43 protein-coding genes and 1 riboswitch (1 of these 44 running past the window's edge) are annotated in these 57,671 nt (G+C 41.3%); of the genes, 21 read left to right on the top strand and 22 right to left on the bottom strand.

Annotated features, from left to right (window positions below; genetic code table 11):
• The 3 genes from L870_RS0115890 to L870_RS0115880 form a co-directional block, all read left to right on the top strand.
• Window positions 1–216 carry the end of a hypothetical protein gene (locus L870_RS0115890; protein ID WP_028518985.1) on the top strand. It extends 1,026 nt beyond the left edge of the window, so the window shows 216 of its 1,242 coding nt (coding positions 1,027–1,242); its start codon lies off the left edge, out of view; the stop codon is at window positions 214–216.
• Between the two features lie 198 nt (window positions 217–414).
• A complete protein-coding gene (locus L870_RS0115885) occupies window positions 415–999 on the top strand; it encodes an RNA polymerase sigma factor (protein ID WP_028518984.1) in 585 nt (194 codons plus the stop codon).
• On the top strand, window positions 996–2,240 hold the full coding sequence (locus L870_RS0115880) for a SecDF P1 head subdomain-containing protein (protein WP_028518983.1): 1,245 nt from the start codon (window positions 996–998) through the stop codon (window positions 2,238–2,240). The genes L870_RS0115885 and L870_RS0115880 overlap by 4 nt, the downstream gene beginning before the upstream one ends.
• Window positions 2,241–2,287: 47 nt before the next feature.
• Here L870_RS0115880 and L870_RS19795 read toward each other — a convergent pair whose 3' ends face one another.
• Window positions 2,288–3,418: a hypothetical protein gene (locus tag L870_RS19795; RefSeq protein ID WP_028518982.1), complete on the bottom strand. Its 1,131-nt coding sequence runs from the start codon at window positions 3,416–3,418 to the stop codon at window positions 2,288–2,290.
• Entirely contained in the window at window positions 3,393–4,127 is a 735-nt protein-coding gene (locus L870_RS0115870) for an RNA polymerase sigma factor (RefSeq protein WP_242836528.1), read from the bottom strand. The genes L870_RS19795 and L870_RS0115870 overlap by 26 nt, the downstream gene beginning before the upstream one ends.
• A 376-nt stretch (window positions 4,128–4,503) precedes the next feature.
• On the opposite strand from L870_RS0115870, the gene L870_RS0115865 reads away from it, so the two are divergent.
• On the top strand, window positions 4,504–6,228 hold the full coding sequence (locus L870_RS0115865; protein ID WP_028518980.1) for a hypothetical protein: 1,725 nt from the start codon (window positions 4,504–4,506) through the stop codon (window positions 6,226–6,228).
• A gap of 140 nt (window positions 6,229–6,368) precedes the next feature.
• On the opposite strand, the gene L870_RS0115860 is transcribed toward L870_RS0115865, so the two are convergent.
• The 4 genes from L870_RS0115860 to L870_RS18805 all read right to left on the bottom strand — a co-directional run bounded on the left by L870_RS0115860 (window position 6,369) and on the right by L870_RS18805 (window position 11,258).
• Window positions 6,369–7,742, bottom strand: a complete 1,374-nt coding sequence (locus tag L870_RS0115860) for a hypothetical protein (protein ID WP_028518979.1) — start codon at window positions 7,740–7,742, stop codon at window positions 6,369–6,371.
• A gap of 172 nt (window positions 7,743–7,914) precedes the next feature.
• Complete coding sequence (locus L870_RS0115855) at window positions 7,915–9,222, bottom strand: hypothetical protein (protein ID WP_028518978.1); 1,308 nt, start codon at window positions 9,220–9,222, stop codon at window positions 7,915–7,917.
• Complete coding sequence (locus L870_RS0115850) at window positions 9,219–9,791, bottom strand: RNA polymerase sigma factor (RefSeq protein WP_028518977.1); 573 nt, start codon at window positions 9,789–9,791, stop codon at window positions 9,219–9,221. Before L870_RS0115850 ends, L870_RS0115855 begins: the two co-directional genes overlap by 4 nt.
• Window positions 9,792–9,989: 198 nt before the next feature.
• Window positions 9,990–11,258 (bottom strand): glycoside hydrolase family 11 protein, encoded by a 1,269-nt coding sequence (locus L870_RS18805; protein WP_051411616.1) that lies wholly within the window; start codon window positions 11,256–11,258, stop codon window positions 9,990–9,992.
• A gap of 357 nt (window positions 11,259–11,615) precedes the next feature.
• On the opposite strand from L870_RS18805, the gene L870_RS0115840 reads away from it, so the two are divergent.
• Window positions 11,616–12,272, top strand: coding sequence for a hypothetical protein (locus L870_RS0115840; RefSeq protein ID WP_028518976.1), 657 nt, complete (start codon window positions 11,616–11,618; stop codon window positions 12,270–12,272).
• 76 nt (window positions 12,273–12,348) lie between these two features.
• On the opposite strand, the gene L870_RS0115835 is transcribed toward L870_RS0115840, so the two are convergent.
• Complete coding sequence (locus L870_RS0115835; RefSeq protein WP_028518975.1) at window positions 12,349–13,293, bottom strand: flavodoxin family protein; 945 nt, start codon at window positions 13,291–13,293, stop codon at window positions 12,349–12,351.
• Window positions 13,294–13,624: 331 nt separating this feature from the next.
• The gene (locus tag L870_RS0115830; RefSeq protein WP_028518974.1) at window positions 13,625–13,942 is read right to left on the bottom strand and encodes a hypothetical protein; all 318 of its coding nucleotides are present in this window, start codon (window positions 13,940–13,942) and stop codon (window positions 13,625–13,627) included.
• An 81-nt stretch (window positions 13,943–14,023) separates the two neighbouring features.
• Window positions 14,024–14,109, bottom strand: a riboswitch (SAM riboswitch).
• A gap of 140 nt (window positions 14,110–14,249) precedes the next feature.
• On the opposite strand from L870_RS0115830, the gene L870_RS0115825 reads away from it, so the two are divergent.
• Entirely contained in the window at window positions 14,250–15,233 is a 984-nt protein-coding gene (locus L870_RS0115825) for a radical SAM/SPASM domain-containing protein (protein ID WP_028518973.1), read from the top strand.
• Window positions 15,230–15,859, top strand: coding sequence for a dockerin type I repeat-containing protein (locus L870_RS0115820; protein ID WP_028518972.1), 630 nt, complete (start codon window positions 15,230–15,232; stop codon window positions 15,857–15,859). Before L870_RS0115825 ends, L870_RS0115820 begins: the two co-directional genes overlap by 4 nt.
• 147 nt (window positions 15,860–16,006) lie before the next feature.
• Here the strand turns inward: L870_RS0115820 and L870_RS0115815 are convergent, their stop codons facing one another.
• The gene (locus L870_RS0115815) at window positions 16,007–16,450 is read right to left on the bottom strand and encodes a rhodanese-like domain-containing protein (protein ID WP_037272797.1); all 444 of its coding nucleotides are present in this window, start codon (window positions 16,448–16,450) and stop codon (window positions 16,007–16,009) included.
• A gap of 652 nt (window positions 16,451–17,102) precedes the next feature.
• On the opposite strand from L870_RS0115815, the gene L870_RS0115810 reads away from it, so the two are divergent.
• Window positions 17,103–18,464: a flavodoxin family protein gene (locus tag L870_RS0115810; RefSeq protein ID WP_028518970.1), complete on the top strand. Its 1,362-nt coding sequence runs from the start codon at window positions 17,103–17,105 to the stop codon at window positions 18,462–18,464.
• 86 nt (window positions 18,465–18,550) lie between these two features.
• Here the strand turns inward: L870_RS0115810 and L870_RS0115805 are convergent, their stop codons facing one another.
• Together L870_RS0115805 and L870_RS0115800 are read right to left on the bottom strand one after the other, a co-directional pair.
• Window positions 18,551–19,609, bottom strand: coding sequence for a hypothetical protein (locus L870_RS0115805; RefSeq protein WP_028518969.1), 1,059 nt, complete (start codon window positions 19,607–19,609; stop codon window positions 18,551–18,553).
• On the bottom strand, window positions 19,596–20,150 hold the full coding sequence (locus L870_RS0115800) for an RNA polymerase sigma factor (protein WP_028518968.1): 555 nt from the start codon (window positions 20,148–20,150) through the stop codon (window positions 19,596–19,598). Before L870_RS0115800 ends, L870_RS0115805 begins: the two co-directional genes overlap by 14 nt.
• Before the next feature lie 242 nt (window positions 20,151–20,392).
• Between L870_RS0115800 and L870_RS0115795 the strand changes: the two genes are divergently transcribed.
• The 3 genes from L870_RS0115795 to L870_RS0115785 are packed head-to-tail and all read left to right on the top strand — an operon-like array spanning window position 20,393 to window position 24,237.
• On the top strand, window positions 20,393–21,448 hold the full coding sequence (locus L870_RS0115795; protein WP_028518967.1) for a dockerin type I repeat-containing protein: 1,056 nt from the start codon (window positions 20,393–20,395) through the stop codon (window positions 21,446–21,448).
• 30 nt (window positions 21,449–21,478) lie between these two features.
• Window positions 21,479–22,525: a dockerin type I repeat-containing protein gene (locus L870_RS0115790; protein WP_028518966.1), complete on the top strand. Its 1,047-nt coding sequence runs from the start codon at window positions 21,479–21,481 to the stop codon at window positions 22,523–22,525.
• 32 nt (window positions 22,526–22,557) lie between these two features.
• Window positions 22,558–24,237, top strand: coding sequence for a hypothetical protein (locus tag L870_RS0115785; RefSeq protein WP_028518965.1), 1,680 nt, complete (start codon window positions 22,558–22,560; stop codon window positions 24,235–24,237).
• Window positions 24,238–24,295: 58 nt separating this feature from the next.
• Here the strand turns inward: L870_RS0115785 and L870_RS0115780 are convergent, their stop codons facing one another.
• Together L870_RS0115780 and L870_RS0115775 are read right to left on the bottom strand one after the other, a co-directional pair.
• A complete protein-coding gene (locus L870_RS0115780) occupies window positions 24,296–25,234 on the bottom strand; it encodes a hypothetical protein (protein WP_028518964.1) in 939 nt (312 codons plus the stop codon).
• Window positions 25,221–25,775: an RNA polymerase sigma factor gene (locus tag L870_RS0115775; protein WP_028518963.1), complete on the bottom strand. Its 555-nt coding sequence runs from the start codon at window positions 25,773–25,775 to the stop codon at window positions 25,221–25,223. Before L870_RS0115775 ends, L870_RS0115780 begins: the two co-directional genes overlap by 14 nt.
• A gap of 322 nt (window positions 25,776–26,097) precedes the next feature.
• On the opposite strand from L870_RS0115775, the gene L870_RS0115770 reads away from it, so the two are divergent.
• The 8 genes from L870_RS0115770 to L870_RS0115735 all read left to right on the top strand — a co-directional run bounded on the left by L870_RS0115770 (window position 26,098) and on the right by L870_RS0115735 (window position 37,575).
• Window positions 26,098–27,660, top strand: coding sequence for a dockerin type I repeat-containing protein (locus tag L870_RS0115770; protein WP_028518962.1), 1,563 nt, complete (start codon window positions 26,098–26,100; stop codon window positions 27,658–27,660).
• Window positions 27,661–27,880: 220 nt separating this feature from the next.
• Window positions 27,881–28,432: an RNA polymerase sigma factor gene (locus L870_RS0115765; RefSeq protein ID WP_028518961.1), complete on the top strand. Its 552-nt coding sequence runs from the start codon at window positions 27,881–27,883 to the stop codon at window positions 28,430–28,432.
• On the top strand, window positions 28,422–29,552 hold the full coding sequence (locus L870_RS0115760) for a hypothetical protein (protein ID WP_028518960.1): 1,131 nt from the start codon (window positions 28,422–28,424) through the stop codon (window positions 29,550–29,552). Before L870_RS0115765 ends, L870_RS0115760 begins: the two co-directional genes overlap by 11 nt.
• A gap of 22 nt (window positions 29,553–29,574) precedes the next feature.
• Window positions 29,575–32,730, top strand: coding sequence for a dockerin type I repeat-containing protein (locus L870_RS0115755; protein ID WP_028518959.1), 3,156 nt, complete (start codon window positions 29,575–29,577; stop codon window positions 32,728–32,730).
• Window positions 32,731–32,927: 197 nt separating this feature from the next.
• Window positions 32,928–33,482, top strand: a complete 555-nt coding sequence (locus L870_RS0115750) for an RNA polymerase sigma factor (RefSeq protein WP_028518958.1) — start codon at window positions 32,928–32,930, stop codon at window positions 33,480–33,482.
• Window positions 33,475–34,443 carry a hypothetical protein gene (locus L870_RS0115745; protein WP_028518957.1) on the top strand — a complete coding sequence of 323 codons (969 nt, stop codon included), beginning with the start codon at window positions 33,475–33,477 and terminating at the stop codon, window positions 34,441–34,443. Before L870_RS0115750 ends, L870_RS0115745 begins: the two co-directional genes overlap by 8 nt.
• Window positions 34,444–34,642: 199 nt before the next feature.
• Window positions 34,643–35,728, top strand: coding sequence for a transglutaminase domain-containing protein (locus L870_RS0115740; RefSeq protein ID WP_028518956.1), 1,086 nt, complete (start codon window positions 34,643–34,645; stop codon window positions 35,726–35,728).
• Between the two features lie 410 nt (window positions 35,729–36,138).
• Entirely contained in the window at window positions 36,139–37,575 is a 1,437-nt protein-coding gene (locus L870_RS0115735; protein WP_028518955.1) for a GGDEF domain-containing protein, read from the top strand.
• 253 nt (window positions 37,576–37,828) lie between these two features.
• Here L870_RS0115735 and L870_RS0115730 read toward each other — a convergent pair whose 3' ends face one another.
• From L870_RS0115730 to L870_RS0115695, 8 genes are all read right to left on the bottom strand, one after another.
• On the bottom strand, window positions 37,829–40,492 hold the full coding sequence (locus L870_RS0115730; RefSeq protein WP_028518954.1) for a CotH kinase family protein: 2,664 nt from the start codon (window positions 40,490–40,492) through the stop codon (window positions 37,829–37,831).
• A gap of 10 nt (window positions 40,493–40,502) precedes the next feature.
• A complete protein-coding gene (locus L870_RS0115725; RefSeq protein WP_028518953.1) occupies window positions 40,503–41,036 on the bottom strand; it encodes a flavodoxin family protein in 534 nt (177 codons plus the stop codon).
• 480 nt (window positions 41,037–41,516) lie between these two features.
• On the bottom strand, window positions 41,517–42,821 hold the full coding sequence (locus tag L870_RS0115720) for a sensor histidine kinase (protein ID WP_028518952.1): 1,305 nt from the start codon (window positions 42,819–42,821) through the stop codon (window positions 41,517–41,519).
• Window positions 42,822–42,830: 9 nt separating this feature from the next.
• Complete coding sequence (locus L870_RS0115715) at window positions 42,831–43,544, bottom strand: LytR/AlgR family response regulator transcription factor (protein WP_080676493.1); 714 nt, start codon at window positions 43,542–43,544, stop codon at window positions 42,831–42,833.
• A gap of 39 nt (window positions 43,545–43,583) precedes the next feature.
• Window positions 43,584–44,258 carry an ABC transporter ATP-binding protein gene (locus L870_RS0115710; protein ID WP_028518950.1) on the bottom strand — a complete coding sequence of 225 codons (675 nt, stop codon included), beginning with the start codon at window positions 44,256–44,258 and terminating at the stop codon, window positions 43,584–43,586.
• A 10-nt stretch (window positions 44,259–44,268) separates the two neighbouring features.
• Complete coding sequence (locus L870_RS0115705; protein WP_028518949.1) at window positions 44,269–46,680, bottom strand: ABC transporter permease; 2,412 nt, start codon at window positions 46,678–46,680, stop codon at window positions 44,269–44,271.
• A 1-nt stretch (window position 46,681) separates the two neighbouring features.
• On the bottom strand, window positions 46,682–48,607 hold the full coding sequence (locus tag L870_RS0115700; protein ID WP_028518948.1) for a M13 family metallopeptidase: 1,926 nt from the start codon (window positions 48,605–48,607) through the stop codon (window positions 46,682–46,684).
• Window positions 48,608–48,616: 9 nt separating this feature from the next.
• Window positions 48,617–49,075 carry a hypothetical protein gene (locus tag L870_RS0115695; protein ID WP_028518947.1) on the bottom strand — a complete coding sequence of 153 codons (459 nt, stop codon included), beginning with the start codon at window positions 49,073–49,075 and terminating at the stop codon, window positions 48,617–48,619.
• A 382-nt stretch (window positions 49,076–49,457) separates the two neighbouring features.
• Here L870_RS0115695 and L870_RS18100 point away from each other — a divergent pair, with 382 nt between their 5' ends.
• Window positions 49,458–49,913 (top strand): GNAT family N-acetyltransferase, encoded by a 456-nt coding sequence (locus tag L870_RS18100; RefSeq protein ID WP_028518946.1) that lies wholly within the window; start codon window positions 49,458–49,460, stop codon window positions 49,911–49,913.
• Window positions 49,914–50,472: 559 nt separating this feature from the next.
• Here L870_RS18100 and L870_RS0115685 read toward each other — a convergent pair.
• Window positions 50,473–53,913 carry a lectin-like protein gene (locus L870_RS0115685; protein WP_028518945.1) on the bottom strand — a complete coding sequence of 1,147 codons (3,441 nt, stop codon included), beginning with the start codon at window positions 53,911–53,913 and terminating at the stop codon, window positions 50,473–50,475.
• 756 nt (window positions 53,914–54,669) lie between these two features.
• Here L870_RS0115685 and L870_RS18095 point away from each other — a divergent pair.
• Window positions 54,670–57,671: leucine-rich repeat domain-containing protein (locus L870_RS18095; RefSeq protein WP_037272792.1), on the top strand; the 3,002-nt coding region annotated here is incomplete at its 3' end.

Below are 57,671 nucleotides of genomic sequence, written 5' to 3'. Positions count from 1 at the left end.
ACTAACGTTGCTCAGTTCAATTATCAGGGTTATTATGAATACGGCGAATTGGTTAACACATACGATAGGTATATTAATAGCGATAATCCTATATACGACAGTTCAAAAATCGGCAATCTTCCCGGAGATCGGATGAACGCTGAAACATTCTATGCTGACAAGAACATCAAAGCAGAAATGTATGAGGAAAATTCTTATGACTATCCTGCATTATAATGAGAGAAGGCGCACGATCGTGCGCCTTTTTTCATGTTTGCATCAGATCAATATGCGAACGGTCAATGGTCGTCCTACAGGATTGATTTATTTATGTGGTAGAATATTTTTTGTTGCACTTTATCTGTTCTCTTTGAGTATATATTATGAAAGCGGAAATGCGCATAACTACTTTTCATATACAAGGGGGGATCTGCCATGACAGATAAGGATTACCGGAAACTTTTCAGAAAATCTCCGCAGGAAGCTCAGAATGCCCTGTTCGATGAGTATTTCAGCTACGTTTATACGATCGTTTTCAATAAGCTGAGAAGCTGCGCGACAAAGGAAGATATCGAAGAATGCGTCAGTGATGTTTTCGCGGATATATTCTCTTACTTCACTCAAAACTCAGAACAACAGAACGAAAATATAAAAGGCTTCATCAGCACTGTCGCTATAAGGAAGGCTATAAATATGTTCCATAGCATTATCTCAAAAAGCGGACGTACTGTCTCACTTGAAGAGGGTGACGCGGACAATATACGCGATGATACCGACATCGCACACAATGCTGAACGCGCGGAGCTTCGCAGGACTCTTCTGAGACTCGTTGAAGAGCTTGGAGAACCTGATTCAACTATCATAATCCAGAAATACTACTACGGCATGAATTCAAAGGAAATTGCGGAAACTGTTTCCCTTGAACCTGCCGCTGTCAGGGTAAGATGCTCAAGAGCCATTAGACGGATCAAAGATAAACTGGCTGAACTCGATATATCTTTGAAGGAGGCAGAATTATGAAAGACAACAACAAAGAAATTGATTTCGGTATCATCGAGAATGCCGAACTCAGCGAATTAGAGTCTCTTTCCAAAAAAATCGCTCCTGTAAGCAGCGATGAAAAGAAAAAAATACTGGAAATGAGCAGAAGAAAGTTCAATATAAATAATAATGACATTGCAGACCATAACGAGGATACCGTAAGCGGTTCTGAGCCTTACCGTCCGAGGACTATGCGGAAGGTATTCACTGCCGTTGCTGCTTGTATCGCTATTGTAGGCGGTATCGCAGGCGGTGCAGCTCTTTTGCACAGGAATGGCAGTATTAACGGCTCGGATATAGAAGAAACTACCGTAAGCGAAGAATCTACTTCTCTTCCGATTGACAGCATCAAACAGCATGAAGTATTTTTCCGCAAGGGCGACAGTCCCGAAAGTCCTGTTATACTAACGGGAAGTAATATTAAAAAGGCTGAAATGTGTTTGCTTGACGAAAACGACGGATCAGAATATGCTATACAAGTAGCATTTGACGAAGAAGGTCAACAGCTATTTGCAGAGGCTACCTCAGAGATCGCAGGCACAGAAACTCCCATATCCATATGGGTAGACGGTGAATGTATTTCTACACGTATAGTCGATGGAATTATGTCTACAGGTTTCATGATACACGGAAACTTTGATGCTGAAACTGCCATAGCTCTTACTGACAAGCTCTCAAACTGCAATACCGCATACGGTCTGACCTCTGACGACTTGAAGTACGGCAATAACCATGTAGACCTTTTAAATCAGTGCTTGCAGGAATTCATCGACAATGCCGATGACAACATCACTGACGCTTTCTATTGCGAATACGACATCAACGGCGATGATATACCTGAGCTGTTTATACAGTATTTCACATCAAATGCTCCCGAATCAAGCAGCGTATGTGAGCTTTATGCTTTAAAAGGTAATAAATATGAAGCTATCACTACAAAATCAGAAAATATCTGGGTTCACCATAACAATAAAAACGGTATAGTCATAATAAAAGCTAATTCCTCACCTACTATCTATTTGGTATTTAAACTCAATGAAAATAATGAACTAGAACTTCAAACTCAGCTTCAATGCACAGTTGTCGGTGATAAAGAAGTTTATACTATAAACCGTGAAGAATGTACAGAGGAAGAATGGAACGCAAAACTCAGCGAAGTCAAGCCCGAGGACGTTGAATGGCTCGATGAGCTTACAAAGGACTTCTATCACAAGTATTAACGAATAGAAAAACAGACTCCATACGGAGTCTGTTTTTTTGATATGATCTATTTTACCTTTTCTATCTTCATTTCAAGATTATAGATAGAGCCGTCAAATGCCAGATAATAGAAATATCCTTCTATATTCAAGACATCGCCTTCTTTTATACCATAGACCTCGCTTTCAGTCATGCCGCTAAGGCTATGAGTGGAAAAGATCCACTTCTGACCGTCCTCGGAAATAATATACGCACCCTCTTTGCTCTTGACCTTTATACCATTGACCTTTAATTTATAGAAGTTTCTGTCCTGAAATTCAAAATCAGGGTCATTTACTATCTCTGCATAATCCATTGCAGGAGTTCCGTCATCTACATACTCAAACGGCTTATCTACATAATCTCCGTAATCATCGTCTTCGTAATCTTCATAGTCGTCATAATCTTCGGGATAATCCTCAGGATATCCCTCGTGATCATCGTACTGTTGATAATCATTATTTTCATTGTGATATTCCGTTGTTTTCTCGGTTTCCTGCTCTTCATGATAAGCCGACTGCACAGAGAGCCCGCCGCATTTTTCAAATCGTCCCTCGCTGAGATAATAATATATCTTATTGCTTTTATCATATGCAAAGCTGCCTGAATATATTATTTCGTCCCCTACTTTGAATTGATTCCTGAAATCAGGTGAACCATATGCAAAGTTGATAGTCATTCCGTTTGCAAAGGTAAGTGTATCATTCGTCACTGAAACGACCTCTTCGCTCCATGAACCCGATCTCATTCTCGGAAGCCCGTCTATAGGCGATACAGTCGTAACTATGGGCGGTTCTGTTGTAACAGGCTGTGTAGTTGTAGTAGTAGTCGTCGTTGTGGTTTCCTCAGTAGTAGTCTCGGTAGTATCTGTCACAGCCTGCGTTGTAGTCACTACGGCAGTAGTCGTTACTGTTGGCTGTGTGGTCATCTGAGTAGTTGTAGGCTCATCACCCGACCACATACTGCTTACAAATTTAGGGAATGACTTGATTGCATTGCTTATTTCCTCATTCTGCATAAGAACTACGAAAAGTACAGCCGCCGCACCGGTCGCAGCTAAAGTATTTCGCTTCACCTTCATTGAACGGCGTTTCTTCTCTGCCATGCGCTCCTCAGCTTTACGAAAGACGCTTTCACTTACTTGAATATAATCCTTCATAAACAAAGCCCTCCTTCTCAAGCTGTGCTCTCATTGCCTTTTTTCCGCGGCAAACAAGATTTTCGACCTGCTTTTTAGTCTTTTTCATCACCTGAGCTGCTTCCTTTATGCTTAGTCCTTCGATATATACAAGATGCAATGCCTGTCCGTAATCAGTGTTGACACTGCCCAAAGCCCTGTATAAAGCTATATTCTGCTCCTGCTGTATGTACGACTTCTCAAGATTCTCTTCATCTGAAATATCATACAGCTCATCAATGGGAAGGTCATAATTCTTTGAACGCTTTTTTAAATAATCATAAGTAATGTTTCTTCCTATAGCATAAAGCCATGTCTTGAACGAGCTCTTGCCTGAATACTTAGGCTTTTTCATAATAAGCTCGACAAAGGTCTCCTCCATAAGCTCCTCTGCTTCGCAGATATTCCGCACCATGCTGTTTATATAAAGAGAAAGACCGTCCTTGTATTCCCGTATGACCTCCGTCATTCCGTCGTTATCGCCATTTATAAATCTGTTGTAATTGTTTGCACCTTTTTCGCTTCTAATACTGTCGGCAGACGTTGCCTCAAAAAGCTTTTCCATGACCGTAAGGCAGCCCGTCTGCATAATTATGTCCTGTACTGCGGCAAATACGCTGCGGTATACAGCTGCACCACTGCTGTATCTCACATTACGTTCTGACGGAGAGTATCTGTTTTCAAATAACATCCAGCACTCCTCCTATACACTATATATAATTAGTCTCTTAACAATAAAAAAACACTCACATAAAAATTATATTTTTATTTTTTGACTAATTAATACCAAACGCCACAATTATCCATATTTTATTATAATACTTTATCAAAATAAGGTCAAGCCAATTTCTGCATTATTTTTTACTTCACAAAAAAAATTTTTTGAAATTGGTGAGTGTTTTTTTATTTTTTAAAGACTAATAAGTGTAAAGGTTTTAAAACCGCATTTTTCTATATACTTTTGAGAGGACGCTCCCGAAAGTACATTCCCCCCCGTTGATGCAGGCGTGACGTCTCCCTAAATCATGCCTGCACGACACTATCACGTTCATAAGGAGGTATTTATCATGAACATCAAAAGAAGTATAGCCGTTGTGTTGTCATGCGCAATGGCTGTCGTTCCACAGATCAATACTTCTGCTCTTTCAGCAAACGCCGCTCCTGACGAACCTTCTATCATAGTTGCGATAGGTATTGATCCTCCCGACCCGAACGAAGAACCACAGCCGTCAAGCGGAATCGTGCTCCCGCGAGTTGATCTTGAATATGACTGCGCAGAAGTAGTTGACGCTTCATACGAAGTCATCACACTTGATGACGGCAAAAAGCTCTACGTAAACAGCGGCGAAAAAAAGGTCTATACAGGTATGTTCCAGAAGGGCAATAAGATAAGCATTTCAGGTGAATTTGCTTACAGTGAGACTCAGGACCTTTACCTTAACTGCACAGCTGATATAAAGCTCGTTCAGAGCGAGACAAAGCAGGACAAGGAGCTGGAAGCAAAGATAGCAGAAATGCCGCATCTTGAGTTCGGCTCGTACGGAACTTATGTAATTGATGCAGATAAGGACACTATAACTGTCGATAACGGTATGAAGCTGTACGTAAGCAGCGGTCTGCAAAATTACACCGATATGTTCAAAAAGAACAACTGCATAAGCCTTGAAGGGGAATTCGCTTACGACAAGGACAGCGATATGTTCTATAATGTTGACAGCTATATGGGTATCTGCGACTACGTGATCGGCTATAACGGATATGGCGGTTATGAAGATGAGGACGGTAACTGGGTCGAAGAAACAGAGATCGTTACTACTACCACTAATGTCAACGATATAACTACCTGCCCTACTACTACCACAACTACTGCTGCCGAAATGAGATACCTTTTCGACGGCAAGCAGCCCGAAGGCAAATATCCCGTTCATTACTATGACTACACACTTTACAAATTTAATAAGGAAATAACCGTAAAGGAAATCGACTCATTTATCATTGTTGCCGAGGACGGAACAAGATGGGGCTTTAGCACGGCCGAACATGATCCGTATGAGCTTGGCAGAGGCGATGTTATAAGAGTTTCGGGATTTTTCCAATACTTCGCAAATGCAGATGAATTTTATGCATTCACAGGTGATTATGAGCTCATTTCCGCAAACCCGGATTACGAGCAATATGCTGAAATGGAGATAAAGAAGGATTTCAGCAAGCGCAAGATAATAGATAAAAGACTTTGTGCTGATCACATGATGCAGTATGCCCCTGAGTTAGAAGACGTTAAAATAATAGGTATAGAATACGGTGAGATATTCACGGTTGAGGGCGGATACAAGTTTGCCTTCATGACAAACAACCCGGGTCTTGACGAACTAAAAATAGGCACTCATATCAATATATCAGGCTGGTTTGAATATGATTCTTACTTCGGCTGGTACTGCGCAACAAACTATCATACTCCTGAGGACGAGGCAGGAAAATTCACTATCGTAAGACAGCCCGAAAAGGACGAGGTCATTGATACTTCTGAATTTCAGCCTTTAAAGGTAAAGCTGTACGATGATTACGAAGAAGAGATCGAAGAAGAACCTGTTTCAACACTTGAAGGCGACGCAAATATTGATGGCGGCAAGGATCTTTCAGATACAGTTATCATAATGCAGTCTCTGGCAAATCCGAATAAATATCAGCTCTCAGATCAGGGCAAAATAAACGCCGATGTTACAGGCAATAACGACGGCATTACCCTCAATGATGCCATTGCAATACAGATTTCTCTTCTGTATAATGAGTAAAGTTTTCATCATATCCCACATTCCTTGATAAACTCCCCTTCAGTCGGCTTTATTTCTCCAGCTGCTGAAGGGGCAGTTTTATATCCCGGAATATATAAAAACGCCCGATAATTCAAATTATCGGGCGTTTACGTTATTTATCACTTCTTGATATCTGTCTCGAACTTGGCGTCCTTATAGTCTTCCTTGATCGAATCTCTGAGCTTATCAAGCGTCTCAAATCCATCAAAGACAACATTTCCCTTCTTAAAGCCTTCGCCATAGATCTCACCGAAGAATATATCGCTGTCGGGAACTATGATGCTTACATTCGGGAAATCGCTTCCCTTACCATTATCGGGAGTTACAACATTCTCGAAGAGTGTGTAGTAGTAATATGTAAATGTATCCTTGCTCTTCTTGTCGTCCTTCTTGGCTTCTGTAGTCTTTTCCTTGTCCTCGGACTTAGCTGTTGTTGTAGTCTCTTCCGACTTCTTATCATCAGCAGCTGTTGTAGCAGCTTCGTCCTTCTTCTCATCAGCCTTTGTTGTAGTCTCCTCGGCTGCTGTTGTCTTTTCTGCCTCTGTCGTCTCTTCCTTCTTCTCTTCTTCCTTCTTTTCCTCTTCCTTGCCTGCCTCGGGATCCTTTGCAGTTACCTTATACACATAGCAAACTATATTTTTAGGTGTAAAATAGCCTGTCTCCTTAGGAATATACAGATCAACACCTGCAAGCTCAACGTCAACAAGCTCCTTGTCATCCCATGAGTCAGCAAGTTCCTTGAAGCTGTCAAGAGCATACTTGTCCATTCTGTCGTAGGAAGCCTTTTCGATATCTGCTATCTTCTCAACATATGAAGGCACACCTTCAACCGTGTACTCCTTCTTTATCTGAGTCGGCTTGTAGCCCTTGTTAAAGCAGGATTCCATTATATCCTCTTCATCATAATATGAAGGTCCGAAGGTAACCGTTACCTTATCGCCGTTCTTTAAGCCGTATTTCTTATCAGCATCAAAGCCGAGATTTACAGGAAGATCATCATCTACCTTGAAGGACATTACGCTGTTTTCGCCAACGCCTGTGTACTCGATATCAAGATACTCAAAAGGATCAAATTCCTCAGGAACATCAAGATCGGTAACTTCGATAGTCTTATCGCTTACCTTGAGCTTTATATTGTACTTCTTTTCAAGCTTCTCAATATCGTCATCGTCCCACTCGAATGTGATCTTATCGCCGTTTGAAAGCTCTCTTGTGTTGTCAAGCTCGCCGCCGAGATACTTTTTCAGCTTCTTTACAGCTCTTTCGATATCCTTTTCGTCCTTCTTGCTCTTTATATCGAAAGCCTTCAGGTTATCGGTGACCATTTTCTCATAGTCAATGCTGTAGGTTGCCACTGCAACAGAATCCATTCCCTCAAACTCGACATTAAGATAGTCATTAGGGTCAATAGTTACCCTTCCGCAGCTTACGATAACAGCTGCAAGCGGTAAAACTGCTGCCATTTTCAAATACATCTTTTTCATAACTCTCATACCTCTATATCCTTCGGACATACGTCCTTAATAATAAATATATTATAACAAACATTGTTTTTTCCGTCAATTGACAATTTGTATCAAATTTCCGACAATATCCGATGCCTTTATGTGAGCCATAAAAGTATTAAAAAGCTCTCCTCCGACCTTAGCCGAAGGAGAGCTGATGTTAATGCGTTATGTTTTTTGCGAAAATCGTTCCGTTTTCATCAAGAAAGATCGTCAGCAGGCTGCCGTCATGGAGAAGGCTGCTGCAGGTACAACTTATCCAGTTATTATTGTTTACATAGTTATCATTAATGATCTCTACATTGTCATAAAGCTGATCAGCTAAATTGATTGTAACTATGCCTGTATAGTCATACTCGTTTTTCAAATACTCCCTGACTGTATCATATACAGTATCATAATCGGTATTTGTTTCTGCTGATATTTGGTTTGCTGTTGCTTCTGTTGAAGATCCCGACTCAGCATCGAAGCTCTCCTTTTCGACTGAAGATGGCTGGCATGAAGCTATTTTCCATACGCCGTCATCGTCCTTAATGAATTCCATATCCAAAATAGCTACCCAGCCCCCAGAACCGCTGCCAAGATACTCATCATCTGGCTGACAGATCGTAACTCTCTCCCACCTAAAAGAATCCTCTCTGATCTGAGACGGCTTTTCTGAAATAGGTGTGTCGGCTGCATAATCGGGTACAGTCGGAGTAAGATATTCATGTGCGTACAGCTCTCCCTTATACTCGATCATACCATGAATGTTCTCATCATTTTTAAGTACAGAAGTATCATCACCGTCTATCCTGTAGCAATAGAACTGACTTACAGGATCAATGAAATACGGACTGTAATAACTTATAAGTTCATCGTATGAAGTAAAATGCGGATTATTGATCTTGTAGTATATAAGATCTTCTTCAAAATGAGATGACCATATCTTTAACTGTTCTCCGCTTGTGTCAATATTCGGCTTTGAATACAGATTTCTCGCTTCGATCCAATGAGGCAGAAGCTCGTCTGCAATGCCCTTCATTTCTTCAAATGTATGACCGTTTATTTCTGTCTGTGCTTCTGTTGCTGCTTCTGTAGTCTGAACTTCTGTTGTATCAGCTTCGGTGTTTGTTTCGGTCGTATCTGCTTCTGTTGTAGCCGCAATATTAATTTCATCAGGGTCATCAAACTGATTTCCCTTTGTTCTGTTCAGCAACGTAAGCATTCCTATTCCGCCTGCCATAACAACAAAAGCTGCTGCTGCGCATAAAGGTCTGTACCATACAGGACGTCGATACTGTTCTACTCCGCGGACGCTTATTTCGTTTGTTTCTGATTCGGAACCTCTCTGTAATTCTGCTAATTTTTTCTCGCTCATTGCAAGTATTCGCTTTTTTGTCTTTTTGTCATCTGACGAAAAAGGAACAAGACTATCAATGATATCATCATCGGCTCTGTTAAGAATGTCAAGCTTTAGATCTTTCATATCATTTCCTCCTTTATACCCATTTTAACAAGTATACTGCGAAGTTTTTCCACTGCCCTCTTACAGCGCATCCGCACTGTTGACGGTTTCATTGAAAGTAATTCCCCAATCTGCTGTGACCGTTTAGCATAATAGTACTTCTGTATTATTATGGTAGAATCGGGCTCTCCCAACGAATTGATACTATCCATCAGTATACGCCTAAGTTCAGTCCTTTCGCTTTCGCTTACAAGGTCTTCGTCCGAACCCAGCTCACGGCTTGTATCTTCATCTATTGAAAATGTCTTATCAGTATGGCGCATAAGACTCCTGTAATGGTCAATGCTTATCCGCTTAGCCACTACTCCTATAAATGGCTTCATGTCGCCGTTGTTATACTTTTCACCGAATGTAAAGAATATTCGCGCAAATATATCACTCATGCACTCCTCTACATCTTCATTAGTCCCAACGCTCCTGAGCCTGTTAAACGCTATTGCACGGACATAGCTGTAATATTCCTCAAACAGTTTCTCATGTGCCTTCTTCTGAGACTTTTCCAGAAGTTCAAGATATTCGCCGCCTGTCATGCGGTACCCTCCTTTTTGGTTTTTGCGGTCATGTCCTGTGTACAGGAACACAGCCGTTTAAAGCTTCCATGGTCGCTTTCACTATATACAAACGTACACTTGCGAGCTTTCGTCACAAAATTTTTTTCCGACATAAAAACATAAAGAGCCGACCACTGAGATCGGCTCTATAATATGCGGTTTTCCGAGCTTTACAGCTTATTCTGCTCCTGATACCTCATCAATATAAAAGTCGGTGAGACTGTCGGGAGACTCCACGTAGAGCTGTAACATCTCTGCGCCTTCAGGGATAACATATGCATCATTGGAAAGCGTAACCCATTCACCGCTCTTGGCTGTTACCAGTGCTACCTCGTCGTACTTTTCTGTACCGTCATTGTACTGCATAGTCAGCTTCATGGTCACATCTTCGCCGCTTTTCTGCATTGCCTTTGCAGAGAATTTATATGCCTTTCCGGGCTTGTAGGTATCACTGCTGAGCATAATAGCCGCACCGTTCCAGTTATCCGTTCTTCCGCTTACGAACAGCGACTGGCTGCCGTCAGAGGAATTTTCCTTGTCTACAGTCACCAGCGAACCTCCTCGTGGTATCCAGCCCTCAGCTCCCTTTTCAAAGCTTATATCAAAGAAGCCTGCTTCTGTGGGATCACCCTCTGTGACCGAGCTTTCAAGCTTTGCGATAGCGTCGTAGTCAACTGTTACATCTATATCATTTGCCTCGGAATATGTTCCGCCCACTTTCAGGGCATTCTTATATATAGTAGCCTTGCCCTGCGACTGATAGCCCTCTATGGTAAGTGCGACCTCATACATCTTTCCGAGCTCAAGTCCGCACTTCTTCCATGCATCGAAATGCTTTGATATAGATATAGTACCTTCTATCTTGTTGCCGCTGCTGTCGGGCTTTGTGCGCCTTACGCTCCAGTACTGCTCAAAGGTCTGAGTACCGTCGATGGAGGGCTGTTCGTATCTTGTGGTCTTGTATATATCGTATGTACCGCCGTCAACTGTTACTGTACCCAGTGCAGCAGGTGCTCCGGGCGGTCTCCAGCTTCCCCATGATTCTACTATATAATACTCTACAAGGGGCTCTCTTGTCCAGCCGTATACGCACATATACGAATTGCCTATGGGCTGATAGTCCACGCCGTAGTCAATGGAAATATTTCCCAGTTCCTGATAGGTCTTTGTGCAGTCATATTTCTTACCGCGGCGGAAGAGCGCATTATTGATATTCTCCCATTCGCATGAGAAATTACCACCGCCTGCCTCTACATTGAAGGTTGTATCTCCCTCATCTTTCCATAGCTCATAATCGTATCCGTCAGCTGTACCTGTAATATTTTCATGGAAAACCTGAGTCTTTCCGCCGCTCTCCTTATTATTCTGACTACAGCCTGTGAATGTACTTATAATACACGCAAATGCCGCAGCAATTGATATCTTTTTCAGAATTTTAATCATCATTCGGCATATTTCCTCTCTTTCTGCCCGTTTTTCGAGCCTTAATTCGATTTTAACATATGGTAATTTTTTTACAAGTCATTTTTTGCGCTTGACAAGTCGAATTTTGCGGTGGCTAATTGCTTATCAGCCATTCTGCGCCTGTGTTCGGCATTAATTTTATGATAATTGAGTACATGATGAAGTATTTGATTTATACTCATTTTTAATGACAAATGCATATTTTTGTTGTATAAAACGCTGAAATCGCAAAATTAATGACACGTTTTTCCTTCTCATGTCGTTTGTATGTTATGAAAGCTGCAGTGCGTATACCATTTCGCGCACTGCTCAGAAAATTTTCAAACAGGAGATAATATTATGAAAAAAAGATTAGTTTTTGCTCTTATTATGACAATGGCACTTTGCAGCTGCGGCAAAGAGGAATCTCATCAGAGACCGGATCATTCTTCAAAAACTCCAACTACCACAGCCGCTGCTGAGACAACTGCTGCTGCACAGGAGGCTGCTGAGACAACTGCTATAGTTGCTGAAACTGCTGCCGTAACTACTACAGCTGCCGCAGAAAATACAAACACAGAGACTACAACAGCAGCCGATGTATCTGCCGAAACAACTGATGCTGCTTATGAGTCAGCAGGCTCTCACGTTAATTTAGATACAGAAGACCTTTTTGCAGGTCAGTTCTTCGATGAGAACAACAGCAATTTCTCTATGGTATTAGACAACATCGGAAATGGCTACAAAGTAAATATATCACGCAAGGTATCCGACACACAGATAGATAACTGGTACATTACAGGTCAGTTCGACGGCAGAGCTGTTCTGCACTATGACAACTGCTCAAAGTACATCATTACCCTTGACGAAAACGGCTTGACTTCTTCGACCGAGACCGTTTATACAAACGGAACAGGCTATATCGCTATCTCGGAAAGAGGCGGTCAGGACGATACAGGCTATGTGTGGAAGGACGATGTTGACAACGCAGGCAGCGGTGCTTTCTTTAAAAAATAAGTTCCTTTTGAATATATAGTAAGGATAAACGGCAGGGTCTTTTCGACTCTGCCGTTTATTTCAGGTTTTACACTTATCAGATACCTTTAAAGGTTATCTTTTTGTATTTCTCAAGCTTCTGAGCTACCTCTGCACGAGCGTTTGGATCCATGAAAAATCCGCCCTGAACTTCGGCTATCTCGTCGCAGTGCACTCCGCGCCCTTCCTCTGTGGTCCTGTCGCGCTCGAGTCCGTTAGGAGCGATAACGAATTTCCACTTTCCGTCAGGAGTCTTTTCAAGATCGCCGCCTGCTCCGCATACAGTACACTCGATAGGATACTTTAATCCTTTCCACTGAACATCGCCTAAGCACAGGCTGTTGCTGTGACAATTAGGACACCAGCCTGCATCGGGATCACCTAACCACTTTCTCTCAGCAGCAGGTGTATTCAGTGCCTTCATTACATTCTGTCCTATCTCTCTTGCACGGGCAAGCTTCTCCTCATACAGAAGGACCTGTGCAGGTGCAGGAACCGCGGTAGCCATATACATATCAACTATCTTGAAGCTGTTTGTTACCGTAGTTATCTGCATACATTCAAGTGCAAGCGACTGCCATGAACGGTATGAACCGCCTACAGATATAAGTGCTCCAACTCGGTCACGTGGCTCGATGGCTCCTATCTGTGTAAGAAATGCAGACTCATAGGCTAAATTTCGGTGCATGAATTTAAGGAACAATGACGACGGCATAAGTGCATATGTAGGTGCAGCAAATATTACTGCGTCCTGATTGAGCATTACCTGCATTATCTTATCCTTATCGTCCTTATTCTTCAATGCACAGCCTGTGTTTTTGCCCATCGACATTCCCATTGTACAAGATGTACAGCCCGTACAGTCGAGCAGATCATAGTCTTTTAAATTGATCATGGTTATCTCGGCACCTAATTCCTGACATGCCATGAGTGCTTCTTTCAGCAATATCTCGCAATTGCTGTCTTTACGTCCTGCTGTAACGCCCATTACTGTAAATCCCATAACAAAACTCCTTTTCTAAAAAAATAAAATAAAATGCCGAATATTTTGGTACAGAAAGCAGGATCACGGCCATATCCCTTTTTGCTTCTGTATTTGCCTATTTAAATTCTTTCTTTTAATTATTATACTTTATTTCACACAAAAAATCAATAGTTTTAAGATGTTAAATATCACAATATTTCGCCGAAAAATTCGTCATTGTGGCACTTGAAATATAAAGCATATTATGCTATAATGTATATTGTAAGGGCAAAATGTCTATGCAAAAAACTACAATTATATTACTGAAAGTAAATCATGCTCTGCGGAAATATTTCCGCAGAGCATTTTTTCAATATATCATTCTGCCTCTGAAATGAGATGTCCGACAGCTTACGTCTGCTTCATCGCTTATGACTTTTTTCAGGTCATACTTTGCAGGTGCTCCCTCTTTATCGCCGAATGACATACTCCACACAAATATCGGAACGTGTCCCATTTCACCGTTGCTGTGTACAGCGATAACATGACCGAACTTCCATTTGTCTCTCGTAAGCTCACCAAAATGAAAATTCTCCGTCATTTCAAGGAACTTCTCCCATAGCTCTTCATTTTCAATGTAAAGCCATATTTTTTCGCCTTCTCCCAATAATTCTCTGATAGTATGCATATCTGTACTCTCCTTAAAAATATTCCATAAGAGCACAAAAGCGACCCCATCGTTACGACAGGATCGCTCAATAGCTGTATTATCCCATCGTTCAAGCTTTAGCACCTTACATATGGCAGGTTGCTGTGCGGTCAGCGGGCTTGTCCCTCACGCACTCTTTATGGTATAGTTATTATAGCACAGAAAAGATATAATGTCAAGATAAAACATAAGAGTTTTTTTATTTGAAAAAAAATTTCAAATAAGGTGAGAGTTTCTTATCTCTGCTTCGTCTAATAATTGAAAAGCCCGAAAATGAGGTGATATTATGGACTATACTATCAGCATAACCAACAAATGCAACCTTAAATGCAGTTACTGCTACGAAAGGCATCTGAATACGGAATACGGCTGCATAACCAATGAAATAAAAACAAAGATCGCAGACTTCATAAACAGTCAGGGCAATGCTGAAATAATATATCTTTTCGGCGGTGAGCCTCTGCTATATAAGGATACTGTAAAATACTACTGTGAAAATGTTAAGGCAACAGAGTTCATCATCACAACAAACGGAACTCTGCTTGATGAAGAATTCATAAAATGGTGTGCGGACAGAAAAAACGTCATAATCAATATGTCCCATGACGGAAGCGAGTGTACCGAGCGCGGTGCCGATACAGCGATCCTCGATGCAAACCTGAAATTATTACTGAAATATCAGCCCGAAACACTTGTACAACTTGTTTATACCGAAGATACTCTTCCGAAGCTGTACGATAATATAATGTATCTGAAAAATATGGGCGTAAAAAAGGTCTCTGCAACAATGGATGCTTTCCTGACGCCTTCCGATCCCGACAGTTTCGGTGACATTATGCGGGAACAATGGCGAAAAATAGCTGATATACCCAAATTTTTCGTACATGAGCTCGCTACAAAAAAGAACACCATCAAAAACAATAAGCCAAGCTTATGCGAGATATGTAAAAAGAAGCTCTTCATCAACTGGGACGGCAGCTTTTATCCCTGCGTTCAGTTTCAGAATATCCCTGAATATCGCTGCGGTGATATTTTCGTTGGTATTCAGGCTGAAACTGCAAGAAAAGCTCATCCTGATTACTCAATGGTCTCGGAAAGATGTAAAGGCTGCGAGATAGCAAAATACTGCCGTAATTCATGCGCTTGCAGGAAAATGGCTACAACAGGCACTGTAAGAGATATCTCGGAAGCCGCTTGTATGGAAGAACAGGTGCATATACTTACTGCACTTGAAATATTATCTAAAGAAAACGGAGGTATGAAACAATGAGGAAATTTACCAAAGAGATAGCATCACTTTTAGCCACTGTTACTGTTGGTCTGTCTGTTAACACAGGTTCTGCTGCATCGGAAGAGTGTGTAAAGCTTGAAGGTGAATTCACAACTCCGGACGGCTTTACGGATTCAATGCCTGAAGAGCTCGTTCCCACCGCAGGTGTAGCTATCAACCAAGACATCACTAACGGAACAACAACTACTACAGCTATGATAGGTACTACCACCGCAACAAGAACCACAGCCACTACCTATGGCTGCATCGGTACTACTATCACAACAACAGAGGCAACAGAAACAACAACGACCACTACTACAGGTCTTATAGGTACTTCTATAGCAACACCTGAGGAAATAGTCACAACTACAACTGAGGAGATACCTCCTCTTGCCGGATTGCTCGCTCCTCCCGACGGCGATGCAAACTGCGACGGAGATACAGATATGTCTGACGCTGTACTTGTAATGCAGTCTCTTGCAAATCCTAATAAGTACGGTATAGACGGTACGGCTGAAAATCATCTTACCGTAAACGGCAAATACAATGCAGATATGGACGGTGACGGTCTGACCGTTGGTGACGCTCAGGCTATTCAGAAAAAGCTTCTCGGCATAGAATAAAAACGTTTAGCTGATCTGTATTGACCAGACGAAAACAGCGGTATTCCCATAAGGAAATACCGCTGTTTTTATGTCGTCATAATTATGTTTTAAGCAGCTGACAATGCTGTTATTTTTTGGGAAATATTGCGGCAGACCTGAAAAGTCTCATTCTTCGTCTGTGACTACTTCACCTGTCCAGTCGTTTATACCGCCAAATTCATATACGTGTGTATACCCCATGTCAGCAAGCTTTTGTGATGCGACCTTACTGCGCCTTCCGCTTCGGCAGTAAACAAGAATTATCTGATCAAGGTCAGGCAGTTCTTCAGGTCTTTCAGTATTGATGTTTTCATTCGGAATGAGGATCGCACCCGGAATATGACCGCTGTCATACTCCTCCTGATGACGTACATCTACGATAACACTGCTTATATCAGCGTCCATGAACTCCTTAGCTTTTTCCTGCGAGATCTGCTGATATATCTGCGATACTGCAATAGTAGTCCCTGTAGGTGTCTGTCTGATATTTGAAGAAGATAAAGCACGATCCGGTGCGCATGATGTCAATGAAAAGAATAAAGCTGCAATGAGAATTATCCGTTTAGTCATATGATAATTACACCTCCATATTATTATGAAGTCATTCTTTTATCCATATCTCCCTTTTCATCAGTTACTGTCTTCTTCAAAAATTGTTATTGTGGTTTATCGCTGCTGCAACGATCAATACCGCTATAAGCCGCATGACCACTCCCCACCTGTGTTCGTCCATGATCTCTCATGGTGATGCAAAGCAGCAGACATATAAACTTCGGCGATCAGCTCATTTAATGATCTGATTTTCATTCTTTAAGAACAGGTCACAATGATTATATCACATATGTTATAAAAATGCAAATGCGCGGAAAAATATATTCCTTACAATGAATTATAGCGAAAAAAAGTCAGCAGGGACTCCACGCTTATAACATATCAGTTATAAAAATGCAAGTGAGCGGTAATAAGCTTTCTTTCCTGCCATGAATGGGCAGAAATCAATTTATTATATATCTGCACCATACTTTGCATATATGCTTTTTTTGCTTTTTTCTTGAAGAATTCAAAGTAACATGGTATAATGATAACATAAGTGATGATTTCTTCCGAAAAACGAATTCATTTACGGGGATATTAATTGCATTTTATGATACAGAATTACTTTTACTACAACTTGCATAACTATCATATTACTACAACAAAGCAAAGAAAGCAGGAATTATCAATGAAAATATGTGTTCTTAACTGTTCTCCAAAAAACGATCTTTCCATTACGCTGCAAACTGTTTTTTATCTGCAAAAATGGTTTCAGGAAAAGCTCGGTGAAGATGAGTTCGATATCATTCCCGCATTCAGCGGAATAGTTACCGACAATATCAAAGAAGCTATACAAAAAGCAGATCTCATCATCATGTCAGGTGCCGTATTCCATTTCGACGTCCACAGCAGTATGAGCGAATTGCTGGATATCCTTTGCGATAACTACTATGATATCCTAAAGGCCAAGCCAATTACCTTCCTGTCGACATCGGGAATGCTTGGAGATACTATGGCTCACAACAGATTTGAAATGTGGGCAAGAAGAAATGACCTGATGTATATAAACAGTCTCAGTCTTGAAAGCTCCGAAATACTTTCTCCTACAGGCCGTGAAGAGCTGTTTTGCTGGTTTAAATATACAAAAGCAATAACAGAATATTATAAGAATAAAAAAATGCCCCAAGCCAAAAGTCACGGTCGCGTCGTTTTGCTGGATACCTGTGAAAAGGAAAATGAAACAATATTATCTGAAATAAGATCAGCTAAACAAAGATTTGAAGCAAGCGGCTTTGAGACCAAGATAATAACTTTAAGAGAAAAAAATATCCGTCACTGTACAGGCTGTCAGTGCTGCTTCAGCAACAGGACATGCGTATTCAATGATGACTGGAAAAAGACCTTTGAAGAACTTTACCTTGATACAGACATGATCGTATACTTCGGCGGATTGCACTATGCGACACTTGGCAACTGCTATAAGACCTTCCTTGAAAGACACGCTTGTTTAGGACGTTCCGGAATCGAAGATGAGGTCATAAAATCCTATTTCTTTATTCTGGACGAAAAATCCGACAGAGAAGATATCTCTGCATTCAAGATAAACTGCGAGACCTTTGACGGCCTGAACTGCTCTTATCTCAGCGATATCTGCGAGATCGGCAATAATGAAAAAATGCTGGAGCTTTACGATAAAATGACTATCGCATACAATTCAGACATCATGCCGCAAAACGGATTCCTGAAAAACGGCATCAGAACAGGTTTTGCCAGAGTTGCTGCAACCGTAAAGAACCGCTGTCCGGGTGATTACAGCTACTTTAAGAATCTGGGCTGTTATGACACTATTCAGGCAAGTCCTCAGGTACAATGGCTGGATAATGCCGAGGACGCTCAAAAGGACAGAGAAGCAAGGCTGATACCTTATAAAATGACTCTGTTACACCTTGCCGAGCTTCCTATGATAACCGAAAGAAGAAAATACAAAAGCATATCAGTCATTGAAAGACAGAAAGCTGCGGCAAGAGGTACTGATATCTATAATCATTAACTTACTGCATATCCGTTTCTTTCTCCGACACAGCTTTATTTTTCATTAATACGCAAAAGCTCCGACTAAGTAGTCGGAGCTTTTTATTATGAACTGTCAGCTTCTTTTTTATAATCAAAGTTCTGGAATAAATAATATTCATCGGTATCTGTCAGCCTTACTGCAACAGCCTGTTCTATGCTTCTGCCGCTGACTTCGTAAACTTCCATTGTCTGCACTATTTTATTTTTTTGTGTAATATATATGGTTACTCTTGCTTTGCGGATAAAGCCGCCTATTAGATCACTTCCGATATCAGAGCTTGGAGGATAGCTTTCATTGACCTGCCTATCGTACCTTATGTTATCAAGGCTTACGCTTACGGGATAGGTCTTAAATGCACCTCTGATATCGGAATATATATCAACTGATGTCGTGGTAGTAACAGGCCTAATAACAGGTTCAGCTGTCAGACGGGTATTTACAGGTGTTGCCTGAGTGTTTTCGGGTGTAGTGGGAGCGATCTTTTCAGTCGTTCTCGAAATTGTAACAGGCGAACCCTCTTGTCCTGCAACCGTAGTTGTTACAGCAGTAACCGGAACTTCTATTATTTCATTTACTCCAGAGGTAGTAATATGGGCAATTTCTTCCCCAGACCATACAGTTGTGCTTGTCACTGCGTTAGCTGTAGTATGAGTATAAACTGTGGTATGAGTTATTTTTGCAGTAGCCTTAGCGGTAGTTCTGCGCGTAACAGTATTATTAACAGCAGTTGTTCCTGCGGGAGCTGCTGCGTTAGCCGAAGTTCTTACAATTACAGCCGCTGTTTCCGTACTTTTTGCAGTAGTTTTTACCGTAGTGATCGCATTTGCAGTCTTTTCGGCAGTTGTAATTTCATTTGTCACAGCTTCTGTAATTTTCGCAGCTGTTGGAGCTTCCGTTGTAATAACAATATTTGAGTCATTAAAACTGTTGTCGGGCTTTTTCATTGACGGCAGTATCTTCCATACACCGAAGCAGACTATCAGTACAGCACAAAGTCCCGATACCGCATAGGATATATGACGTATCTTAGCGGCTTTTTTCTGACGCTGCTCTAATATTCCATCGCCTTTTTCAAATATTCGCTCAGCGACCTTCAAGGTCATCTTATCATATTCCCTCATATCTGAAGCCCTCCCTTTCCAGAATATTTCGCAAAGACTCCTTTGAACGATAGAGAAGATTTCTTACCTGCCTCTCCGATCTGCCCATTATTTTAGCCGTTTCAGTGTTGCTGAAATTCTCGAAATATATCAGATACAGCACCTGTCTGTAATCATCGTTCAGCTTTTCCAATGCTCTGAGGAGCTGTTTCTTATCCTCACCTTTGATATAATCCTGCTCTATATCCTCCCTGTCCGCCTCTTCATAAAAGTCGTCAACAGGAACTTCATCAAGCTTTGAAGCTTTACGGATATGGTCAACAGCCGTATTTCTTCCTATAGAATAAAGCCATGATCTGAATGAGGACTTCCCTGAAAATTTCGGTCTGTCCACATAGAGCTTGAGGAAAGTCTCCTCTGCAAGCTCTTCAGCAAGACAGAAATCGCCTGTAATGCTGTTAAGGAACAGAACAAGCCCCTTGCGATAGTCCTCTATTATATCAATAAGAGCATTTTTATCACCATCAAGGAAACGGCGGTAGCTACTTGCACCGTTATCCATATTAAACTCCTTTCGCAGGCACATTTTCTGCGCCCGTTTTGGTTTAGTGATATGTCTCTTCATATATAAGTCGTAAAAAACATAAAAATGTCTCACCTAAATTATAAAATTTCAGAAAAAATTTTTCAACGTATATTTTCTGAATTTTTTTGAAAAAAGGGTGAGACAAAAATATGTATTTTTACGACTTATTAGTGAAAGCCAAAAACACGCCTTATTATTTCTTTTAAGGAGGTCTTATTATGAAAAAAATGTTCAATGCATTATTGGCAGCTTCAATGCTGACAAGTTTTGCAGCTGTTCCGATCACGGTAATTGCAGCTGCATCGCCGCTGCCTGCTATACAGACAGAAGAAAAAACGTACGAAGCCGAAAAAATAACAGACCTTGATACAATAAAGAACATGATAAACGACTTCACAGCAGAGAGCAAGATCGGTCTGAAAGTTATTGCAAAGGAAAAGATATCAGATAAATACGCCGATAAATATGTATATTTAAGGTGGAACACCGAAAATGCTTCAGACTACGATAAATTCGGCGAGTTCTTATGGAAAAACAACATCGACGATAAGCTTTTAGAGTTCATTCCATTTGATACAGACGGAGAAGAAAACGAACTGAACAGAATATCCGAATTACTGTATTACTACGTTAAGGATAACAATATTCCTGCAACAGTCTTTGGAGTTGATCCTGATTTTATCGAAAACAAAGTAACTGTAGAATACTACTGGAAAAACGAAGATGTAACAGAGCAGATAAAGGCTTTTCTTGCAGAAAACAATATTGATACCAATTTAGTCAGCTTTGCTGTTGAAGAGGCACAGGCAGTAGACACTATTCTGAAATTAACAGTTGTAGAAATAAACAACGATACACTGATATTGATGCCTGATAAGGACTCATTTATCAGTAAAAACTACAGCAGATTTGCACTCCCCACAAAATACCTTGACAATATTGAGCCGAGCGTAGGTATGAAACTTGATATTGATTATGGCGCGGGAAGCGGAATTCTTTCGACTTATCCTGCAAAGTTCAGCAATGTAAAGAGCGTAACTGTACTTTCGGAAACTGCTGAGATCGTAAAAGGCGATGCAAACCTTGACGATCAGGCAGATATGGCTGATGTGGTACTCATTATGCAGGCACTTGCAAACCCGAATAAATACGGTGAAAACGGTTCAAACCTCAATCACCTTACAGGACTTGGCAAGCTCAATGCCGATATTGACGGCGACGGTCTTACAGTAGGCGATGCTCAGGCATTACAGAAGATACTTCTCGGTCTGTAAAAACTCAAATATATAAAAGGAGCTGATATTATGAAAAAGAGAATAATGTCAATTATAGCAGCTGCGGCTGTAATGACTTGCGGTTCTCCGCTTTGTGCGACCGCAATTTATACAGAGAGAATGACAAAACAAGAGCATACTGACTACATGAGAGTCGATTATCTGTCTGACGAGAAAAAAGATATTTATATTTATAATGGTAACAATGCCGAAAAACTATATGAAAAATATCCTTATGTGCGCAGTGCTATAGCAGAAATAAATCGATATGACAGGATATACTTCAACGCTGTAAATGACGATACCGAAACAAAAACGGATAGTACAGTGCAAACAAATAACAAAGTTACTGATGAATTGAACCTGCTTTTGAAGGATTTCGTAACAGAAAACGGCGACGGTATCAGAGCATATATCAGTTTCTATGATAAAGAATTCGGCTATTATTTAGAGCCTGTCAATAATTCAAAAGAAGATGAATTACTTGAAATAACCCCAAATGACGCACGACGTATAAAAGAGTTCCTCGCTCAGAATAATTTTGCAACCGATGTTTTTTATTCAACTGATGTTTGCAGTCCAGCCAACGGCTCCATAGATTTTAATTGTTATTATCTGACTGATATAAGAAACAAGACCAAAGAAGAAAAGGCTGAGATGAATACTGTTCTTAAACAGCAAATAGCTGAGCTTGCAGCAGAAAAAGGTTATGACATATCCTTATCAGGCGATTATGAGGCAATTTCTATCGTTCCGAACGGTGATATGTCATTTGAAGAAATGTTTGAGCTGTCTAAGCAGATATGCACCAATATCGACGGTATTCTTGTATCTCAGATATATCAATGTACAGTAAGCGAAAGCTTCGGCGGTATCGACCTTATGAATGCTGTTGACGGCGATGCTAACTGTGACAGCGAACGCGATATGTCAGATGTTGTTCTTATAATGCAGTCTCTTGCAAGTCCGAACAAATATCAACTCTCCGCGCAGGGAACATTCAATGCCGATATGGACGGCAACGGACTTACAGTAGGCGACGCTCAGGCATTGCAGAAGATACTGCTCGGAATGTAAATAAATTCAAAAATATTAAAGGAGCTGATACTATGAAAAAGAAATTTATGTCAATTATAGCAGCTGCGGCTATGGTATTCGGCGGAGCTTCCGCACTTCCCGTCAGCGCAGACTCCCCCACTCTTGTGGAAACAGCTGCAAAATCGTTCAGCTACAAAGGCATGACCTTTGACGAAGCTGTTCAGGACATCTCAGGAAACTACGTATGGCTGAGCGGAGGCAAGGATAAAGCAACTCCCGACTGGAGATTTAACCGTTCACTTATCACGCTTGACGAAAACAACAAGTTCCATATTATTAATATAGAATCTGTTGTTACAGCCATAAAAGTCGAAGAAGGAACGGTGCTCCCCTATGATGATATCAAGGCGGCAGTTGAAGCCGAAAAACTAAAAATGCCTACTTTCCGCAAGAACGGCAAGGAATACGAGATAGTCAGTGCAACATCAAGAGAAGCCTACGACTATACTCTTGAGCTTATCAAGGCTTGTCCTGAGGTAACTGCCATTGAGATGCACTATAAGCTGTATGAGGATAAAAACTACATAAGCATCGACGGCGCATACTACAGCGGAGATATGACCGCGGCGGAGTTTACCGAGAAATATCCCGATTTTACAGAGCAGAAAGGCATGATCGAAGGAAAGCTTTACTTCGGCTATGAGGGCGATCAAAACAATCTTTATGAAGTTCTCAGAAATATGCAGGAAAACGGAGACAACGTGGATTTCAACTACGGTATGACAGAGCTTGCATTTCTTAATCCCGTAAAGTATTACTGCAATGATCCTGTAATAATCGACGGTACTATGGGCGATGCAAATGTTGACGGATATGTCGATCTCTCCGACTCCATTATGATAATGCAGTCGCTGGCGAATCCCGATAAGTACGGTATCTCCGCAGACGGCGGCATAACCGCACAGGGACAGGTAAACGGAGACACTGACGGAAACGGACTCACAAATAACGACGCAAGAGAGATACAGATGAGCCTTCTCGGTCTCGGCAGTGTGCCTATCCCTCAGAAGGACGATGATATCACCCTTATCAACTACGATTACGTAGACTTTACAGATGAAGACAACAACTTCACAGTAAGGGTAAATGACACGGAATACATAAACTGTGGCGCAACACTCGGACTTTCCGCAATAGGCGAAGAAATGGGCGAATATGAAGTCCTTGACCGTGAAAAGAACGGCAGCACAGGAAAGGTGTTCGCGCTTAACGATATATCCTCCGAGCTCGCTGTAGCCGTACAGTACAGCGGAAGCAACAATTACCATGTTTACCGCAATATGTGGTATGAGCCACAGACAGTCGGTCAGATCATTGATGACTTTGATCTTGAAAACACTTTGAGCATCAACCACGTTTACTGTCACGTATATAAGCCTGCATTCAAATACGAAAAGTATACAGCTGACCAGGATTATATCTATAATATGCTCTTCGGAGACAGAGATATTGCTGCTTCATCGAGCCATGATGATTATCTTGGCAACATCTCTCAGATAGACCGCACAGCCGAGAACTACTGTGAACTTGAAATAGGCTGTGATATACCGTTCTTAGGCAGATACGGCTTTGGTATCAGGGTATATCAGAATGGTGCAGTTCATACCAATATGGTAGAACGCGGAACTACATTCAATATTGGCGCAGAAAAAGCACAAGAGCTTATCGAAAAATATTCCGTAAATGAATGATACTATATCCTTAAACATTAACCAAGCCCACTCATTCGAGTGGGCTTTTTGTTGATGTTCAGTTATCATTTTTCTTGTAGTTTGGGTCGGTGAACAGGTAATAGCCTTCGGTAAAGCTGTATTCGTTTACCAGTCTTAAAGCAACTGCTTCTTCCATATCCACGTCTTTTATAGTGTATACACCCATTGACATTATTTGTCTTGTGCCGTCAGGGTGTACCATTTTTAAGGATACCAAACTGATAAAGTCGCCTATATTTTCCGGTTCTATAAGGGTATTATGTTTTTCGTAGTCAACATAAGTCCCGTTCTTCTTTATTTCAACTGTGGCAGTTGAAGCAAGGAAGATCTCGGTCATAGTATTTTTATTGGGCGGTGGATCGGTTATTCCTCCGGGCGGTGTCGTAGTAGATGTTACAGGGGCTGTAGTAACTACGAAAGCTCCTGTTGTGGGGGATAGAGTAGTTACGTGTACTTTGACTGTAGTTGATGTCTGGGCAGCAGTTACAGTTGTTGACACGGGGAGAGAAACTGTCGTTAAAGCAACTGTAGTTGTTGTAATTTTTCTCGTTGTTACAGGAAGTGAAGTTGTTCTGTGAGCAGAAGTCCTTATTGTAACTGCCGCGGTAGCTTTTGCGGTAGTTGTTTTTGAAGTTGATGCAGCTTTTGAAGTATTCGCAGTTGTGACAGTTGTCTTAGCGGAAGAAGTTGTCTTTTCTGTCTTGGCAGCTGTAAACCGAGAAGTAGTTTGAGTGGTCGTTTCTGTAGTTTCTGCTGTTGTCACGGTAGTTATAACTATATTGGTATCATCAAAGTTGTTTTTGTTTTCGAGTGAAGGACGGAGCTTCCATACTCCGAAGGAGACAAGTACAGCGGCACAAAGTCCCGAAGCAGTCAGAGATACCCGTTTGATACGCATTGCACGTATACGCTTGCGTTCAAGAATCGCATCGACTTCCTTCGTGACTATTTCAGCCATTTCTTTATAGTCCATCATACGAATATCCCTCCTTTTCAAGTTGTTTTTTCAATGCGCCCTTGGCACGGTACAGCAGGTCGATGACCTGTTTTTTCGATTTCTTCATTATCTTTGCCGTTTCATCGTGATCGAAACCTTCAAAGTAAATAAGATACAATACCTGACTGTATTCAGGCTTTAGCCTGTTTATAGTCCTTCGCAGTCTGATCTTTTCCTCGTCGTTTATATAGCTCTGCTCAATACTCTCTTCACCTGAGATATCAGCTGCTTCTTCAAGGGGAACTTCATGGCGTTTTGAACTCTTTCTTATATGATCGAGAGCAGTATGCCTTCCTATGGCATAAAGCCATGTTTTGAAAGCTCCCTCGCCCTTGAATTTTGGTTGTTCGGAAAAAAGCTTGATAAATGTATCTATAGTCAGTTCTTCTGAAGTGTGGATATCACCGACTATACTGAAAAGGTAAAAAATAAGTCCATCTTTGTAATCGCGGATTATTTCTTCGATCGCTTTTTTATCTCCTGAGAGAAAACGGCTGTAGCATTCAGCACCGTTTTTCATAGTATTCTCCCTTCAATAATTGATCGTGAAATGCAATTGTGTATACATTCTTCTATTAATTAGTCGTATAAAAAGCTGTCAGAATCGCACACGTATAAAAGTTTTTTTGAGATTTGTAATATATGTACAATAACAACGCTGCCGGTATGGTTATTATAACACAATTTTCGCAGCTTGAAAAGTTTTTTTGAAAAAACTGCGATTTGGGATATAAAAACTGCGACTAATTAGTGAAAAGGCAAATAAGTACATCGGATACATTCCAAAACATTCTTAATCCAATATCGTATATTTATACGACACTTTTTAAGGAGGTCTTAGTATGAAAAAAATGATCAATATTTTGCTGACAGCTTCAATGCTGACAAGCTGTATCGCTGTTCCGTTTAATGCTGTTGCAGCTCAGCCGCAGACCGCAATAGTTCAGACGAGTGCAGCGGAAGAAAACATTAAGATTTCAGAGGAACTGAAAAAGGACATTGATGCAGGACTTGAAAAGATAGACGTAATGATGTGGTGTACATTCAAGATCGACTATTCAATAATCATTCCAAGAGTAAACAAAGCTGCGGAGGAATATAAAAATACACTGGATACATCAGTATATTCAGCAGAAGAGATAAACGAAATGGTCGGTGCTTATAAAAATGATCTTTCCCAGAAGAAGTATGAGGAAGCTTATGCTGCTAAAACAAAAGAAGTCTGCGACTTTATAGGAATTGACGTTTCAGAGGCGAACTTTACAGGAACAGCTCTGAGATGCTCATTAACTCCCGAGCAGATTTACAAGATAGCAGGTTCAGACCGTATCAAGGGAAGTGTCATAAAGCAGTCTGAATATGTATCAGCCGAGGATTTAGGGTATACGCCTGTTGATTGCAGCGACTCTGATATCACATTCGATGACATCAGAGGAATGTCACTTGATGAATTCAAGGCACTGTTTGCAGAAAACGGAATGACAGAAGGTCTGAAATACAGGTTATGGTCAAAAGATGATATGGCACAAATGAATAAGATCGGAAGGGTATGGGTTCTTCTTGAAGCTAATCCGTTCCCTGTATCCAATGAAGCGCTTGCAGATGATTACAAGGTATGCTGGGAAGATGACAAGATCATCGAAGAAATGGGACTTCCGACAGATATGTTTGCAATAAAACAGAGAGGGGCTGTAACGGTAGATAAGGGCGAAGGTTACACTAAGTACTGTGCTTTTGAGATCATACCTATAACAGCTCAGGCGGATAATAGTATGTATGCGGCTTGGAACTATGTTCAGTTCAATGAATATTTTGCAGGCTTCTACTACGATTACATAGCTTGTTCTGATCCGCCGAAAGAAAATAATGATACACCGATAACAACTACTACAACACTTCCTAAAGATGTACCAATAACAACTACAACAGTTTCTGCAGAGGTACAGGAAGCAATGGATAAGCTGAACAAGTACATTGAGGACAATGGTCTGGACGCAAAGTGCCTGACAAGCGCGGAGTACCCGAGCTACTATCCGCCTCTCGTTATTGAGTACGTTACAGAAAATGTAACGACTGAGCAGAAGAAGCAGATGCTGGAATTTGCCGAGCAGAACGGTATCAGCAATGAGCTCTTCACTCTCGTACACATTATCAACGGCGAAAAGGTATACTGGGTCTATGATGCAATTAATGTAAAAGGCGATGCTAACTGCGACGGTCAGGCAGATATGGCAGACGTAGTCCTTATCATGCAGGCTCTTGCAAATCCTAATAAATACGGTGAAAACGGTACAGCAGAGCTTCACCTGACAGCACAGGGCAAGGCTAATGCCGACATGGACGGCAACGGACTGACAGTTGGCGATGCTCAGGCTATACAGAAAAATCTGCTTGATATAAAGTAAGCTTTAAGCATTTATAATTCAACATTAAATAAGTTTGCAGCCTGTAGAAATACAGGCTGCTTTTATTATTGTCTGAAAAAATATAAATTTCTATTGTAATTGTCAATTTCGCATGATATAATAGTTAAAAATAAATTATTTCTCTTTTCGCTTTGACTTTCTCACATGAAATGGTACTAATAAGTGAAAGGGTTTATAAACCTGAGAGGAGGACTCCCCTATGGATAACGGTGAAAGTAGCTACCGCCGTTTTCTTGCGGGCGACAATGAAGGACTGCATGAGATCATCTGTGCCTATCGGGCAGGTTTGATACTTTATTTGAACAGCTTTGTTCAGGATATACACACAGCTGAAGAACTGACTGAGGACACATTTTTTGAGCTCATGAAAAAACGTCCCAAGTTCTCAGGGAAAAGCTCGTTCAAAACATGGCTTTATGCTATAGGACGCAATATCACAGCAAAATATCTCCGAAAGCATAAAAAGCTCAGCGTCGTTCCGCTTGAAGAACAGGATAACTTTTCTGACGAAGAAAATATCGAAGGCGATTACATAAAAAATGAGCAGAAGCGCGTTGTGCATAAGGCTATGCACAGATTGAAGCTCGAATACCGTCAGATACTGTATCTCAGCTATTTCGAGGGATTCAGCAACTCTGAAGCAGCTGTGATAATGAAAAAAAGCAGCAATCAGATAAAGGCATTGCTTTATAACGCGAAAAAAGCGTTAAGATCCGAACTGGAAAGGAGTGGCTTTGAATATGAAGAATAACGATGAAATGTATCAGAGCTTGCTTTCCAGATATGACGAATATCAAGAAAAGAAGAAAAAAAGGATACTGATCTTAAAACGTACTGTCCCCGCCTTAGTAAGCTTCTGTCTGGTGGCAGGCATCGGATTGGGCTGCTGGAAGCATTTTGGCAGTATGAATTCTGACCCTATGGTATCCGATACTATAGACGAACCTGCAATAACTACGACCTCAGCAACCGACTTCGTAACTACTGAGGTCACTACCGAAAAGCAGTCTGCGACACAGACAAGCAGTAAAAATGCGGCTGTTACCACAGCTGCAACTACTTCAAAAGCAAATACAAACAGGACGATAACAGCAGATAAGGTACGAACAACTACCGCTGCTGTACCTGCTGCAACAAGCCGAAATACTGCACCGACAACTGCCAAAACCACAGGTGTACAATCGGCTAAGACGACTGTAATTTATACACAGCCCGTGACGTCAACTACAGATGATGCCTATAAAGAAAAGCCGTCAACTTCTACTACTACAGATGTTATACATGAAGGTCCCGGCGTTGCAACAACTTCTTCATCAGCTGTTAACCCCGAGCCGACCTTTAATGCTCAGCCGATCATTTTTAATAGTGCTGACGAAGCTATAGATACCATTAAGCAGAATGATGTATCTTCATATGCTGAGGAATACCGTAGTGCTTACCGCAAAATGTTCGACAGGTTTAATGATGACGGTGTTGTTTATCGTCCTGTAACAGACAATACAGACGAATTAGAACAAAAAGATACTGTTATTCTTCTGCCGAATGCTGCATACGAGGACACGGGTATCATGTACAAGGTAGTTTACAATGGAAACACGTATCAGGTATCATTCAGATACGCCGATACTTCTGTTATAAAAAGTCCCTACAATGTTCCAAAGTATCTCTACGACCGTTTTAAACGAACGATATATGATGAAATTGTCGTAGGACATCAGACCTATAGTATACTTTATTCAAGCGATCAAAGTCAGGTAAGCGCAGCATTTTTCATTGACGAGGAACACTATTTTTACACTTCAGCATACACCACAAAAGGCGAGCTTATCGCATTTTTAGAGCTGTTTAATTACGAAAGCGTAATTCTATAAATGAAAGGTATGAGGTGATCTTATGAAAAAGAAATTTATGTCGATAATGCTTGCAGCGACCTGCCTTGCATCAATTCCACTGTCAAGCGGAATAGCTGCATATGCTGCCGAAAGCTCTGCATCAGCTGTTACAGTCAAGGGAGATGCCAACTGCGACGGTCAGGTGGATATGGCTGATATCGTGCTCATTATGCAGGCACTTGCCAATCCAAACAAGTACGGCGAAAGCGGTACAGCAGAAAGCCACCTTACTGCACAGGGTAAGATAAATGCAGATATGGATGGCGACGGGCTTACAGTCGGCGACGCTCAGACTATACAGAAAATGCTTCTCGGACTTGATATCGAAAAAACGAATAATACTGACGTTCTTTTAGGATATGATGACATCAACAGCGAAAAGCCTTTACCGTCAGCAACAATTTTAGTTAAGTGCAAATCATTCTGCCCTAAAGGCGAAGTGCTCAAGGTCGATGCAGCTATGGGAGATATTGTTCTTAACTCTCTCAACTACGATACAGCAGGAGTATACGAGTATGATGTTTATACATCTGACGGCATTTACGATCACAAACTTGAGGATAATACTCTTAAAGTAAACGGAGTATCAGGCGAATATCAAAAGGAATATTCAAAAGATGACGTTAAACTGTTTGATATCGGCAGTAAATTTGAAAACTATGATCTGTACCACCATGAAACTACAGAGATAGACTTTTCTGATTACAAGGCAGGCAGCAAAGGCTGTATAACATTCTCGTTCTATTCAAAACATATAAATGACCTGGGCAGTGGCATTTCAACTGACGGAACAAAAAGATTTATGTATTACTATGTTGGCGAAAAAGGCACTGCCATAGGTGACAGTATTGAAAATGCTGAAAAAGCCTACAACGCAGCTGTAAACGGCTCGGATACAGTTGATCCTATGCAGCCAACAGCTCAGCCTATCGGAGTAAAAAGCCTTAATGACGCTGTCATTACTATCGCCAATTATGATCTCAAGGATTATGATGAACACTACCATGACAGCTATAAGCAGATGTTCGCAAGCTTCAAAAATGAGGGATATATCTATCATTTCACAGAAAAAGACGATGCTGAAAAAATACAGCTGAACGGAATGGCTCTTATGCCGCGCATGAGTTATGAGGACATCGGCATAATTTATAATGTGAACTATAAGGGCAAGAAATACCAGATATGCTACTATCTGAATGACTCAGATTATGCTTCGGCAAGCTTTAGGGAATACTTTGACAGCAGACTGGGCTTCAAGGTCGCAAAAACTATTGATGATATGTACATTATCCTTGATAACGGCAAAAACGATATAAGTGCATTTTTCAGCATTGACAGCAGTCATTACTGCAAGGTAAGAACATTCGATACCGAAGCTGATCTTACAGGTCTGCTCAATGTTTTAGACTGCGAAAAGGTAAGCCTTGAAAAAGATATTACTCCTTCCGAGCCTACGACAATAGGCTTCAACAGCTATGAGGAATATACAAAATATATCGAGGAAAACGACCTTGCAAACAAGATAGTTACCTATGATCAGCTCACTCAGTACGGAAAGTTCGTTCAGTTCTCCATAAACAGTCACTGGATGTACGATAACACTTTCTCACTTTTCTACATATTTAATGATGGTTCAGGAAAGACCTATGATTTGATAATAAATGATCGTCCGCATTATTCAGAAGATTACCTGGCTTATCCAAAGCTTACAGATGTTCAGATCAACAAATCAGATATGAGAAATGCCGATACAGATGCAGATAATGCATATTATGAATTTGACGACAAATTATACATTTATACAAAAGGCAAACTTTCTCAGATAAAGTGGTTCGATGACAAGCACGTTTATATACTCACAGGTAATCCATTGCTTGCCGATTATCCAAATGTGGATAACACTTATATGGCTAAGCTCCTTGACATAAGCTCTGCAAACATTGACAACTCCGAATACCTTATAGGCGGAGCTGAGAGCACAGCTGCTTCCACAACACAAAAGCTTGTACTGAACTGCAATTCCTTCTGTGCAAAGGGCGAAGTTCTCAAAGTAGATATGGCTATGGGAGATATCTTATCACGTCAGAAATATTCCGATTATGATTCTGAGGGCTATCCAAATTCAGGACACCACGAATACAGCATAACGGCTACTGAAAACTATAAAAAAATCGACGATGAGAGGCTCCTCATAAACGGCGAAACAAGCGAGTACACCAATGAATTCACAAAGGAAGATATGAAGGCACTTGATATCAGTCCAAACATTGGCTGCTATGACCTTTACCACCACGAAACTGCTGAAATAGACTTCTCCAACTACGAAACAGGCAGCACAGGCTGCGTCACATTCAGATTTGGCTGGAAAGCAGACGGAGAAAACACGCTTAATGCCACAAGTGATTTCACAGGCATGGAGCAGACGATATATTTCTATGTAGGTGAGGACGGTGTCGGCATCAGCAATAACGGCTGGGAAGCTGCGCAGATAGCTTATGAAGCTAAATCCGATGATGACATCATGTTCTATGATTCCATTTATGCGAAATGGAATGGCAAGGAAGTAATGTCAAACCTGTATGAAAAGCTCCGCAAGCCAAGTGACGAAGTGCTCGCTATAAACTTCAGGCTTTCAATGAGTCCTGACTACAACTTTGTATATAAAGGCAAAAAATTATCAGAGTATGCAAACGCAAATTACGGTGAGTACATGGAAAAGCTCCGCGACCTTATGGGATACGGTCCTACGCTGAAATACGGTGAAATGGTCTACACAACAGGTACTCCAAACGGCATGAAATGGACTCAGGAATGGTACGAGGACAGAATGGAATACTTTGGTGAAGAGCTCCTTTCAAAGTATATCGTTGACGGCGAATTTCTTGAAGAAGAACTCAGACTCGATATCAACGAATTAATGAAAGAAAACCGTATTGCCAATGACGAAGCTGAAAAGGCTTATTACAAATACATAGCCAATGAAGCCGTAAAACAGCTCGATAAGCAGAACATCAGATATGAGTACATGAACGACCCGAAGCGTCTGGTAATTTACGTAACTGCCGATGAGTTCAATGCACTTTCTCTTGATAATACTGCACGTTACGGACTTGATATTTCCGTTGCTAACGGCTTGGGTGTAGACGCAATAACCTGATATTTACCTTATACCGTAAGCAGCCTGTACTTTAAGTACAGGCTGCTTTTATCGTGTAAAAACCAATGTCGGGAACGCCGCCTCGCTGTTTGCAACTTTTATCAGTTTAAAAAATTTCCGTAAAAGTGAAATATCCGCTGCAATAATTCAACTATATAGGTAAGAGGACCTCATGCCTCACGAAAGGAGGCTCAGCCATGGATGATGATTCAATAATAGAATTGTTCCGCAAAAGAGATGAAACAGCAATATCGGAATTGCAGCGAAAATACAATAAGCTCTGTTTTTATATCGCAGGAAATATCCTCTCTCACCGTCAGGACATGGAGGAATGCGTGAATTCGGCATATTACGAGGTGTGGAGCAATATTCCGCCTGACGAGCCAAGTGATCTGAAAACCTATCTCTGTCACACAGTCAAAAACAAGGCACTGGATAAACTCAAATACAATTCCGCAGAAAAACGCAGCAGTAAATTTGCGGTCTCGCTGGAGGAGCTATCGGAATGTATCCCCGACTACAGAGAGGATATGGGCGAGGGAAAAGCTCTTGCCGAGGCTATAAGCCGTTTCCTGAGAACTCAGGACGAGCTGCTCAGAAAAATATTCATAAGGCGTTACTGGTACGGTGACAGTCTTGCACAGATCGCTGAATATTACGGTATAAAAGAGCGTACAGCTGCAACTTATCTTTTTCGGACACGAAAAAAACTGAAAGCTTATTTAAAGAAAGAAGGTTACGATCATGAATAAGCTGAAATTATTTAAAGTCATCGACCTTATTGACGAAGACCTTATAAAAGAAGCTGAGATAAATACAGAGCATCAGCCATCATCTGAGCCCGAAAGTGAAAGAAATATCACTGTTTCGGGAGTTGAGATATATCAGGAAAGAAAATGGCAGCGAATTGCATTTATTGCCGCAGCATTTCTGCTTGTGGCAGGTCTTGGTACAGGGGGTATGCTTATGTTCAGAAATCGTCCGCCTATGCTCGATGAACCTGCTCTGCCCTCTGATATATCGGCAGTTGACGCGACTTCGCCATTTGAACACGTGAGCGATAACGAGTCATCGGTTACAGATACAAATAAAAACGGAAATACAGCAAAAGAAAGTTCAGATATAAATACAACTGCTGCCGCTGAGAGAGATGAAAACAAACCAGCAGTAACAACTGACCTTGATCCGATGTATGCTGAGATAAATAGAATATATCAAGACAGCAGCAGTGAAACAACTCAGGCACCAAAGACAGGCGCAGAAGATTTCGCAGACCACGCAAAAGATTTCCCTGTAGTAACTACACCTGACGGCGTAGAACTGCCGATCTCTACAAAGCCAGATAACGTAGATAACTTCATAAACCATGCACAGGAATTCCCTGTGGTGACTTCGCCCGACGGCAGCCAAAAACCAATTGCTACAAAGCCTATTGTCGATGACCCTGACGGCTTTGCAGACCTTGATATATTTGAAAGCCTTGCAAGTCTGAGTTACTCACCGGATACCTGCGACGGTATTCCCGAATATGTGCTGCTCGCTCCCGACGGAACATGGTATTATATTAACCTGAGTTCCGGCTGGATATGGCGCAAAACTCCCGATCACCCGTGGACTCAGCCCCCTGAGGAGGCATGGCTTACAAAAACGCAGCTGTCTTATCTCAGACAGCATGGTGAAGAAATAGGTATGCGCCTTGACATTCTTGACTGATAACACGATTTACGGCTCACTTCGGTGAGCCGCTTTTTTTACCCATTTTCTTGATGAAATGGCTGTGGAAACTATCGAAATTGTATTGAAATATCATTGTGTAATGATAATAGCAATTAATCATTAATATACAAAATCAGCTTGACAAATACTTAATAATGTGGCATCATAAAAATATAAAAATTGAAGGGAGATCTAAATGAAAGCGTTAAAGATAATGTCTATGGCTTTATTGCTTTTTCTGTGCAGCTGCGCTGAAAACTCTGATTATTATGAAGATTATAGTATCAGACAGCAGGAACCCAATGTTGAATACGCGGACAATGAAGAAAAGCTATATGATATCATATATAAAAGCATCGCAGAATTTCAAACACAGGTACTGATATCGGACAACAATTCCTCAACTACAATATTTGCCGTAAGTAGTAGGGTAACAGATGATAACCCTGAGTTCTTCTGGACAGATACATCGTCAATTTTACATGCCGGCAATACTAATTACAATCAGCTGAACATATCTCCTCTTGACAGTAATACGTCTATTGATGATGTAAAGAAAATGTGTGAAAAAGTCTCAGATGCCGCTGACAGCATAATAAAGGATATTCCCGACGGTGCTTCTGACTGGGAAAAGATACTTTTTGTACATGATACCATTGTAAACAATACGCACTATCAGCTGGACGATACCGACAAGTATACCAATACAGTATATGGCTGTCTCGTCAGGAAAAGCACGCAGAACAATGGATATACACAGGCATTTCAGTATATTATGAAAAGGCTCGGCTTTGAATGCGGAAACGTTTACAACGGCGGTCATTCGTGGAACTATGTCAGACTTGACGGAAAATACTACTGGGTGGATACTGCATGGGACGATCCCGTTTACGAAGACAGCAGTATAAATTCTATCACACATTATTTCTTTATGGCTGACAATGAACACTTCAAGCTTGAACATGACCTTGAAAAAGGAAATAACTATTTTGTTCCCAAATGCGATTCTCTTGACAAATATTACTATACCGTTGACGGTTCATACCTTAAAAGCTTTGATATTGATGCAATAACTGATGTAATGCGCAGACACGCAGGGGAAAAAAAGATCGAGTTGGTGTTTGCAGACGATAAAGCCTATGAAAATGCCAAGGAGTCAATGGCAAATTCATGCGGTGTCAATGAAATGTACGAAGTGATCCCGGAAGGCAGCAGTATCTCTTACGGCTATAACGATGACAAGAGAATGCTAAATATTTTTGTCAATCAGGAGAAAAAATAATACCACATTTCATTTATTATATAAGTCCGCTTGACAGAAAAAAGATCGTACAGCCAGTCCTTATTGGCAAAAATATAGGCATCGTGCTCTGTAACATTCCGTCTGATAAACATTTTGTATAACGAATTAAAAGTCCAAGCTCCCCCGAAACTGCTCAAAGTTACAAAGCTGTTTCTGCTATGTTTATCCAGTAAATCAAATTAAAATCCCCCATATCATAAAGGAGCAAAGATAATATATTAATTAAAGTCACGAATATTTTAAATACAGCTATCATTAATCAAAGTAAATTAATGGAATATTCATAAAATTATGGTATAATATTAGTACAAAATTAGATGTGATGTCTCTGCGCTTTGCCGTTGAAAATATTATTTTGAATGAAAGGCAGTACTAAAGGAGGGGCTATTATGGATCTTCAAGCATTAGTTAATAAATTCAAAATCATTGCGGGTGTATACGCTTTTGATATTTTGCCGGACGGAAGCTACAGCGAAATCCGTATTATGGCGATCAATAACCTGAAAGAAATGATGTTCAATTTCAATTCCGATGCACCTGTTTTTTACCCCGGCGTTCCTCTGCGCAGATACTTTACTGAGATAAATATGGAAAAATTCATATACAGCAGTGCCGTCAATAATGAGCCATTGTACTCATATGTAAATGCGTTCGGAATATGGATAAAGGGCTTTTATCTTCCACTGGACGAAGAAGGCAATATTCTCAATGAAAAGGGAGAGCCTAATACATCACCGCGAACAGCATATTGTTTATACATAACGACACGCTCATTTAAACCCGACACAGATTATATGTCACAGCATTCAGATGAAGTTTCATCAGCAGTAATGAATATAAGTCTGAAACTGCATCAAACCCCTGATTTTTATCAGGCAATGACAGCAGCTGTGGGCGAGGTCAAAAAAATATGCAAAGCAGAGTGGTGCGCTTTGTATACAGTCGATGTTAACAGTACACAATGCCATTTCATCAATGAGGAAGGTGAAAAGCGAGAAATAATAGAAGAGTTTTCTTCTGATATGGGACGATCACCTTTTGAAGTAGCTATGGCTTGGAAGGAAGATCTTGCAGACAGCGACTGCCTGCTGCTTGATGATCTGAGCGTGATAAAGGAACGAGATCCCATATGGTATAAGTCATTGTGCGATTATGGTATCAGGAACATTATTCTTTACGCTGTTAGAAATAACAATACACTCGTAGGCTTCCTCTGGGCTGCCAATTACGATGCGAAAAAAATGATGCAGATCAAGGAAACACTCGAATTGACTACTTTCCTTATTTCTGCCGTTATAGCTAATCATCAGTTTGTTTCACAGTTGGAATTCAAAAGCACAGTTGATGGTCTCACACAGTTGTTCAACCGCAATTCTATGAATGAACGTGTTGATAAGCTTGTATCAGGTGAGACAAATCTGCCGAATGAAATGGGAGTAGTTTTAGCTGATCTGAACGGTCTTAAAAATGTTAACGATGATGAAGGTCATGATGCAGGCGACAAGCTGCTTATAAGAGCAGCTGCTCTTCTGAAGCTTGCATTCGGCGACTATGAGATCTACCGTGCCGGCGGCGATGAGTTCTTTATTTTCTGTCCCGATATTTCCGAGGAGAAATTGACTCAGCAGGTGCAACAGCTTCGGACGCTTGCCGACAGTACACCTGATGTGAGCTTTGCGGTCGGTTATGTTCATGTCACAGGTAAATATGATATCCGTAACACAATGAAAACTACCGATGAACGTATGTATAAGGACAAGCAGGAATACTACAGACTGCATCCCGAAAAGGACAGACGCAAACAGAACCGGTCAGATGGCAATTGAGATGGCATGCAGAGTATCATATCATTAATATACTCATCAATAAAAGTATTCCGAAATACGATATGATAAGTTGTTTCGGAGCTTCGCAGGCTATATAATACATTCAGAAGCGGCTCACCGAAGTGAGCCGCTATTTTTGCCTGTTTTAACTTGATGAAATGAAAGGAAATATATTGGAACAAGAATTAAGTCTGACATAGTCATGATGTCATTAAGCTATTGAATATATCAAAATTCTCTATAAAGAGAAGCTTTATTTATTTGGTTCAAGACTTTTTACGATCCCGAGAAGATATTTCTGTATTTTTAATGCATCGTTTCCTGTAATACCAACAGCAGTTATGTCAACATCTGCCTGTATACTGCCTTTTTCGGTTACAGCACTTGGCGATGTTCCGCCTAATCCGTATTTATTGGGATTTGCAAGTGCCTGCATAATAATAACTGCATCTGACATATCCACCTGACCGTCGCAGTTAGCATCGCCCCAGAGCATATCCGTAAACGTTTCCTCAGAAGCATATACCGCCTTTATATCAACATTACTGTCATTAGCTTTCAGAACAGCCTCGGCACTTGTTTTGCTGCCTGACGAGAATTCAGCACCGCTTATTTCCCAGCACAGGAACTTATATCCAGATTTTGGAACAGCTTTAAGCGTTATTGGCAATTCCTGCGGATAATCCCCCTGCCAGTTGTTACCGCTGCTACAGTCAAGACAAAGCGTATTGAACTGTATACTGCCCTGATCGGCATTATTATCCAGAGTCACCTGATATGTTTCACCGCTTATCAGGTCGCCAAGGTACTCAATAAGCTGAGATTTGGCATATTTATCCCTTACCTTCCAGTAATCCCGCAGCCTGACGACCTCATTTTCATATTTTTCCTCTGCATCAAGCTCCAGCTTTTCACCGAGCGCATAGCTTTCATACGAAAAACGTTCAAATGTCTCTGTCATAGGAGCTTTATACGCTGAGATCAGCTCATCGAGTCTGCGCAGAACATTGTCGGCTCTGTAATTTTCATTGCAAAGATCAAAGTAAATACGCATGAATTCAGTACGGGCTTTTTCGCTGTTTTTAAGCATAGCAAAAAGAATACTGTAGCTCCAGTCACCTGTTATGGTTTTTGTTTTGAAATTATTGTCCTCTGCGGCACTGCTCCAATATATCGCCTGACCTGATTCTGTATCATAAATTACAAATCGCAGTTTACCGTCAGCATAAGGATCGGTACTGTCAACAGTCCTTGTTTTCCAGAAAGCAGTATTATTGTCGCCTGAATCGGCATTTCCGATAATCAATTCGACAGCAATATAGTTCATATAGTTTTTCATGTCTATGACCTCGGATAATCTGTCGTAAAGATCACCGCTGTCCGTATCGCGGACAATATCGCTCACCTTATCATACATTTCCGATATTTCGGGAGAAAGCGCCGTATTGCTATCAACGCATATTACATCTTTTTCTTTGACCTTGTAATGAGCGGCGACATAGCTTTCATCAATTCTTTCAGTGATATTATAAAGTCCCCAGAATTCGCCGTCAATGAATAAAACGCATTCTGTCTGCATCTGTGTGCCGAAGTTCCTGTTCTCTGCCAGTTCCTGATTAAGACGGTCGCGTATCTTTGTTTTTTCGTCATTGCCGCCGTTTCGGAGCGATATGGTGTCAAATGAATCAATAACTTTTCCGCTGACATTTTTCAGCTTACCGTTGTAAAAGTCATACTCCATTTTTCGCGGACCGTATTCACTGCGTGCATATAAAGTAAAACTCTTCTGCGGCGCCTCACGCGACGTACCTCCCCGAATACGTATGCCAATATTCGTACTGTACGAAGCCTTGCCGTTTTCAAATACAGTTATATTTGCAGGGCGCTCCCATTCTTTGCCCCTCATCCGATAATTTGAAAGACCGAATTCAGAATCGGCTCCTTTTCCGTTTACATATATTCCCTTTTCGTAATCAAAAAGATTATCGGGATCGGTCACAAGTGAGATCACGCGCATATTTCTTGTATAATCATTTTCAGAGTATCCAACGAAATATGTATTTGAAACGATGGGACTTATATTCCCGTCAGTATCTTCTGCGACAGCCCTTACGATCATTGCTTTATCCACAGGCTTTTCGGGAGCATTACAATCACCATATTTTATATCTGTTATTGCAGAATACACGTTTTCTTCCGATGATCTGTCATATACGGTTATGGGCACATCATAACGCTTTGAATTCTTAGTCGGGTCACTTCCGTCAAGTGTGTAATAGATGTTATACCCCTCAGGCGCAGAAAGAGAAAGCCTGAACTCCGAATCATAGAAGCCGCTCTCATGCGAGAATTCAGGCGTGGGAACACTTATGGAAAAGGCGTTTTCGGGATTGGAACTGCCCGGAGAAAGCTCTCTCAGTTCGCCGAAGCATTCACTTCCGTCAGGGAGCCTGCCATATGAAGTGTTGTCTGTAAGTGCAGGTATCTCCATATATTCAAGCTTATTACCATTTGCGTCAAAAAGCAGCAATGTTTCCCCGTTTTTTGAAAGGCCGAATGTTGTACCTTCTACCGAACTCTCCTCTTTTACATCACAGTATACAACATAGAAACCGCCCGCGTTAATAACGGCATCATCAGGAAAAACATACTTCTTCGGTTCGTTTATATCATCAGAGAGCGAATATCCGCTCAAAGATATGGCTTCATCGGTGGGATTGTACAGCTCTGCAAAATCATAGAAATTGCCGTCAGGTGCAGCTGCGGCGGTATTTTTTGTACACACTTCATTGATAACTACAGCTTTTTCATTATCTGCACCAATTGTAAAAAACGGAACGTGATTTGTTAATGTTAAAGCTGATGTTAAAACGACAGTCAAAGCTTTTTTGTAAGCTTTATTAATTCTAATATTCATATCTCTATTATCAAAGAGCTTTTCCGAGTTCGTATGCCTGCTTTGGATAATCGGTATTCTTCAGCATATCAGGAGTCATACAGTTTACTCCTACCACTGTTCCTGCTATGTCCCATTCAAGATATTTCGCCATACCCTTGAATGTTTCCAGTGCACCATTTGCTGTTTCAGTATTATCATCTGCCATTGCGACCATAAGCACTGCTTTTTTATTTCCGTGCAGAACGGCATCATTAGCATAAAATCGGTCGATCACTGCCTTTAGCTGTGCATTGATATCATAGTAGTATATAGGTGAAACCAATACGATCACATCTGCTTCTATCAAATGCGGATTTAGCTCCTGCATATCGTCCTTGAATACACATCCGACTGTACCGTTATGACATTTTTCACAGGCGATACACGGGTGAACATCTTTAAATGCTGCATCAAAACGGTATATTTCATGTCCGTTCTCCTCTGCTCCCTTTATTAACTGCTCAGTCAGATAAGCAGTAGTTCCATTCTTATGTGCACTTCCTGTCATTATTAATACTTTCATATCATTATCTCCTTTTAGTTATTTTATATCAGACATAATATTACTGCCTATTTTGTATATCTGATTTTTGCCGTTCCTTTATCGAAATTCAAGTCACTGTTTTACATCAATATTATACATTTTAATAAATCAAAGTTCAAGCAGTTACACGTCTTATCCATTCTCAGTATTTACTGTGTGATAATTGGCATTTTCATAGAAATCAACATAGTTAAACCGACAATCTTCATTTCAGCTGAGCTACGGCCAATGGATCTGAACGAATATGGACTGACCGATGTACAGAATTGAGTGTTCGTCGGGTTATGAACAGAACAAAGTTGGAAACAGTATGACGCTTTCGGCTGTGGCTCACTTTCCTGAGCCTTGCTTTATGTATTCAGTTTCAATAAGGTATCCACTCATAATGCTGATCTGAACCCCGGCGGAACGGAAACAGCGTGCACCAACAAACTGCGGTCAAGTGAAAATATGCAACCGTTATTTTTTCGCTGGAAGTAAGACCTCTGCCGTAAAGGTATATCCCGAAGCCGCTTTTTTGCAGGATAACTCCAACGTTCCGCCACACTTCTCAATTGCATTTCTGACGCTTTTTAAACCAAGTCCATGACCTGCACAGTCGGACTTGCTTGTTGGTATATCTGCCGATACATCAACGGCGTTTGCAGTCGGGTTACTGATACAAATATAATAAAAGCTGCCCGATCTTTTAGCAGATAGCGTTACAACACGCTCGGTGCCGGTCTGTGAGACTGCTTCAATTGCATTATCCAGAAGATTTGACAGTACCGTACAAAGTGTGACTGCGCTTATATTCAGTTCTTGCAGACTGCCATCAATCACAAGCCTTGCGCTGTTCATTTCGGCATATTTCTTTTTCTCATAAATGATCGCGTCGGCGATCTCATTCCCCGTGATATTGACAGACTGCGTGTCCGAAAAGGCAGTCCCCAGTTCTTTGAGATACTCGCCAAGCTCATCAGTTTTGCCCGAATCAAAAAGTCCGTTCATTACCGTGATATGATTTTTCATATCATGGCGAAGCATTCGCATTTCGGTATCGGCAGCTCTGCTTTGCTCGAAATGCTTTGCCTGTACAGCCATGTATTTTTCATTTAGTTCGTTCATTTCACGGAAACGCTTTGCCTGGTCCGCCTTTACCGATAGCAGAAGCAGAACGCTTACCGACATCAGCATCAGTACCGATGGTATTGCCGCTTCAGGAGAAACATTCGGAATGTAGTCGGACATTGTAAAACTGCGTCTCACCAGTGAAGTGACAGCGCAGGAAATACCGGTAAGCAAAAATATTTGCAGCAATCCGAGTGGGTCTCTGTCCTCGCTGCGGACAAGCCTCTTCAAAAAAAATACAAATAAAGCAGCCGTAATATAGCCGGTCAGATACAATAAAGTCACTTGGATAAATGATCTCTCCGCACCATTTGTGACCGAAAAAAACGCCGTCTGCATACTGCCTATCATACAGTCCGAAAACATCTCCGCACAGATCAGCGAAATAATATTTTCTTTGCTCTTATCAGCGAGCAGAAAAATGGCTGCGGCCGTATGCAACAGATATAGCGGCATCATATTGATGCCCCCGATGAATCTGTTCTGTAAAAATTCCACTATGCCGAATATCACTCCTGCGATTATCGGAAACAGGATCACACGTTTGACTTTTCTGTAAAACAGATCACCCAGCGTGACGAGCGTACAGAAACTGAATGCCGCTCCGTATATCACACCGAGAAGAATTATTGAAAAATGTGCCATTTGTTTCATCAGCACCACCTACCTTGCGTTCATACGTATGTATTCCATCAGTCCTTTTTTCAGTTCATCACCGTAGCTTTTGCTGACTGGAAGAACGATACCGTTGTCAAGCCTTACCTCTCTGTCACTGCGGCTGATTATGTGGGCGAGGTTGACAATGACCGAGCGGTGTACCCTGCAAAAACTGTCGGAAGCCGTATCAAGCATCGTAAGTGCTCCAGTGATCTTGATCCTCATGTGATATTCACGATCCGCCGTGATGAAACGCACAGAGTTGTTGTCAGCCTCGGCGTATATGATATCATCGGGCGTGAGAAAATACTCCTCACCGTTTTCCTTGATACAGACAGTCTTTTTCCTTCCGTATATCTGCCCGATGTCTTTAAGTGCCTGTGTCAGCTTTTCACTGACAACAGGCTTTTGCAAGAATCTGAACGCCCCGACTTCGTAGCCGTCCATTGCAAGCTCGGTATGGCTCGTGAGAAATATCACGGGCAGTTCAGGCGAAAACTCATGCAGACGCCTTGCGGTTTCCATACCGTCGGGCGGCAGCATTTCTATGTCGAGAAGCACGGTATCAAAACGCTGACCCTTTTCAAAGGCTGTGATCAATTCTGCACCGCTTTCAAAGGGCAGGCAAAAAACATCAAGGCTCTGATAAAAGGCATTTATTGCTTCACATATGGTATCACGAAAGTATTTTTCATCATCGCAAACGGCTATTCGCATCATTATCACCCTGTTTCAGTATAGCATATCTGCCTTCTGTTTTCAAGGGCTGATCTGCCCGTCGGAAAGTTGTATCAATCTGTCGGAATATTTCGCACACTCCACCGAATGTGTCACCATTAGTATCGTTATGCCTTTATCCTTGTTGATACGACTGAACAGCTCCATAATCTCCGTACCGCTTTTGCTGTCGAGATTACCTGTGGGTTCGTCGGCAAGGAGTATCTTAGGTTCATATATCACAGCCCTTGCGATGGCACATCGCTGCTGCTGACCGCCCGAAAGCTGGTTCGGATAGCTTTTCCGTTTGTCAGACAGTCCGACCGTATCAAGGATACTGTCCAGCCTTTCGCGGTATTTTTTGGGACTTTTGCCGTCCATGACGAGGGGCAGAAGAATGTTGTCCTCAACCGTGAGATTCTGTACCAGATTGAAAAACTGAAACACAAAGCCCATGCCCTCACGCCGCAGTTTTGAAAACTCCTTATCATGCATATTAGAAATATCCCTGCCATCAAGAATGATCTCTCCGCTGTCTGGAGTATCCATTCCGTCAATGAGATACAGGAGCGTGGATTTGCCGCTGCCCGATGCGCCCATGAGCGAAATAAACTCGCCCTTAATGACTGTCAGTGACACGTTGTTCAACACCTGTATGCGGTTGTCTTTCTCGCCGAAGCTCTTGCAGATACCCTTTATTTCTATGATATTATCCATTCTGCTCCCCCTATTCCTGTTTCAACTCGGCAGCAACGTTCATTTTTCTAAGCGAAAGAATCGGTATCAGCACGGTCATTACAACCGATACCGACATAACTGCGATAAACGCCGCAAGTTTCGTTATTTCATAGCTGATCGGGATATTCATGTCAAAACTGCTCAGCATTTTCGTGATGAACAGTACGACTATATGTCCTGCGCACACGAAGATCAATATCGGAAGGATCACGGTCAGCATAGTTTCTATGAGCAGCATTTTTGAGAGCTGACTTATACTCATTCCCTGTGAACGCAGTACAGCAAGCTCATGCCTGCGCTGGGTAACCCCTATCATCTGCTCGCCCGAAACTGATACTACCGCAAGCAGTATCCCCATGACCGCAAGTATATTCAGCAATCCCGTGATGCTTTTTGAATCCTCGTCCGAAGCGGCATAGTATTCCTCCACCGACCGAAATTCTGCGCCGTTGTCGATAAGCTGTCTGTGTATCTGTTCGGCGTTGCCCTTTGCAAGCAGAGTTGACGGATAATCATGATACACGCTTTTGTAGGTGTCAAGGCTTACGACCGCCGCATTGCACCGCTGATCGAAATAGATGCTGTCGATGCCCGATACCGCCGTCAGGGTCAGAGTTTCGGGACGAATGGTATTGCTTTTCAGCGTGAGAGTAACCTTATCGCCCTCATTGATACCGAGCCGCTTCATCATCAGCTTGTCAAACGCAATTTCATTTTCAGCGGGATTTTCAGGCAGATCACGAATTCCTGAAAACATCTCGAAGCCGTCGTATCCGAAGATATTGACATTTGCATTTCTGCCGTTTATCTGCATTGTTTCCTCAGTGTTGTAGATGAACTCTCTGCTGTCTGCGGTGATAGTATTATAGCGTTCCGAACGTTCGGAAAGTTCACGGATAATAACATCGCAGTCGTAATTTCTCACCGAATACAGCTTATCCACCGAGCACGACAGGATGTAGAGAGAGGAAGCAAGAAGCATGACCGCCGTACAGATGATCGTTCCCGTGACGGCTGTTTTTTTAGTTCCAGACTGTATCAAAGCAAACCTTAGTACTGGCATACTGCCGCCGTTTGTGCGCATTGCCGCAAATTCCGATACAACAGACAGCAGCTTCGGAACAATAAGGCACAGACCGATGACAAAAGCCGCAAGACCAGCGATACAAGCGATGAATCCTGTCTGAGAAAAACAAAATATCAGCGCACAGATCACAAGCATCGCTCCAACTATTGCCAAACTATTCTTCGGACGGCATATACTGTCCTTGTCGCCGAAAATAATGTCCCTTATTGGAGTTTTAGATGTGCGTATAACAGTCGCAAGAGATACCGTACAGCTTATCGCCGCAGAGAGCAGAAGCCCTGACGGCGGTATGTAAAACGGAACGAAAACGCTACCGCCAAGTCCGTTCACAGAAGGGAGCATATTTCCCACAAGCATATCCTTCAGAGCATAAAACAGCACAGTTCCAAGAATGCCTCCCAGCAGTCCGTATACTGCACATTCCGCAAGCAGCGTCAGCGCCGCAGTCTTTTTTTCTGCACCGATACTCCGAAGCGTTCCTATTACAGACAGCCGTTCTGCGGCGATATTCTTTGTAAACGCCGTAATGATGAACAGTATCATCAGAAATGTCACAATGAACAGCATGAAAAAAGTCCTTGTCAGACTTCCGATCATATCCTCTGTTTCGGCTGTTCCCGTAAGCTGCTGAACAATGAATTCGGGGTATGTTTCAGAAAGCTGTTCTGCAATTTCAGAGTTCATGCCGTCGGGTGCGTCAAGATAGATCATCGTCGCTTTTATTTCGGATTCGGAAAGAAAGTTTCTCGCCGTGTTCTCAGTAACGATCACCGTCTGTGGCATAATGGAAAGCAAGCCCTTGTTAAGAATAATCTCAGAAACCGTTAGCGTGAACTCAGTCATATCCGCACAGGGCAGCGTCATTGTATCTCCGACTTCATAGCCGTAACGCTGAGCCACCGAGTAGCTGATGACCGCTTCACCGTCTTTCGGTGCGGTACATTCTGAAATAATACCGAAGTCCAGTGCCTTTGCTGTATCAATTCCGAGGACTTTGATGTTTTTCTTCTGAAGGTATTTGTAATTGTTGATATCATGTATCTGAAAATACGAGCCTGCAAGCAGAACAGGCAGGCTGTCACAGCTGTCGGGAAGAGCAGGGAGTTCCTCAAATCCCCTGCTGCTGTTCAGTACAATGTCAGCTCTGCCGTTTCCGCTTCGTACCTGTTCCTCAACAGCTACCTTTGAAGAAACGCTGATCGTCAGGCACAGTGAAAATGTCAGTGACACTGCTGCAAGACACAGTACGATAACAGCCGTCCGAAGGGGCTTTACCGTGATATTACATAGTATCATTTTCAAAATAAAGCGCATATCACCACACCCTTACACGTTTTTCCGGCGGCACATACATACCGTCCGTTTCCGTTATACCATAGACTTCATAGAATTTGTCAATACACGAAAGCACGGCATTTACCCTTATCTCCGCTGGGCTGTGAACGTCCTCTGCGATGTGCTCTGCCGTATCGGTATCGAAGCTGAGCGTTGCCCAGATATTCGCATAGCTTTTAAAGATACGTTTCAGGTCGTCTGAGGTGTCAGTCATGGAGACTATAACCTGCATGCCACCGAGGTCTGCTGCGTTTTCAACTTTTGTACGTTCACCATCGATATAGAACGTCCCCATGACCTGCCTGCTGCCGAAATATGCTGCGATCTCATCGGACAGTCTATTCGTATTGTTGCTGCCCTTACGTTCGGGACGGTAATTTCCATACTCATCGTAAATGATACCCTCCGCATCGAAATCGTGGCCTATCTCATGAGCGATGACTGAACCCAGTCCGCCAAGATTTGTGTAATAATCCGCATTGACATCAAAGTACGGTTCGTTAAACAATGCCATGGGAATTGTAATACTGTTGCTTTTTGGACGGCAGACAGCGTTGACCGTCTGCGGCGGCATATACCAGTCGGTCGGCTGAGGACTCTTATCAAGCTTTGAAAAGTTATCTTTTACTGCCGCACTTTTTATACTTACAGCGCTTTCAAGCAGACTCCCTGAAACAGTAGAGCTGCTGTGATATTCTTCATAAGGACAGCCGATATTTACGGTCAAATGGTTAATTTTCGCAAGACATTCCACACGTTCATTTTCGGACAATACCTCCGACGTTTCGATGACCTTTCTGTATGCTGCGATAATATCCTCTGTCATCTGTCTGACAGCTGCGTTTATCTGAGCATCAAGATATTTTTGAGCATAGATATTTCCGACCTCGTCCGAAAGCAGCTTTTTCACAACGCTCTTAGCTTTTTCTTCGTCGGAGCTTTTGTCCGAGCTCAAGAACTCGGAAATACTCGGCGGAAGATAGTCCTTGTATTCGCATATCAGTACACATTCCGCAAGCACTTTCCAAAACGCGAGATTCTCATCGGTCAGCAAAGAGCATATTTTATCGAGTTGTTCCGTGTCATACACGATCACATCGCGTCTGCCAAGCCCCAGCGTTTCGATATAAGACGCGATCAGAGGATCAAGCTCACCGGGCTTTCGGATATTGTGCATTTCCTCCATTGTCTTAACGTTGAGGTCGGCAGTGCTTTTTGCAATATCCAGCAGCATCGTGACCGTATCGTAAGCGAGGGTATCGGCATCATCTGTTCCGACAGCTTCAAGGAGCTCTGTCATCTGCCGCTGCAACTCATCTGCGCTGTCCCTGCCGTTCAGAAGCTCATCGGTCGAATAAAAAAGCTCCATTTGTCCAAGACATAAGCTGTATCTGCTGCTGTCAAAATGATCCTGCGATACATACACCGCAGGCAGCACAGCTACTCCGTATTCAGTATAAAGCATACCGCAGGCACGAACAATTTCAGCTGCCGTCTTTGCACCTTCAATCGACGCAAGGCCCTTTTCAAGCGGTTCAATACCGACTTTTTCTCTTTTTTCGTCATCATGAAACTGCTCATACAGGTCGTGTATTTTCTGTTCATCGCTGCCTTTCCTATAACCTTCGCCCCTGGCTATTGTCAGTATTTCATCGGAAAGAATAACTTCGATTTTTTTGTTTACAAGCTGTCCCGCGCTTAATTCGTTCATATTGGCAGGTATTTTGCCGCCGTACAGAAGATCAAAATTCATATACCCGTAAAAATCGTCCTCAAGGCGTATCCCTGCGCTTTCACGTGTATAGACAGTATTGTCAATGGGCTTTGGTTCGTTCTGCACGATCTTGGCAGAACAGCCCGTCAACAGCAGTACCGATGCAAGCATTACAGAAACATATCTGCGCATAGAATCACCTTACCCCTGTGCGATATACAAGTGCCAGCCGTCGGTCGTCAGCGGAACAGTGACCTTGCCATTTACTGTTTTTTCACCGTTATAGATCACCGAGCCGTACAGCTTTCGGAACTTGCCGCCCGTGCTGTGATACACGAACTCCACAGTTTCGCCGTCAGAGATGATCGCATCGTGATCTTCCTCCATGATAACATAAATGGCTTCTATAAATGCACGGTACTCATCTGTATCCTCATACTCGACACCGTCATACTGTTTCCCTGCCATCGGGATATCTTTGATCTCAGTGGTGATATCCTTCTTTATGAGATAGTACGCAACATCCTCGTAAGCCTGACGATGGGCTTCAAAGTCCTGTGTAAGAGTTTCCTGTGAGATCGTTTCGGGGCGAAGCAGGAAAAACCAAGCCATTCCGCCCACAAAAGCCAGAACGATCAATGCAATAAGAAATTTTTTCACATGTACCGATCCTTTCGTTTTTTCTGATTATAGCACAGAAAAACGAGGCATTGTGAATAATGTGGTGAAATATACTCTTTTTGTGGTGAAATGACGAAAGTCCCTTTTTAAAATGGACTTTCTGTTATATTCTTCTATTCTTGAATGATACGATTGCAAGCCCTGATGAAACTATACCTGCTGAAGCAAAAACTTCACCGCATGGAGGGAGTTCAGAACGCCAGACAGGAAATGAACAGAACAAAGGATAATCACTATGATGCTTCCGGCTGTGGCTCACTCCGATGAGCCGCTAATTTTTGCCCTTATTGACTTGATGGAATAAAAAAATTATGATATAATGATATGGTACAAAATGAGAATCAGACCAAAGGAGAATACAATGCTCGAAACAAGAAGACTGAATATCTACGCTTCATCGCAGGATATCATGGAACATTTCATTGAAGCGCAGACTGTCGATGTACTGAAGATGGCATACACAGAAATGCTGAATGGATGTCTGAGTAATCCCGATCAATGGGAATGGTATGCGATCTGGATGATCGAACTGAAAAACGGCACACACATCGGCGAACTCTGCTTCAAGGGACTTTCAGCAAACGGTGTTGCTGAAATTGGATACGGTATCTCAGAAGAATATCAGAATAACGGTTATGCGACCGAAGCAGTCAAAGCAGTATTGGAATGGGCATTTGCGCATCCAAAGGTCGCCGCAGTTGAAGCAGAGACCGATTCAGAAAATACTGCGTCAAAAAGAGTGCTTGAGAAATGTGGATTTGCTCTAAATGGAGTTATCGGTGAAGAAGGACCGCGCTGGTCAATCTCCAAGCACTGAATACTTAGTGGCAAAACTCGGCAAATCACGTAGGTTTAAGGCTATATTTAAGGTTATGTTTGTGTACCACGGCAACCCAATCAACAGAAGTGCTTATTTGTGAATATATCGTCATTTCGAGCGATGAATAAAGTGATTTTTCCACGTTTGCATTGACCCGGACTTGCACATGTTTTTCAACAGCTTTTTCATTTTTTAAGGGAACAACATCATTATTTTACCATGTAATTCAACATAATCTTATATCATATCACCGATATAATGTAAATACATAAAACAGAACCGCCACATGGCGGTTCTGTTAGTTAAAGCTTTATTTTGTATATTTCATGGTCCTCGGACCACAATCCTACGTTGACGGATTTTCAGCAGTTTCTCATGGTTTGATAGAATCCTGTTTGGCACCTGTTTTTCAAGGAGAAAAGCTGATTTGACGCTTATTGCCTTTACAAAAAAATCTTAAAACCGTAGGAAGTGTAGGAAAATAATAAAAGTAGTATAACTCTTTACTTTCTGATTTCTTCCAAACGTGATCAGTTCAAACATAGTATATTATATGTTAACTTTTCATTTTTGAACTATTAAGAAAAAATTTATTCTTCTTGTTATCATAATTTGGTATTATCAAAAAGGAAGCGCCTACAAGGATAAGCAATATTGCACCAAAAATAAATGCTAAATTAATCATTGAATTATTGCCTGTCTGCGGGAGTTCATCATAATTATTTGAAGAATTGCCGCTATTAGTTTCTGTTGTAGATGTTGAACCCGTTGTAACAGTTGTACTTGTCGTTGATGAAGTTTTTGATGTTGTTGAAGTAGACGATGTAGTTGTAGCAGATGTTGTCGTTGAAGTAGTAGTTGTTGTAGTTGTAGTTGTTGTAGCTGTAGTTGTTACAATTGATGAAATAGAACCATTTCCGCTAAGATCGTAATTGTAACCGCTGAAATCCTTTACATCACCCTTTGCGATAAGCTTGCAGCCATCGTTAACAGTGATCTTGGTTTCAGGTATTATTACAAGCATGATATCCTCAGGAACCGTTACATCTTCGACTATATTTATATTGCCGAAAACATAGAGTTTCATATCCTTCTCATCATAGTTTTTATAATCGGCAACAGCGCCTCTTATATCGTTATAGCATTCACCGTTGCTGAGCATAGCCACTGCTTCTTCAGGAAGGTATGAGCAGTCTAAAAGCTCACCGCAGGTTTCACAGAAACAAGCAGAAGTTGCTCCGTTTCCGTCTGAAGGCGGAGCGATTATCACATTCTCTCCCTTGCATTCATGCTCGTCAACAACCACAACAGGGATATTGAAGCTTTCTTTGCCATCGTCTGATACAGCACCTATCGTTGCTCTTATATTAGCCTTTTTAGGTGTTATCTTTATTAATGCGTCACTGGTAAATATCATATCTCCGTTTTCAGCAACAGTATATTCGCCGTCGATCACATCAATGTCGAAATCCTCATATGCAGATCTGTCAGGAGCTTTTACATTTGAAGCAGGCGCATACTGTATTGTACCGTCAGCTCTGACAATAAAGAATGTAACTTTTGCGCTTCCTTCAGGCTTATATAATCGATAATATAAATCGTTTCCTAAATCAAGAGCATTACCAATTGAGCCCTTGTCCATAATTGATGTTAGAAATTTTACAAAAGGATACAGATCTTTATCTATTTCCGTTCCGTTTTTAATAACATCGTTCATAAATATGCAGATATTATTGAGATCAGAATAAGATTCCAATCCGGGCTCACTCAATGAAAAAGCCAATAAGCTTTTTGCAACTTCCTCAAGCATACTTTTTGTATACTTACTTTTCAGATCATCTGCAACATCAATTATTTCAACTTCATATGGGATAGTTGTTGTAGAATTATGCAGTGTTGCAACACTCACATGCTTCAATATATGTCCTGGCACAATTCCTTCAAGTGTTGCTCTTCCAATAGTTGATATCAAATTAATAGCAAGAAGATATTGATTTTTCTTTGAAGATGACAAAAGTATTGCAAGATCAGAAGCTGCTTTTGCATCCTGTATCTCCTTTTCAATAACTGATTTCCATACATCATGAATAGCTACGGTGACAACCACCTTTTCGCCCGGGTCAAGCTGACCGACGCTATAGCTCATATCATTATAGAATTCTTTATTAAGTGTTTTGGTAGGTTCGGCAGATATAAGCTCATCACCTATATATTTTCTCTTCTGCACTGATTGTATGTAACCGTTTATTCTTTGCTCTATATTGTATATTGGCTTATTTGATACATTCTCAAAGCTTATTGTAACAGGATAATCCTCATCAAAGAATGAATATCTCGGAAGTGATATCTTCATTTTCAAAGCATCACCTGCGTATACGTGCAGTGTGTTCTGTGACTTAAAATCATATGTAAATTCTTCGCCGCGGTTTTTGCCCTTGAAATCAGCTGTAAGGTCATAATCTCCTGCTTTATCTCCGCGTACATACCAGTGTACTGTATATGCGTCACCTGCGTTAAGCTTAGCGATCGACTGAGTTTTTGGACAGTTCATCAAAGTAAGACCGTCAAGTACGTTAAGTGTAGCAGAACAATTTGTAAGTGCTTCCTTCTCAGTATCCTTATTTATCACGATAAGCTGTACATCATAGAACTCCTTGAGCCATTTGCACTCACCTGTGATGATCATATACATTTCTTCATGCTCTGTTTCCCTGTAATCAATTACCTGTACAGGTTCATCATCTATAGTTATTGTCGGTGCAGGAAGATATTCTTCTTGATTATCTCCTTGCTGTTCTTCTTGTTCATCTCTATTTAAATAACCATATTTTACGGGAACAACAGCACCATCTTCAGCACACGTTGCACTGTATTTTTTTATATTGATATTTCGCTTAGCCTCAAAAGTAAGTTTTACCGAATACTCAAAAACATGGTAATTAGATTTATTATTAAGATTGATTCCGGCTTTTACGATATCATCCATGCTCATTTCCTTAACTGTCATCTCCCCCTGTATATCGAGTCTGCGCGGCTCAGGAGGAACAGGCTGTGTCATTGTAGCTGTCACAGTTGAAGTGCTTGTTGAAGTAGATGTGCTTGTTGTCGATGTCGATGTACTGCTTGTTGAAGAAGTAGTGCTTGACGAAGTCGATGTGCTGGTTGTAGTTGAAGTAGTTGTTATGTCAGTAAATGCTGCAGAAGTTGTTATTGAAGTTGCTTGTTGAAGGCTTTGCGGTTCTTCATATTCGCATATAAATGGGTTGAAGTTAAAACGCGTATCATCAAACCAATAGCAATATTTGAATCGTGATATGTCTAAATCTCCTGATACATCATATATTCCTAATACATCATCAAGTGGTCCATGTATTTCATCTTCTCTCCAGTTTGTATATGTCATAGGTTCTCCTGTTACCCATTCCCATTCATACTTATTACGGAAGGCACCTATCCAGTAATTTCCGGCAGCTTTATTATCTGCTTTTATAAGAGATGCTATCATCGCCTGCTCTCTTTGTGAAGTTATAGCAGCAAGATGCCCACCTTTGCTCTCACAGTATTCTTTAGCTGTATCCCAGTTCATTCCTGTATTTATGATTTCATATTTTGCAGGATCTGGGTAATTGATCCATTGCAGTTCTTTATTATACGGTAATTTTTCAAATCTTTTCGATAGATATTGAAGTATTATCTCTGCATCATGTAAAGTAATATTGCCGTCAAGATTGACATCAGCAGCTACAGGATCAGATATTGGATATGTTTCACTGTCTATGACATAGTTTTCAATTAAAACCGCATCATGGATCGAAAGCATTCCGTCTTGATCAGCATCACCATATATTATATTTGATGCTTCATTAGAAACAGAAGTATTATCAGCTGCTACAGCATTGACAGGTAATATAGCCGAAGCTTGAACAAAAGCTAATGAAGAAGCAACCATGAATGACAGTGCTTTTTTACTTAATGAAATTTTAAGTTTTTTACGCATTTAAAATTTTCCTTTCTGTTTTTGTTTTTAAAAGTTATGTTTTCGATATCGCAGATAATGTGAATTACAGCAATTGCTGATGAGTATGTCTTTAAGTTTGTCCATTTTTAATATCCTTTCAAATAATATAAAGCCTAAAAAGTCATGTTTGTATAGAATACACTATCTTTCCTAAAAAGTCAATCAGTATTATTTGCAGATTTGTTTAAAAATTTATTCCATCAATAATTGCGTTTTGTTAACATGACTAATTCAAATAAATATATCGGATACACCTTATGATCTATAATTGGCCTTAAATCTCCCATAGATATTGTAACATATTTCGTACATTATTTATTTTTGAAAATCTTTCAGCAAAGACTTTGCAATAATTCGTTATTTTACCTTTTTGAAATGGCAAAACTTTTATCCGAAAGTGATCTCATGAATTTCTATCAGACATATTTACCGAAAGATCAGCATTTATCCTATCGCGTTACATATTCCCTGCTGTGCTTGCGAGACGTCTTTATGCTCAGTATTTTATAAGACATATGATTATACATATATCACCGGCAGAAAAAATATCGCCAAATATGGCTACAGTACATTTTTACCTATTTTGCCACGAATAACAATTGTTGCAGCGTCAATGTTTTGTGTCTAAAAATGCAAAAATTCGTCTAAATCAACATTGACATTTTGTATATTTTGTAATATAATATATAAATGGTATATATTACCAAAAATTATTTTGAGGAGGAATGTAGAAACATGCTAAAACGACTAAAAAGGATCATTGCAGGAACTATAAGTGCAGTAATGTGTACTTCAACTGTCATGCCCCATGCAGCATTATCCCATGCAGGTTGCGAAGCACAGACAGCCACGGAAAAAACAAGACCTATATCAAGCGATTATGACATCAAATCGACCAATTCGCTTGGAACCTTTTTCAAACACGCGGCTGCCGAAGAAGAAGTACAGAATCCACTTGCAGAAAATGCCTGCAACTCTCAGTTCCAGATCACATCTCTGGAATTTGACATTGAAACCGGAACAGTACGTATAGCATCTACCCAGCAGACAGAAGCAAAGATCGTAGTTTCATTCATCAATGATGAAACTTCGGAAAACGTACTAAGCGTTGAAACATCTGTTTCAGCAGGCGAACTTGTCAACAGCGAGCTCAAAACTGATGCATCAAAGCTTCCCCGGTATTATCTCGTTAAGGCTCAGCTTTTTGATCCGCTGAACCGCCCCGTTGGCAAACCATATACCCTTAGCAGATACAGCAAGGAATATCAAGAAATACTTGCCACGGACATCAATGACTTCGATCAGGAACAGGTAGTTAATCTCGACGAAGATGAAACCACTAACTTCCTCGTTCTCAATGAAGACACAGTCATAGCAGAAAGCTCAGAGGAACAGAATACTCTTGTCTCTGCCGACTATGACAATAATGTTTTCGTATTTGACAATGCTGATGAGAGCGTTGCTTCTCTCGAAAAGGGTGAATACCTCTATATACAGCCTGATGAAGATAATATCATAGCTGTAAGCGTTGAAAAGATCGAAAAGGACGGCGATACAGTAACTGTATCGGGTAATGATGATATCGAAGATATGTTTGATTTCATCAAGATAGAAAGTGACGGCAATATGAGCAAGGCTCAGATCGACACTTCTGCCGCAGATGAAGGCGTATCTTTCCCGAATGTAGATGAAAACGGTGACGTTGTCGTAAATGATGACGGCTCATTTGATTTTGAGTATGTTGCACCTCAGCATGATCTCAAATTCGATTACTGTGCAAGCAAGACATTCAGTCTTGACTCGATATTTGACCCTCAGACCGAGGATACCACACCGCACGATCCGTATGAGGATTTTAGTGTTAAAAATGCGGATAAGATCTCAGGTACAGTAACGATCTCCGTTAACTTCAATTTCTTCAAGAAGTTCGGAACAACAAAGATCGAGCTTACAGTAAAGGTAACACCTACATTTACTGTTACCAGAGGTTTTTCGGGCAGCGGTTATTCTGAACCAACATCGTCAAAGGTTCAGTCTCTCGGAGCAACAATTGCAAAGATCGTTATACCGACTTCTATCCCGGGTACTTTAATACAAATTTCTCCGCGTGTTTTCGTGGAATTCTCGGGCAAGATCACATTTACCGTAAAATGGGACAATATAAGAGGATTTAAATATGAAGACGGAGAAGTTACGCCGATATCTTCGATCTTAGATGAAAAGACTTTCAGTGTAAGTCTGAAGATCACAGGCGAGATCTACGCAGGTCTTGAGCTGAAGCTGTATCTTGAAGTTGCAAATGAAAACATTGCAGCTCTCGGCTTCGACATCAAAGCTGGCTTAAGGATCAGAGCCGAAGCGGATCTCGGCGCGATGTTTGAGCAATACATTAAGAACATGGACGAACCGCCCGATAATGTTATTATAAACGACAGCGAGACAAAATCCTATTACCACGCCTGCAAATTCTGTATACAAGCAAAAACAGACTTTGTAATAAAGGTCAACCTGGACGTATGTGTTCTCAGGCAGAAAAAGAGCTGGAATCTTTTTGATCTCTCAATAAATCTTCCTTTCTTTAACGCATATTTCTCGTCGGAAAAAGGCTTTGGCTGGGGCGACTGTTACTATAACAGATTCAGGACCACATTCAACGTTATAAGCAGTTCGGACGGCGGCTATATCCCCGGAGCTGTAGTCAAGCTCGATGACAAGGAGCGTACTGTCGGCGGAAGCGGCAATGCTGTATTCTATTGTCTGCCGGGTAATTATAGTTACACTGTAAAATATGGCGACACAACTCTTGAAAGCGGTTATGTGAATGTAGATAACCGTCATATTGAAAAAACGATAGAAGCTGATATTACAGTTGATCCTGAAGGCAATCCTGACGGCGGTTATAAGCCCGGAAGATCACGTACAGCAACAGGTGCAGTAGTTACACAGCCTGTAACAACACAACCTGCGTTTGTACCTCAGACTCTTCCTGCTCCTTCCTTTACAAAGGACGAGATAATTGCCGAAACAGGAGAACTTGGTGAACATATTTCATATATGCTCTATCCCGACGGATACCTCTATGCCTGCGGATATGGCGATATGTATGATTTCAGTTCATCACCTTTCAGAGATCCTTCAATTATCAAGTATGCGGTCATTGAAAACGCAGGTGACGAAAAGAACGGCGGAGTGATCACAAGCATAGGCGACAATGTATTTATAAATTGCAGCAATATGGAGTCTGTAAATTTACCGCAGACCATCAAGCGCATCGGTAAGAGTGCTTTCAGGAACTGTTCTTCATTCTCTACCGTATCATATGATGTATATGATTATGAAAAGGAGAAAGTTGTAGAAGTAAGATATCCCGAAGGTCAGCTCGTAATGCCTGAGGCTGTTACATCTGTAGATGAATATGCATTTGCTAACTGTGCTTCTATCACGGATATCGTTATACCTGCAACTATCAGTGAACTCAGTTCATATGTGTTCTCAGGCACTGGCATTTCAGAGCTGACCGTTCCTGATACCATAACCAAGATAAAGGATTATGTATTCAGCGATTGTACTTCACTTAAAAAAATCGTTATCAGTGAAGGTACTGAAAGTATAGGATATCATATATTCAGCGGCTGCTCGGCTATTGAAGATATAACTGTACCGTACATCGGACATTCTCTCGCAGAAGCAAACGAGGAAGGAAGCTCACAGCAGTTCTCTGACTTCTTCCTCAACGG

This window comes from Ruminococcus flavefaciens ATCC 19208 (assembly GCF_000518765.1).
Lineage (GTDB): Bacteria > Bacillota > Clostridia > Oscillospirales > Ruminococcaceae > Ruminococcus > Ruminococcus flavefaciens.
This window is presented reverse-complemented; position numbering and strand designations above follow the sequence as displayed.

Coding starts and splice junctions, on each gene's coding strand:
- L870_RS0115740 (WP_028518956.1), top strand. CDS start 34,643: ATGAAAGCGTTAAAGATAATGTCTATGGCTTTATTGCTTTTTCTGTGC.
- L870_RS0115800 (WP_028518968.1), bottom strand. CDS start 20,150: ATGGATAACGGTGCAAGTAGCTACCGCCGTTTCCTTGATGGTGATAAA.
- L870_RS0115785 (WP_028518965.1), top strand. CDS start 22,558: ATGAAAAAGAAATTTATGTCAATTATAGCAGCTGCGGCTATGGTATTC.
- L870_RS0115820 (WP_028518972.1), top strand. CDS start 15,230: ATGAGGAAATTTACCAAAGAGATAGCATCACTTTTAGCCACTGTTACT.
- L870_RS0115865 (WP_028518980.1), top strand. CDS start 4,504: ATGAACATCAAAAGAAGTATAGCCGTTGTGTTGTCATGCGCAATGGCT.
- L870_RS18805 (WP_051411616.1), bottom strand. CDS start 11,258: ATGATGATTAAAATTCTGAAAAAGATATCAATTGCTGCGGCATTTGCG.
- L870_RS0115755 (WP_028518959.1), top strand. CDS start 29,575: ATGAAAAAGAAATTTATGTCGATAATGCTTGCAGCGACCTGCCTTGCA.
- L870_RS0115710 (WP_028518950.1), bottom strand. CDS start 44,258: ATGGATAATATCATAGAAATAAAGGGTATCTGCAAGAGCTTCGGCGAG.
- L870_RS0115860 (WP_028518979.1), bottom strand. CDS start 7,742: ATGAGAGTTATGAAAAAGATGTATTTGAAAATGGCAGCAGTTTTACCG.
- L870_RS0115770 (WP_028518962.1), top strand. CDS start 26,098: ATGAAAAAAATGATCAATATTTTGCTGACAGCTTCAATGCTGACAAGC.
- L870_RS0115855 (WP_028518978.1), bottom strand. CDS start 9,222: ATGAAAGATCTAAAGCTTGACATTCTTAACAGAGCCGATGATGATATC.
- L870_RS0115850 (WP_028518977.1), bottom strand. CDS start 9,791: ATGACAGGCGGCGAATATCTTGAACTTCTGGAAAAGTCTCAGAAGAAG.
- L870_RS0115720 (WP_028518952.1), bottom strand. CDS start 42,821: ATGAAACAAATGGCACATTTTTCAATAATTCTTCTCGGTGTGATATAC.
- L870_RS0115745 (WP_028518957.1), top strand. CDS start 33,475: ATGAATAAGCTGAAATTATTTAAAGTCATCGACCTTATTGACGAAGAC.
- L870_RS0115750 (WP_028518958.1), top strand. CDS start 32,928: ATGGATGATGATTCAATAATAGAATTGTTCCGCAAAAGAGATGAAACA.
- L870_RS0115825 (WP_028518973.1), top strand. CDS start 14,250: ATGGACTATACTATCAGCATAACCAACAAATGCAACCTTAAATGCAGT.
- L870_RS0115765 (WP_028518961.1), top strand. CDS start 27,881: ATGGATAACGGTGAAAGTAGCTACCGCCGTTTTCTTGCGGGCGACAAT.
- L870_RS0115780 (WP_028518964.1), bottom strand. CDS start 25,234: ATGATGGACTATAAAGAAATGGCTGAAATAGTCACGAAGGAAGTCGAT.
- L870_RS0115760 (WP_028518960.1), top strand. CDS start 28,422: ATGAAGAATAACGATGAAATGTATCAGAGCTTGCTTTCCAGATATGAC.
- L870_RS0115705 (WP_028518949.1), bottom strand. CDS start 46,680: ATGCGCTTTATTTTGAAAATGATACTATGTAATATCACGGTAAAGCCC.
- L870_RS0115815 (WP_037272797.1), bottom strand. CDS start 16,450: ATGACTAAACGGATAATTCTCATTGCAGCTTTATTCTTTTCATTGACA.
- L870_RS0115840 (WP_028518976.1), top strand. CDS start 11,616: ATGAAAAAAAGATTAGTTTTTGCTCTTATTATGACAATGGCACTTTGC.
- L870_RS0115735 (WP_028518955.1), top strand. CDS start 36,139: ATGGATCTTCAAGCATTAGTTAATAAATTCAAAATCATTGCGGGTGTA.
- L870_RS0115725 (WP_028518953.1), bottom strand. CDS start 41,036: ATGAAAGTATTAATAATGACAGGAAGTGCACATAAGAATGGAACTACT.
- L870_RS0115835 (WP_028518975.1), bottom strand. CDS start 13,293: ATGGGATTTACAGTAATGGGCGTTACAGCAGGACGTAAAGACAGCAAT.
- L870_RS0115880 (WP_028518983.1), top strand. CDS start 996: ATGAAAGACAACAACAAAGAAATTGATTTCGGTATCATCGAGAATGCC.
- L870_RS0115805 (WP_028518969.1), bottom strand. CDS start 19,609: ATGAGGGAATATGATAAGATGACCTTGAAGGTCGCTGAGCGAATATTT.
- L870_RS0115775 (WP_028518963.1), bottom strand. CDS start 25,775: ATGAAAAACGGTGCTGAATGCTACAGCCGTTTTCTCTCAGGAGATAAA.
- L870_RS0115810 (WP_028518970.1), top strand. CDS start 17,103: ATGAAAATATGTGTTCTTAACTGTTCTCCAAAAAACGATCTTTCCATT.
- L870_RS0115685 (WP_028518945.1), bottom strand. CDS start 53,913: ATGCGTAAAAAACTTAAAATTTCATTAAGTAAAAAAGCACTGTCATTC.
- L870_RS0115885 (WP_028518984.1), top strand. CDS start 415: ATGACAGATAAGGATTACCGGAAACTTTTCAGAAAATCTCCGCAGGAA.
- L870_RS19795 (WP_028518982.1), bottom strand. CDS start 3,418: ATGAAGGATTATATTCAAGTAAGTGAAAGCGTCTTTCGTAAAGCTGAG.
- L870_RS0115790 (WP_028518966.1), top strand. CDS start 21,479: ATGAAAAAGAGAATAATGTCAATTATAGCAGCTGCGGCTGTAATGACT.
- L870_RS0115715 (WP_080676493.1), bottom strand. CDS start 43,544: ATGATGCGAATAGCCGTTTGCGATGATGAAAAATACTTTCGTGATACC.
- L870_RS0115730 (WP_028518954.1), bottom strand. CDS start 40,492: ATGAATATTAGAATTAATAAAGCTTACAAAAAAGCTTTGACTGTCGTT.
- L870_RS0115700 (WP_028518948.1), bottom strand. CDS start 48,607: ATGCGCAGATATGTTTCTGTAATGCTTGCATCGGTACTGCTGTTGACG.
- L870_RS0115870 (WP_242836528.1), bottom strand. CDS start 4,127: ATGTTATTTGAAAACAGATACTCTCCGTCAGAACGTAATGTGAGATAC.
- L870_RS0115795 (WP_028518967.1), top strand. CDS start 20,393: ATGAAAAAAATGTTCAATGCATTATTGGCAGCTTCAATGCTGACAAGT.
- L870_RS18100 (WP_028518946.1), top strand. CDS start 49,458: ATGCTCGAAACAAGAAGACTGAATATCTACGCTTCATCGCAGGATATC.
- L870_RS0115830 (WP_028518974.1), bottom strand. CDS start 13,942: ATGCATACTATCAGAGAATTATTGGGAGAAGGCGAAAAAATATGGCTT.